General features: G+C 55.2%; 53 protein-coding genes (2 of these 53 running past the window's edge). 15 read left to right on the top strand and 38 right to left on the bottom strand.

Features of this window, described 5'->3' with window-relative positions; all coding sequences use genetic code 11:
- Positions 1-68, bottom strand: partial view of a hypothetical protein gene (locus C7820_RS25440; protein ID WP_116233407.1) — the 5' end (the start) only. The gene continues 337 nt to the left of window position 1, outside the view; 68 of the gene's 405 nt are visible here — the first part of the coding sequence; the start codon lies at positions 66-68; its stop codon lies beyond the left edge, outside the window.
- 10 nt (positions 69-78) lie between these two features.
- On the bottom strand, positions 79-627 hold the full coding sequence (locus C7820_RS25435) for an NAD(P)H-dependent oxidoreductase (RefSeq protein ID WP_116233406.1): 549 nt from the start codon (positions 625-627) through the stop codon (positions 79-81).
- 179 nt (positions 628-806) lie between these two features.
- On the opposite strand from C7820_RS25435, the gene C7820_RS25430 reads away from it, so the two are divergent.
- From C7820_RS25430 to C7820_RS25420, 3 genes are all read left to right on the top strand, one after another.
- The gene (locus C7820_RS25430) at positions 807-1442 is read left to right on the top strand and encodes an HlyD family secretion protein (RefSeq protein ID WP_116233405.1); all 636 of its coding nucleotides are present in this window, start codon (positions 807-809) and stop codon (positions 1440-1442) included.
- Positions 1443-1454: 12 nt separating this feature from the next.
- The gene (locus C7820_RS25425) at positions 1455-2999 is read left to right on the top strand and encodes a DHA2 family efflux MFS transporter permease subunit (RefSeq protein ID WP_116233404.1); all 1545 of its coding nucleotides are present in this window, start codon (positions 1455-1457) and stop codon (positions 2997-2999) included.
- 192 nt (positions 3000-3191) lie between these two features.
- Positions 3192-3821, top strand: coding sequence for a LysE family transporter (locus C7820_RS25420; protein WP_116233403.1), 630 nt, complete (start codon positions 3192-3194; stop codon positions 3819-3821).
- Here the strand turns inward: C7820_RS25420 and C7820_RS25415 are convergent.
- Together C7820_RS25415 and C7820_RS25410 are read right to left on the bottom strand one after the other, a co-directional pair.
- On the bottom strand, positions 3763-5202 hold the full coding sequence (locus C7820_RS25415) for an amino acid permease (protein ID WP_116233402.1): 1440 nt from the start codon (positions 5200-5202) through the stop codon (positions 3763-3765). The genes C7820_RS25420 and C7820_RS25415 overlap by 59 nt on opposite strands.
- 171 nt (positions 5203-5373) lie before the next feature.
- Entirely contained in the window at positions 5374-6633 is a 1260-nt protein-coding gene (locus C7820_RS25410; RefSeq protein ID WP_116233401.1) for an alkaline phosphatase, read from the bottom strand.
- A 236-nt stretch (positions 6634-6869) separates the two neighbouring features.
- Between C7820_RS25410 and fumC the strand changes: the two genes are divergently transcribed.
- On the top strand, positions 6870-8258 hold the full coding sequence (fumC, locus tag C7820_RS25405; RefSeq protein ID WP_076171931.1) for a class II fumarate hydratase: 1389 nt from the start codon (positions 6870-6872) through the stop codon (positions 8256-8258).
- An 85-nt stretch (positions 8259-8343) separates the two neighbouring features.
- Here the strand turns inward: fumC and C7820_RS25400 are convergent, their stop codons facing one another.
- From C7820_RS25400 to C7820_RS25345, 13 genes are all read right to left on the bottom strand, one after another.
- The gene (locus tag C7820_RS25400; protein ID WP_258875434.1) at positions 8344-9699 is read right to left on the bottom strand and encodes an MFS transporter; all 1356 of its coding nucleotides are present in this window, start codon (positions 9697-9699) and stop codon (positions 8344-8346) included.
- A 74-nt stretch (positions 9700-9773) separates the two neighbouring features.
- Positions 9774-10361: a TetR/AcrR family transcriptional regulator gene (locus C7820_RS25395; RefSeq protein WP_181909195.1), complete on the bottom strand. Its 588-nt coding sequence runs from the start codon at positions 10359-10361 to the stop codon at positions 9774-9776.
- Positions 10362-10543: 182 nt separating this feature from the next.
- Positions 10544-10705, bottom strand: a complete 162-nt coding sequence (locus C7820_RS33570) for a hypothetical protein (RefSeq protein ID WP_181909194.1) — start codon at positions 10703-10705, stop codon at positions 10544-10546.
- 94 nt (positions 10706-10799) lie between these two features.
- Positions 10800-12569 carry a thiol reductant ABC exporter subunit CydC gene (gene cydC, locus C7820_RS25390; RefSeq protein WP_116233398.1) on the bottom strand — a complete coding sequence of 590 codons (1770 nt, stop codon included), beginning with the start codon at positions 12567-12569 and terminating at the stop codon, positions 10800-10802.
- Entirely contained in the window at positions 12566-14437 is a 1872-nt protein-coding gene (locus C7820_RS25385; RefSeq protein ID WP_116233397.1) for an ABC transporter ATP-binding protein/permease, read from the bottom strand. Before C7820_RS25385 ends, cydC begins: the two co-directional genes overlap by 4 nt.
- Before the next feature lie 5 nt (positions 14438-14442).
- Positions 14443-15462, bottom strand: coding sequence for a cytochrome d ubiquinol oxidase subunit II (cydB, locus tag C7820_RS25380; RefSeq protein WP_116233396.1), 1020 nt, complete (start codon positions 15460-15462; stop codon positions 14443-14445).
- A complete protein-coding gene (locus tag C7820_RS25375; RefSeq protein WP_116233395.1) occupies positions 15446-16858 on the bottom strand; it encodes a cytochrome ubiquinol oxidase subunit I in 1413 nt (470 codons plus the stop codon). The genes cydB and C7820_RS25375 overlap by 17 nt, the downstream gene beginning before the upstream one ends.
- 285 nt (positions 16859-17143) lie before the next feature.
- Complete coding sequence (locus C7820_RS25370) at positions 17144-17626, bottom strand: hypothetical protein (protein ID WP_116233394.1); 483 nt, start codon at positions 17624-17626, stop codon at positions 17144-17146.
- Positions 17627-17906: 280 nt separating this feature from the next.
- Entirely contained in the window at positions 17907-18209 is a 303-nt protein-coding gene (locus tag C7820_RS25365; RefSeq protein ID WP_212985610.1) for a hypothetical protein, read from the bottom strand.
- Between the two features lie 61 nt (positions 18210-18270).
- Positions 18271-20337, bottom strand: coding sequence for an iron ABC transporter permease (locus C7820_RS25360; RefSeq protein WP_258875401.1), 2067 nt, complete (start codon positions 20335-20337; stop codon positions 18271-18273).
- 8 nt (positions 20338-20345) lie between these two features.
- Positions 20346-21377 (bottom strand): ABC transporter substrate-binding protein, encoded by a 1032-nt coding sequence (locus C7820_RS25355; RefSeq protein ID WP_258875400.1) that lies wholly within the window; start codon positions 21375-21377, stop codon positions 20346-20348.
- Between the two features lie 202 nt (positions 21378-21579).
- Positions 21580-23214 (bottom strand): hypothetical protein, encoded by a 1635-nt coding sequence (locus tag C7820_RS25350; protein ID WP_116233393.1) that lies wholly within the window; start codon positions 23212-23214, stop codon positions 21580-21582.
- Positions 23211-24008 (bottom strand): ABC transporter ATP-binding protein, encoded by a 798-nt coding sequence (locus tag C7820_RS25345; RefSeq protein WP_116233392.1) that lies wholly within the window; start codon positions 24006-24008, stop codon positions 23211-23213. Before C7820_RS25345 ends, C7820_RS25350 begins: the two co-directional genes overlap by 4 nt.
- Positions 24009-24196: 188 nt before the next feature.
- Here C7820_RS25345 and C7820_RS25340 point away from each other — a divergent pair, with 188 nt between their 5' ends.
- Entirely contained in the window at positions 24197-24628 is a 432-nt protein-coding gene (locus C7820_RS25340; RefSeq protein WP_181909193.1) for a DUF2500 domain-containing protein, read from the top strand.
- A gap of 148 nt (positions 24629-24776) precedes the next feature.
- Here the strand turns inward: C7820_RS25340 and C7820_RS25335 are convergent, their stop codons facing one another.
- Positions 24777-25526 carry a YheC/YheD family protein gene (locus tag C7820_RS25335; RefSeq protein ID WP_116233391.1) on the bottom strand — a complete coding sequence of 250 codons (750 nt, stop codon included), beginning with the start codon at positions 25524-25526 and terminating at the stop codon, positions 24777-24779.
- Between the two features lie 236 nt (positions 25527-25762).
- Here C7820_RS25335 and C7820_RS25330 point away from each other — a divergent pair, with 236 nt between their 5' ends.
- Positions 25763-26848, top strand: a complete 1086-nt coding sequence (locus C7820_RS25330) for a glycosyltransferase family 4 protein (RefSeq protein WP_116233390.1) — start codon at positions 25763-25765, stop codon at positions 26846-26848.
- A 33-nt stretch (positions 26849-26881) separates the two neighbouring features.
- Here C7820_RS25330 and C7820_RS25325 read toward each other — a convergent pair whose 3' ends face one another.
- The 3 genes from C7820_RS25325 to C7820_RS25315 all read right to left on the bottom strand — a co-directional run bounded on the left by C7820_RS25325 (position 26882) and on the right by C7820_RS25315 (position 30638).
- Positions 26882-27757 carry a hypothetical protein gene (locus tag C7820_RS25325; protein ID WP_258875399.1) on the bottom strand — a complete coding sequence of 292 codons (876 nt, stop codon included), beginning with the start codon at positions 27755-27757 and terminating at the stop codon, positions 26882-26884.
- Between the two features lie 342 nt (positions 27758-28099).
- The gene (locus tag C7820_RS25320; RefSeq protein WP_116233389.1) at positions 28100-29413 is read right to left on the bottom strand and encodes an MFS transporter; all 1314 of its coding nucleotides are present in this window, start codon (positions 29411-29413) and stop codon (positions 28100-28102) included.
- A gap of 67 nt (positions 29414-29480) precedes the next feature.
- Positions 29481-30638 carry a winged helix-turn-helix domain-containing protein gene (locus C7820_RS25315; protein ID WP_116233388.1) on the bottom strand — a complete coding sequence of 386 codons (1158 nt, stop codon included), beginning with the start codon at positions 30636-30638 and terminating at the stop codon, positions 29481-29483.
- Between the two features lie 196 nt (positions 30639-30834).
- On the opposite strand from C7820_RS25315, the gene C7820_RS25310 reads away from it, so the two are divergent.
- Both C7820_RS25310 and C7820_RS25305 read left to right on the top strand, forming a co-directional pair.
- Entirely contained in the window at positions 30835-31410 is a 576-nt protein-coding gene (locus tag C7820_RS25310) for a hypothetical protein (protein ID WP_116233387.1), read from the top strand.
- A gap of 50 nt (positions 31411-31460) precedes the next feature.
- The gene (locus C7820_RS25305; protein ID WP_116233386.1) at positions 31461-31799 is read left to right on the top strand and encodes a hypothetical protein; all 339 of its coding nucleotides are present in this window, start codon (positions 31461-31463) and stop codon (positions 31797-31799) included.
- Positions 31800-31902: 103 nt separating this feature from the next.
- Here C7820_RS25305 and C7820_RS25300 read toward each other — a convergent pair whose 3' ends face one another.
- From C7820_RS25300 to C7820_RS25285, 4 genes are all read right to left on the bottom strand, one after another.
- A complete protein-coding gene (locus C7820_RS25300; RefSeq protein WP_181909206.1) occupies positions 31903-32880 on the bottom strand; it encodes a siderophore ABC transporter substrate-binding protein in 978 nt (325 codons plus the stop codon).
- 235 nt (positions 32881-33115) lie between these two features.
- Complete coding sequence (locus C7820_RS25295; protein ID WP_116233384.1) at positions 33116-33874, bottom strand: iron ABC transporter ATP-binding protein; 759 nt, start codon at positions 33872-33874, stop codon at positions 33116-33118.
- Positions 33871-34827, bottom strand: coding sequence for an iron chelate uptake ABC transporter family permease subunit (locus C7820_RS25290; protein WP_116233383.1), 957 nt, complete (start codon positions 34825-34827; stop codon positions 33871-33873). Before C7820_RS25290 ends, C7820_RS25295 begins: the two co-directional genes overlap by 4 nt.
- Positions 34824-35783 (bottom strand): ABC transporter permease, encoded by a 960-nt coding sequence (locus tag C7820_RS25285; RefSeq protein ID WP_116233382.1) that lies wholly within the window; start codon positions 35781-35783, stop codon positions 34824-34826. Before C7820_RS25285 ends, C7820_RS25290 begins: the two co-directional genes overlap by 4 nt.
- Positions 35784-36051: 268 nt before the next feature.
- Here C7820_RS25285 and C7820_RS25280 point away from each other — a divergent pair, with 268 nt between their 5' ends.
- Together C7820_RS25280 and C7820_RS25275 are read left to right on the top strand one after the other, a co-directional pair.
- The gene (locus C7820_RS25280) at positions 36052-36180 is read left to right on the top strand and encodes a DUF4023 family protein (protein ID WP_116233381.1); all 129 of its coding nucleotides are present in this window, start codon (positions 36052-36054) and stop codon (positions 36178-36180) included.
- Positions 36181-36485: 305 nt separating this feature from the next.
- Positions 36486-37112 (top strand): DedA family protein, encoded by a 627-nt coding sequence (locus tag C7820_RS25275; protein WP_116233380.1) that lies wholly within the window; start codon positions 36486-36488, stop codon positions 37110-37112.
- Between the two features lie 149 nt (positions 37113-37261).
- On the opposite strand, the gene C7820_RS25270 is transcribed toward C7820_RS25275, so the two are convergent.
- The 4 genes from C7820_RS25270 to C7820_RS25255 form a co-directional block, all read right to left on the bottom strand.
- Positions 37262-38080 (bottom strand): carbohydrate ABC transporter permease, encoded by an 819-nt coding sequence (locus C7820_RS25270; RefSeq protein ID WP_116233379.1) that lies wholly within the window; start codon positions 38078-38080, stop codon positions 37262-37264.
- Positions 38080-38946: a carbohydrate ABC transporter permease gene (locus C7820_RS25265; protein WP_089549634.1), complete on the bottom strand. Its 867-nt coding sequence runs from the start codon at positions 38944-38946 to the stop codon at positions 38080-38082. Before C7820_RS25265 ends, C7820_RS25270 begins: the two co-directional genes overlap by 1 nt.
- A gap of 29 nt (positions 38947-38975) precedes the next feature.
- Complete coding sequence (locus C7820_RS25260; RefSeq protein ID WP_116233378.1) at positions 38976-40199, bottom strand: ABC transporter substrate-binding protein; 1224 nt, start codon at positions 40197-40199, stop codon at positions 38976-38978.
- Between the two features lie 192 nt (positions 40200-40391).
- Complete coding sequence (locus tag C7820_RS25255; protein WP_116233377.1) at positions 40392-40778, bottom strand: c-type cytochrome; 387 nt, start codon at positions 40776-40778, stop codon at positions 40392-40394.
- A gap of 183 nt (positions 40779-40961) precedes the next feature.
- On the opposite strand from C7820_RS25255, the gene C7820_RS25250 reads away from it, so the two are divergent.
- The 4 genes from C7820_RS25250 to C7820_RS25235 all read left to right on the top strand — a co-directional run bounded on the left by C7820_RS25250 (position 40962) and on the right by C7820_RS25235 (position 44561).
- On the top strand, positions 40962-41738 hold the full coding sequence (locus C7820_RS25250; RefSeq protein WP_076172005.1) for a gluconate 2-dehydrogenase subunit 3 family protein: 777 nt from the start codon (positions 40962-40964) through the stop codon (positions 41736-41738).
- Positions 41739-41771: 33 nt separating this feature from the next.
- Complete coding sequence (locus C7820_RS25245) at positions 41772-43493, top strand: GMC family oxidoreductase (RefSeq protein WP_116233376.1); 1722 nt, start codon at positions 41772-41774, stop codon at positions 43491-43493.
- A 44-nt stretch (positions 43494-43537) separates the two neighbouring features.
- Complete coding sequence (tatC, locus tag C7820_RS25240; protein WP_089549631.1) at positions 43538-44266, top strand: twin-arginine translocase subunit TatC; 729 nt, start codon at positions 43538-43540, stop codon at positions 44264-44266.
- A gap of 94 nt (positions 44267-44360) precedes the next feature.
- Entirely contained in the window at positions 44361-44561 is a 201-nt protein-coding gene (locus C7820_RS25235; protein WP_076172013.1) for a twin-arginine translocase TatA/TatE family subunit, read from the top strand.
- A gap of 1413 nt (positions 44562-45974) precedes the next feature.
- Here C7820_RS25235 and C7820_RS25230 read toward each other — a convergent pair.
- The 4 genes from C7820_RS25230 to C7820_RS25215 form a co-directional block, all read right to left on the bottom strand.
- The gene (locus tag C7820_RS25230; RefSeq protein ID WP_397334219.1) at positions 45975-47864 is read right to left on the bottom strand and encodes an ABC transporter ATP-binding protein; all 1890 of its coding nucleotides are present in this window, start codon (positions 47862-47864) and stop codon (positions 45975-45977) included.
- Positions 47851-49596, bottom strand: a complete 1746-nt coding sequence (locus C7820_RS25225) for an ABC transporter ATP-binding protein (protein ID WP_116233375.1) — start codon at positions 49594-49596, stop codon at positions 47851-47853. The genes C7820_RS25230 and C7820_RS25225 overlap by 14 nt, the downstream gene beginning before the upstream one ends.
- A 132-nt stretch (positions 49597-49728) precedes the next feature.
- On the bottom strand, positions 49729-50730 hold the full coding sequence (locus C7820_RS25220; RefSeq protein WP_116233374.1) for a glycosyltransferase: 1002 nt from the start codon (positions 50728-50730) through the stop codon (positions 49729-49731).
- 60 nt (positions 50731-50790) lie between these two features.
- Positions 50791-52455 (bottom strand): PucR family transcriptional regulator, encoded by a 1665-nt coding sequence (locus C7820_RS25215; protein ID WP_116233373.1) that lies wholly within the window; start codon positions 52453-52455, stop codon positions 50791-50793.
- Between the two features lie 148 nt (positions 52456-52603).
- Here C7820_RS25215 and ald point away from each other — a divergent pair, with 148 nt between their 5' ends.
- Positions 52604-53731, top strand: a complete 1128-nt coding sequence (ald, locus tag C7820_RS25210; protein ID WP_116233372.1) for an alanine dehydrogenase — start codon at positions 52604-52606, stop codon at positions 53729-53731.
- Between the two features lie 91 nt (positions 53732-53822).
- On the opposite strand, the gene C7820_RS25205 is transcribed toward ald, so the two are convergent.
- From C7820_RS25205 to C7820_RS25185, 5 genes are all read right to left on the bottom strand, one after another.
- A complete protein-coding gene (locus C7820_RS25205; RefSeq protein ID WP_116233371.1) occupies positions 53823-54581 on the bottom strand; it encodes a stalk domain-containing protein in 759 nt (252 codons plus the stop codon).
- A gap of 135 nt (positions 54582-54716) precedes the next feature.
- The gene (locus C7820_RS25200) at positions 54717-55712 is read right to left on the bottom strand and encodes an efflux RND transporter permease subunit (RefSeq protein WP_116233370.1); all 996 of its coding nucleotides are present in this window, start codon (positions 55710-55712) and stop codon (positions 54717-54719) included.
- Positions 55713-56046: 334 nt separating this feature from the next.
- Positions 56047-56271, bottom strand: a complete 225-nt coding sequence (locus C7820_RS25195; protein ID WP_076172035.1) for a cold-shock protein — start codon at positions 56269-56271, stop codon at positions 56047-56049.
- 101 nt (positions 56272-56372) lie between these two features.
- Positions 56373-57131, bottom strand: a complete 759-nt coding sequence (locus tag C7820_RS25190) for a glycosyltransferase (RefSeq protein WP_116233369.1) — start codon at positions 57129-57131, stop codon at positions 56373-56375.
- A gap of 23 nt (positions 57132-57154) precedes the next feature.
- On the bottom strand, positions 57155-57671 hold the 3' portion of the coding sequence (locus C7820_RS25185; RefSeq protein ID WP_116233368.1) for a TetR/AcrR family transcriptional regulator. The gene runs 71 nt beyond the window's last position; only the last 517 of its 588 coding nucleotides appear in the window; its start codon lies beyond the right edge, outside the window; its stop codon occupies positions 57155-57157.

Here is a 57671-nt window from a genome sequence, read left to right as displayed (position 1 = left end):
ATCCGGGCATTGTAAATAAAAAGAAAAACCAGGGCGAGGACAGCCAAAACGATAAAGGCAATAATCATAGCCTGTACCTTACCTTGCTGCCGAGGAGAACCGTCCGGCCAATTCGGCTACGCGCTTGCCTAATGCTCGGCCCAGGGCGAGGTCGTTTTCGCCGGGCAGGTTTTTGGGATCGTCATCCGAAAGCTCCACGGGACACGTCACGCCCACGCCGTAATACGATCCGTACAGGGCGTTCTCCGGTATGTTTCCGGGAAGACCGACGACGATCATGCCGTTGTGAAGCATCGGCGTCAGCAGGTTGATCATGGTGGATTCCACCCCTCCGTGCACAGTTGCCGTCGTGCAGAACACCGCCCCGACTTTGTTGACCAGTTTGCCCTGCGCCCACAGGTAGCCAAGCCGGTCAATCCAATTTTTGAGTCCTGAGCTGATCGTTCCAAAATGTCCCGGACACCCCCATACGATAGCGTCCATATCCTCAAGTTTATAAATGTCCGCTTCATTGACGTGAGCGATCTCTGCCTCAGCCCCGTCTACGCTTTTAGCCCCTTCCCATACGGAACGCGCCAAGGCTTCCGTGTGGCCGTTTTCGCTGTCGTAAACCACGTACACTTTCATGTTTAACTCCCCTTTCATCAACTGGATTTCTTATTTATCCCCAGGGCGGCGTTCCTTTATCCGAGCGGCGATCCGGGAAATTCCTCTGCTGAATATGAATGGGGCAATTAGGAGATGCTCTTGGATATCTGTTTTCAATCGATAACCAGGAAGCAAACTTTAGGAGGGATCATGCTTATATGAATTCGCGTGCACTGCTGGTCAACGTTGTAGTCGTCATCATTGTGCTCGTCCTGGGCGGCGCGGCCATTTATTACTACAACCAGACGTCCAACTACATTAAAACCGACAACGCCCAGGTCACCGGGCAAGGGGTATCCATCACCGCACCAGCGGCCGGCAAGCTTACGACCTGGAACGGATCCGTCGGTAAATATTACAATTCAGGCGATGTCGTAGGAAGCGTCACTTCCGGAGGTACCCGGGTCGATATTACGTTCCCTGTGAACTCCACCATCGTTCAGCAAACAGCGGTTCCCAATTCTTTTGTATCCCCGGGAACCTCGCTGGCAAGAGCCTTCAACCTGAACAACCTGTGGGTTACAGCCAATATTGAAGAAACCAAGCTGGATAAAATCAAGGTCGGCCAAACCGTCGACGTCTACGTTGATGCTTTTCCGGATACGACGCTAACCGGCAAGATCGATCAAATCGGACTGGCTACCGCGTCTACGTTCTCGCTGTTTCCAACGACCAATTCCAACGCCAACTACACCAAAGTGACGCAAGTTATCCCTATCGTCGTAACCATTGAAGGATATAAAGGCCTCGGGCTCGTTCCAGGCATGAATGCGACCGTCCGAATCCATATTTAGGGGGCTTGTCTAATGGAAAATATACACTTGGGGCGGACGTTGACGGTGCTCATGCTCGGGGCGTTCGTCTCCATCCTGAACCAGACGCTGCTGAATGTGGCGATCCCCCACCTGATGAATGATTTCAACGTGTCCGCAACGACGGTGCAGTGGCTGTCCACCGCCTACATGCTGGTGAACGGCGTGCTCGTTCCGGTCACGGCTTTTCTGATTGAGTCCTACGGGACCCGGGTGCTCTTTATTACGGCCATGAGCCTATTCACCATCGGGGCGGTGCTCTGCGCCGTCAGCACCAACTTTCCGCTGATGCTGTTCGGCCGCGTTGTACAAGCCAGCGGGGCGGGGATCATTATGCCCGTCGTGATGAACGTGTTCCTGACGGTTTTCCCGCCCGAAAAACGCGGAACCGCGATGGGCATGATGGGGATTGCCATGATGTTCGCACCGGCGATCGGACCGACTTTATCGGGATGGATCGTGGAGCACTATACGTGGCGGATCCTGTTTTTCATGGTCATTCCGCTGGCCGTTCTTGATATACTGTTCGCCCTGAAGTGGCTGAAAAACATCAACCGCCTGACCAAACCGAAATTCGACTTCTGGGGCGTGGTCTTCTCTACCCTGGGCTTCGGGATCCTGCTGTACGGGTTCAGTTCCGCCGGAGACAAGGGCTGGACCAGCTTTACGGTGCTTGGCTCGCTGATTGTTGGCGCCATATTTATCATCCTGTTTATCGTGCGCGAGCTGAACATGGACTCGCCGATGCTCGATTTCCGCGTGTTTAAATACGACATCTTCTCGGTTTCGACGGTCGTCGGCGGCCTCGTCAACATGACGATGTTCGGGGCGATGCTGCTGCTTCCGATTTACCTCCAGAATATACGCGGGTTCACCCCGCTCCAGTCCGGTCTGCTCCTTCTGCCAGGGGCGATCCTGATGGGGATCATGTCCCCGATCTCGGGAGCGATTTTCGATAAAATCGGCGCACGGCCCCTGGCCATTATCGGGCTGCTCATCACCGCGGTCATGACCTTTGAATTCAGCCGGTTGACCGACGCTACGTCGTACTCGCATCTGATGATGCTTTACACGATTCGCAGCTTCGGCATGTCACTGATCATGATGTCGGTGCAGACCGAGGGACTCAACCAGCTTCCCTACTACCTCGGAAGCCACGGAACGGCGATGTCCAATACGATGCGGCAGGTGGCCGGGTCGATCGGGACCGCGCTGCTGGTGACGGTGATGTCGACGCGGACCACTTTTCACATCGCGGAATCGTCCACGCTCTATAACGAAGACAATCCGTTCATCATGCAGGATATCGCTGCACTTGGGCAGGAGGTTGCCACCACCGCAGGGGTTCCCGCCGAAACCGGCGTATCGCTGGCACTGCAGTCGGTGCTGGGGCTGGTGTCGTCGAATGCAAGCATCAACGGCATCAATGACGCCTTTATCGTGGCGACCTGGTTCGCCATCGCCGCCTTGTTCTTTTCCCTCTTCCTGCGCCGGGCGCGCAAAGGCAAACGGGCCGGCAGCCCGGCCAAGCAGCCCTAAGCTTCTAGACCCAAAGCGCAGCACCATCGATATTGGACCTCATGATTTGGGGTACATATACAAAGCCGCTATCCCGCATGGGATAACGGCTCTTTTATTTTTCGGACAAGATTTGCTTTTTTAGTCGTACAAGCAGGGCCCTTCACATAGGATGTAACAATGCGACAGACCGATGAAGGGGGTTTTCTTTGAATGAGTGTATGGATCAGCCATTTCCTGCTTGGCCTTTCCCTGGCCGCTCCGGTTGGTCCCATCAATGCGGCCCAGATGGACCGCGGGCTGCGTGGAGGCTTTTTACACGCGTGGCTGGTGGGCCTCGGGGCCATGGTGGCCGACGGAATATTTATGCTGCTTGTGTATTTCGGGGTCATTCATTTTCTTAACATCCCTTTTATGAAAACGTTTCTGCTGCTGTTCGGCTTCTTTATCCTGACTTATATCGGCGTAGAAAGCCTCCTGACCGCAGGAAAAGCGGGTATGGAAACCCGCAGCAGCAATGAATCGCATGTAAAATCCTTCAGCGCCGGCTTTATCATGTCCATCTCTAACCCGCTGTCTATCCTGTTCTGGATGGGGATTTACGGGTCGGTTCTCGCCGACATGATCGCCAAGTATGAAGCCAAAGAGGTGTTCCTGTACAGCTGTGCCATCATGGCCGGCCTCATGCTGTGGGATGTGCTGATGGCACTCGTGGCCAGCATGTTCCGGCGGGTGCTCACACAGCGCCTGGTCAGCGCGATTTCGGTCGTTTCCGGCATTTCGCTTATCGGATTCGGCCTCTACTTCGGATACGAGGCATACCGAATTTTGTTCGGGTCCTGATCGTTCTTGGGCCAGACTCTGCGTGCTCTTCGGTATCGTACGAGCCCTTCTTCGGCCCATCGGTTTTGTTCCAGAAATGGCGCATGACCAGCGTAACACAGCCAATCACGACGATAAATCCGAGGCTGATGAAGAAACCGGGCCGGCTGATTTTATGAAACAGCGTTCCGATCAGTGTCAGGGCGATCAGCGCCATGCCGATATACCGCTTGGCTTTGCCCCATCCGGTCAGCTCCAGCAGCTTGCCGGACGTGACGAGAATAAACATCCAGTTATACAGCAGCATCATGCCCGCGGCCGTCGTAATGTACTCATATACGCTTTTCGGCATCAGCAGAGCGGATACCACGGAAGCGAGAAGCCCCACAGCCGTCAGACCGATGGCCGGCAGGGGCTTCTTGCCTTCCTTCTTCTTGCCCTTGATGAAAAAGGACGGTGCGTCCCCGTCGCTGGCCAGCGTGACGATCATCGTCGTGACCGCAAACAGCGAGGCCGTCATCGTCGAGAAGCCGGCAATAATGAGGACCGCATTAAACAAATGCGGCACAAACGGCAGTTTATAATCGACAAGGGCCACCACAAACGGGCTCTCCTCGGCGGCATAGGATTTCCATGGCTCGAGAATAAGCGCCAGTCCGATGGAAATGACATAGATGGACACTAACAGCAGCAGCATCACTTTGCCAGCCTTCGGCGCGTCTTTGGGCTCCTTCAGCCTCATGGTCATCAGACCCAACGCTTCCAGTCCCCCGTATCCGTAAAAAGCAAAAATGAGCGCTGCCCAAAATCCTGTGAGCCCGCCCGGTATCCAATCCCGCGGAAAAGCAGGACCGTGAGCTTTGGTCGGGAGTACGCCGGATACCGCAAGAATGGCAATGACCATAAACATGAAGATCGCCGCAATTTTTAGCACGGCAAAAATGTTCTCCATTCGCTCGAATCCCTTGGTTCCAATCCAAATGATAAGCAGCCCGAGAACACCATAACCCGCCGCAAAGCACCACATCGGAACCTGCGGAAACCAAAAGCGCGAAAACAGGGCAAGTGCCGTTAATTGGCTCCCCATAATAAGCAGCTCCGACGACCAGTACACCCAGCCGCTGCTGAACCCTGCCCACCGGCCGAAAGCCTTCTTGGCATAGGAGCGGAACGAGCCCTCCATCGGGTCCTCCGCTGTCATTTGAGACAGCTTGTCATAGACCAGATAGGCCCCGAACGCTGCCAGGGCGTACGCAACGACCGCGGAAGGGCCGCCGATCTCAATCGCAATATGAGAGCCCAGGAAAAACCCCGTACCGACCGTGCAGGCCACCCCGAGGAGCGACAGCTGCCACCATTTCAGTTTCTTTTCTTTCGTCTGGGATCCTTGATTCTGTGCCATAAATGATTCCCTCCACGTATTGGTCGAACCCTGTTATCATCCCCTGGAGGTGACATCTTATGTACTTTATGGCGGGCCCCGAAATACCAAAAAACCGCAGCTGCAGGGACTTTTGTCATCCTGCAAACTGCGGCTTTGCAACAATAGATTTATGATTCCTTTTACGATTCGTTACTTCTTGATTCCCCAAGCTTTCAAAATGGCATCATGCACATACGTGTTTTCGTAGACGCCTGCAAACAGCTCGGCTCCGCTGCCCGTAGCCGTCAGCGGCACGTCCACGCCGGAGTGGCCGGAAGTCGTCCAGTCCACATAGAACTGATTCTTCGAGTTCGCGATGGCGAACGGACCGTCTTCCTTCGAGATGCCGTCTCCGGACTCGTCCTTGTCATCCGGCTCTTCGATCGTCAGGCCGCCTGTCTCATGGTCGGCCAGCACAAGCACCAGCGTGTCAGGATGCTTTTTCGCGAATTCCTTGGCGACGCCTACCGCTTTATCCAGCTCCTGGCCAGCTTTGATCGTCAGCTTGGCGTTATTTTCATGCGCCATTTCGTCCGTACCTTCTTCCTCCACCATCAGGAAAAAGCCCTTTTTATTCGTAGAGAGTGTATCGAGCGCCTTTTTCGTCATATCCACAAGCGGTACCGTCGGGTTGTACAGGTCGCCTTGTCCTTCCTCTCTTTGCTGGAACATTTCTTCATTGGCGAACAGGCCGAGAATTCTGCCGTTCTTCGCTTTGCTCAGCTCCTCTTTGTTCGTTACAAATTGATATCCGAGCTGCTTGGCTTTCTCCACCAGGTTGCCCTGAGTGCCCTTGCTGCCTTCCGACGGATCTTCAGCAGGCTGGTCCGGATGCGGCCCCGGCGTGCCTTGCGGATACCAGAAGTCCTCACCGCCGCCCAGCAGCACGTCTACTTTTTTCTCCAAGTATTGCTTGGCGATATCACTTTGCTTCGAGCGGTCCTCCACATGGGATGCAAATGCTGCAGGCGTTGCGTCGGTAATTTGGCTCGTCGTCACCAGACCCGTGGATTTGCCCTTCTCCTTGGCGATTTCAAGCAGCGTTTTGACCGGTTTTTTGTTGGCGTCCACGCCGACGGCTCCATTGTAAGTCTTCACGCCGCTGGCGATCGCCGTTGCCGCTGCAGCGGAGTCGGTAACCGTAGTTGTGGAATGGGTGCGAAGAAGTCCAACATATGGCATATCGTCCATTTGCAGCTTGCCGTTAACGCCAACGGTGCTCAGACGGATGGCATCGCGAGCTGCGGTGCCCATGCCGTCACCGACAAACAGGATCACGTTTTTGGCTTTGCCCGCATTGGGCGATGGGGCTTTCGGGTTTCCTTGGGCGCTGACCGAGCCCGTAAAGATTAAACTTGCCGCCGCACTCAGGCAGAAAGCGGTTTGAACCAGACGTTTACTGCGTTTCATTCATCATTCACTCCTTTAAAGGATTCTAGCATGTCCCCATTATAGGAGCCGATTGTTAAACGGGATGGCGGAGTTTGTAAAATGTATTTCATCTTTACAAAAAGGCACGGGGTTCGGGGCCGGACAGGCTCAAACTGGCTTCGGGTGAAATCTGTTTTCTTCTGGTCCCCGGATTATGATATATTTCATATCAGGAAGACCTATTTTTCATAGAAGTGGAGAAGGAGGAAACACAATTGGAATTCAGAATTGAGAAAGACACCATCGGCGAGATTAAGGTTCCGGCGGACAAGCTTTGGGCGGCGCAAACCCAGCGCAGCTTTGAAAATTTTGAAATCGGCACGGAGAAAATGCCCCTTGAGCTGATCCGTGAATTCGCTATCCTCAAGAAAAGCGCAGCTCTCGCCAATAAAGAGCTCGGCAAGCTGAATGCAGAGAAAGCGGACGCTATCGTCGCAGCGGCCGACGAAGTGATTGCCGGCAAACTGGACGATCATTTTCCGCTCGCCGTATGGCAGACCGGAAGCGGCACCCAGTCCAACATGAACGTTAACGAGGTCATCGCCAACCGGGGGAACCAGCTGCTTCAGGAACAAGGCAGCGACCAGCGTATCCACCCGAACGACGACGTCAACAAGTCGCAAAGCTCCAATGACACCTTCCCGACTGCTATGCATATTGCCGCCCTGATCGCCGTGGAGGATCAAGTCCTGCCTTCCCTGGTGAAGCTGAAGGAGACTTTCCGCGCGAAGAGCGAGCAGTTTATGGATATTATCAAGATCGGCCGGACCCACCTTCAGGACGCGACTCCGCTGACCTTGGGCCAGGAAATCAGCGGATGGCACCGGATGCTGGAGAAAAGCGAAGGCATGATCCGCAGCAGCCTGGAATCCCTGCGCGAGCTGGCGATCGGCGGGACCGCGGTAGGAACCGGGATTAACGCCCATCCGAAGTTCGGCGAGATGACGGCAGCCAATATCAGCAAGCTGACCGGCAAAACGTTCACATCGGCGGAAAACAAATTCCACGCGCTCACGAGCCATGACGAGATCGTCTATGTTCACGGCGCGCTGAAAGCGCTTGCCGCTGATCTCATGAAAATCGCCAACGACGTGCGCTGGCTGGCCAGCGGTCCGCGCTGCGGCATCGGCGAGCTGACGATCCCGGCCAATGAACCGGGCAGCTCCATCATGCCGGGCAAGGTCAACCCGACGCAGAGCGAAGCGCTGACGATGGTCGTCTGCCAGGTTATGGGCAACGATGCGGCGATCGGCTTCGCGGCGAGCCAAGGCAATTTCGAGCTGAACGTGTTCAAGCCGGTCATCATCTATAACTTCCTGCAGTCCGCCCGCCTGCTGGGCGACGCCATGCGCTCATTCAACGATCATTGCGCCGTGGGCATCGAACCAAACCGCGCAGTCATCGAGCGCAACCTGAATCAGTCGCTCATGCTCGTGACGGCGCTCAATCCGCATATCGGCTACGAAAACGCCGCCGCGGTCGCCAAGCTGGCACACAAGGAAGGCTTGACGCTGAAAGAAGCGGCCCTGAAGAGCAACCTGCTCACCGAAGAGCAGTTCGACGCGGTCGTGCGTCCGGAGGAAATGATTCATCCGAAGGAATAGTTTGGGATAGAAGCAAAAAAGTCGAGTGAAGGTCAGGATTCTCTGAACCTTGCTCGACTTTTTTATTTCTCTCTCCATACGCCCCTCAGCTTGTCATTGCCCCTTGGTCTGTCCCAGCGGCGGCAACTTTACTGCGCACCACCTGGATTTCCTTCTGCTTTCTAGCGGCGTAATAACGCCGGAAGCGGATGGAATAACCGAGCACGTACAGCACCAGCAGCGAGGCCAGCGTGTTCAGCACCACGAGCGACACATGCAGATCGAAAAAGTACGTCAGCACGCCGGTGCCGACAACCGGTACGATAAACCCGGCATAGCCGGCAAGGTAGAAGGTCGTGATGACCTTTGACCGAGCCTCGGCGTGCGGCAGCTCACCTGCCAGACGCAAGCTGATTTGGAACGTCCAGCCGCTGCCAAGGGCTTGAACCAGCACCCCGATCCACAGCAGAACGATGCTTCCGGTGGATCCTGAGAAGACGACCAGCCATGCCCCGATCGACAGCAGCGCGACGCCCAGCCGCAGACGGGTAACCGGTTCGTTCGCCAGCGGCAACAATTGCAGCAGGGCCCCTCCTCCAAGCAGCAGCAGGATCAGCAGGCCGGAGACGGACAGGTTGGATGAATGGAGCACGCTTTTCACAAAGGAAGGAATCAGGGACAAAATAATACCATTCAGCGTAAACAGCGTAAAGATCGGCAGGGCGCTGAACGACCAGAAATGCGGGCTGATCTCGGACGGCACTCCCAGCGATATCGGTGCAGGTGCCGCTTTGGGCTTGCCTTTTTGCGCCAGAAAATCGGCATCCTTTAACGTTTCCAGAGCCATCCACGCGGTCACCAATAATACCGTCAACAGCCAGAATGGAACGCGCAGCGGCATCAAGTGCAGATACTGAATGACGAGTCCCGTCAAAGCCGGACCGAGACCGAATCCGACCGAGACCGTTATACCCGATAAGGTGATGGCCAGCGGGATTTTATCACCCGGCGTCTGCTTCAGCAGAAACGCCACCGCGGTACCGGTAAACGTCCCGTATGCGATCCCCTCCAGAATCCTTGCGGCATACACGAGCCATGCCTGCTGACTGCCCATAAATACCAGAGTGGCAAGAATGGAGATCCATATACTGATCCGGAGCACCCGCTTAAGCCCCCAACCGCTTCCCCGGGATCCGGAGACCAGCAGTGACGGCAGCAGGAACAAGGCGTATACCGCAAATAAAATCGTGATCTGCAGGCTGCTTAAATGGTAACGCTCCTGATAGAGCGGAAATAACGGGGACGTAAACGTCGCCCCGATCGACATCATCAAAATGATCCAAAGCATGCGTTTCATATGATCACCCTCACTTTTATTGGAATGTTCGTTCAAGAAAAAGGTATAAAAATCGGCCTCCTCCCTACAAAAGGGAGAAGCAGCCGGTGCGGCAACTGCATTTATCTGAACGATCGTTCAAGAAAATCTCAAAAAATAGGGTCCAGACTCGCTGGAAACTTACCCTTTTCTATTTATCTTTAAAAAATCGTAGACACCGCGACGGCACAAATATCCTCCAGTACGCCGCGATCAGCCGTCGTCCGGGCCATGACATGGACGCCCTGCTTGACGCCGTTCAAAAAACGGGCCAGCTGGCGCGGACTTTGCTTGCTTCGCACCAGTCCTTTGTTTTGCGCCCGCATCAAGAAGCTGAACAGCAGTCCTTCCGTATGCATATAGTGCGCATCGATCCGGCTGGCGACGTTCGGTACATAAGCTACCGCTCCCAGGGTCGTGTTCGTCATAAGGCAGCCGCGCCCACGGGCCGCATTACTCAGTGAAACGTCCATCACTCTGGAAAAATAACGCTCCAGCTGCTCCTTGGGCGAGTCGCTGTCCTCTTTTAAAATATAGTTGTAATTCTCGTCCGCCCTTGCACTGAAACGGTCCAGGCAGGCCAAAAACAGCTCATGCTTGTCGCCGAACGTATCGTACAGGCTGCCCCGGTGAATCCCGAGATGATCGCATAAATCCTGGATGGAGGTGCTCTCATAGCCCTTCTCCCAGAACAGGTCCAGCGCCTGGTCGACGGCTTTCTCCTGGTCGAATTCCTTGTGTCTGCCCATACCGTAAACGCCCCTTTCTTGATCCTGATGTGAGGATAACATTTTCTTGAACGCGCAGTCAAGTATTATGCACAAAAACAGGCGGGACGCCCCCGATCTTCACGATCTCCTTAAGGGCGCCCCGACGTCGTATCGCTGCTATGAATGGAAAATGGTCTTTTTGGCCAAAGCCCGAGGGCCGATTATTCGTTATCCTGGGTTGGCTGCTGGCTGAACGCTTCTTTGGCGTCCTCCACCATTTCTTTGGCGAACTCTTCTCTTTGTTTGTCCGGTACCGGCATTTTGTTCAGCTCGGTTCTTTGGACTTCGTACTTACTTGGCTCTTGATCATTGTGATTCGTCATGTCCGGGTGCACCTCCTTTAATTGCAAAAAACTGCCCAAGTGGTAGGATGCACCAATCCGGTTCTTTTATGCATACCGCGCCTTCCAGAGCCGCTTAATTGGCCTTTATCAGCAGCGCCTCCGGCCGGTCAAGCTGGTACAAGCTGCGGTATCGGGGCTCGTTCTCCATCAGTTCGGCATGACTGCCGCGCATCACGATCCTGCCGTCCTCCATAAACACGATTTCGTCCATGTGCTCCGCTCCGGCCAAATGATGCGTCACCCAGATCAGCGACTTCCCCTGCAGCGAATCGAGCATGATCCGGATCAGCGCATTCTCCGTCCGGGGGTCGAGGCCAACCGTCGGTTCGTCCAGTAGGACCACCGGGTTGTTCCGCAGCCAGATCCGGGCCAAAGCGATCCGCTGGCGCTCGCCTCCGGAGAATCGCTGCCCGGTCTCGTGCATCCGGGTATGGTAGCGGTCCGGCAGCGATTCGATCAGCCGGTCAAGCTTCACCTGCCGGGCGGCCCGCTCGATATCCTCCTCGCCGGCATCCTGGCTGCCGAGCCGGATATTGTTGGCCATGCTCGTATCGAACAGATGCGGATTCTGGTTCAGCACGGAAACGATATGGGGCATATGCTCCCCGATCGCCGCGGCCGGGACGCCGTTCAGCGTGACCTCGCCTTCGCCGGGGGCAAGCGCCCCTTCCAGCAGTTTAAGCAGGGTCGATTTGCCCGCACCGCTTCGTCCGATGATGGCGACCTTTTTGCCCTGCGGAATATCGAGGGATATATCCCGCAGTGTCCAGGACGAATCGCCTTCATAGCGAAAGCCGGCGCCTTCCACCCGAATATGAACGGCGCCGCCGGCCATCTCTGCGGCTTGATCTCCGCTCACCTGTCCGTTTCCGTATCCGTTCACGTTAGACTCCTCCCCTTCCAAATCCGAGAGCCGCCGCAGGGAATCCCGGTAGCGGGGGAGATGCTCCACGGCTTCCGAGACCGGGAGCAGCGCATCCGTTACCGGGAACACGACAAGCACAAAGGCCGCGATCAGCACGGCCGGCAGCTTCCCGTCCGCATGCATCCCTGCCGCCCAGGCCAGCACCGTCAGCAGGATCAGGCCGACAACGCACTGAGCGGCCAGCTGCCTGAAGCGTACCCAGGTTCGGAGCTTCGCATCCGTTCGGGCAGCTTCCCCGGCCTCCGCCTCGTATGCCGCCAGAAACTGGGCCTCCCGGCCGCTGATCACCCAGTCGCCCATACCCAGCACGGCATCGGTCAGCTGCCGGTACATGCCGGCTTTCTGTGTTTTGGCCAGCTTCGTTTGGGCCTTGGTCATCATCAGGGACAGCCACGGCAGAATACCGACAAGGATGAACATATACAGCGCCAGGACCAGGGCAAAGCGAAGATCCCAGCGGCCCACCGCCGCTGCGGCTGCCGCGTACATGACCAGCGCCGACGCTCCGGGAAACACGGTCCGCAAATACACATCCTGCAGATGCTCGATGTCGGCGGACAGCACGCCCAATACGTCTCCTGCGCGAAACCGCGACTGGATCCAGAGCGCCTGCGGCTCCAGGATCCGGTACAGCCGCTCGCGCATGGAGGATACGATCCGAAGGACCGTATCATGACCCGCCAGCCGTTCGGCATAGAACAGGACGGCCCGCCCGATGCCGAACGTGCGGACGAGCACGATCGGCACGTATACCATCAGAATGTTCTCCGGGCGCAGCGCCGATTTGGAGATCAGCAGTCCGGAGGTGAACATCAGGCCTGCCGCGAACAGCAGCGCGAGACTGCCAAGCCCGATAATCAGCAGGCAGCGTCCCCAGTGGGCCCGGATGTACGGTAATATCCATCCTTCTTTTCTCACCTTACTCCCTCCATTTGCGATCGAATCAAAGCGTCATACGCCCCGCCCTTGCCGAGCAGCCCCGAATGGGTGCCCTCCTCGACGATCCTGCCCTGATCCATCACCAATACCCGGTCCATATCGGGCATCCAGTGCAGACGGTGGGTGGCCAGAAAAACAAGCTTGCCCCGGAACAGGCGCAGCATCGTTTGCTTCAGTTCATACTCGGTTTCAATATCGAGATGGGCCGTCGGCTCATCCAGCAAAATAATCGGCCGGTCGCTCAGAAAAGCTCTGGCGAGCGCCACGCGCTGCGCCTGCCCGCCGCTCAGCTGGCGCCCGCCCTCGCCGATCGGCTCATCCAGGCCACCCGGCAGACTGCGAACCAGCCCGGCAAGGCCGGCTGCTTCCACAGCCTGCAGCGCTTCCTCCCGGGACGCCTCCGGCGAGTAGAACCGGATGTTGTCCAGCAGGGAGCAGCTGAACAGATACGGATGCTGCGGGATATAGGTGATCTGGCTGCGCCACGCTTCACCGGCCAGCGAACCGACCGGCGTCCCGTTCAGGCAAATCTCGCCTGCATCGGGTGCGAGGAACCCGCCCAGCATGTCGATCAGCGTGGATTTGCCGGCGCCGCTGGTACCGATGATGCCGATGGTCGGCATGCCCTGAACCTCAAAGGACGCGTCATCCAAGGAACGAGGGCTCTGAGGGTTCTGAGGGCTCTGCCCCCGCCTTTGCTCCTGCCCGGCCCCATCCATACGGCCATCTGCGGGCCGGTCAGCACCACTCACCCGTCCGCGTTCAGCACCATCCGTCTCCGGTGCTGAACCGTACGCCTCAGCCTGGTGCTGCACGGTCACCCCCGACAGCGTCAGCCGGCTGAACGGCGACCAGCGCCAATCGGCGCCCGGACCCGGCGCTCCGTCGGAATCAGCCGGCTCTCCCGCCGGCCGGTCCAGGATGGACTGCATCACGGCACCCGCCTCTTTGCCGTCCTGCGTCGCATGGAAATCCGTGCCGACCTGCCGGACGGGCAGGAAATATTCCGGTGCCAGGATCAGCACCGTCAGCGCGGTGACCAGCTCAAGCTGGCCGTTCACGAGCCGCAGGCCAAGGCCGACGGCGACGACGGCCACCGACAGCATCGTGAAGAAGTCGAGCGCGAACGAGGACAGGAACGCGACGCGCAGCGTGCGCATCGTCGCCGTCCGGTAGCGGTCGCTCACCTTGGCTACCGATGCGCCGTGCTCCCGGCTCTGCCCCAGCAGCTTCAGCGTCTCCAGGCCGCGCAGCGAATCGACGAAGTGGTTGGACAGCACCCGGAAGGTGTCCATCTGCTTCTCGGCCTGCTTGCGGGCTGCCAGCCCGATGAGGATCATGAAGGCGATCAGGATCGGCATGGAGACCAGCAGAATGACGCCGGACGTGATGTCGCGGAAAAAGACGTAGGCCAGAATCAGCCAAGGAATGATGGACATGCCTGCCATCCGGGGCAGGATCAGCTCCAGGTATTTGCGGAACTTCTCCGTCCCTTCGAGGGCCAGCGTGACCAGATGGCCCGTGCCTTCGGTTCGCGCAAACCGCGGGCCGAGCCGGAACAGCTTGCGCAGCACCCGCCCCCGGACATCGGCCGTGGTGCGGTCCGCAAACGCGCTGCCGATTTTCTGCTGCAGCAGTCCGAGCCCGTGCCGGAGCAGGAAGGCACCAAGGAACAGCGCGATCCTGCCGGTCTGCCCGGATAGCGGCGCCCCGGCGAACAGGGCCGATACGGCCTCGGCCAGCCCTTTGGCCATCATCAGGATGGAGACGCCTTGCAGAACCGTCAGGAGCAGCATGACGGCGAAAACGGGCTTTATCCCTTTGTAACCCAGCAGCTGCTTATCCATTGTGCTCAGTACTCCAGATGGCTCTGCTCGTGAACCCGTTTATGAAAGACGAAATAACTCCAGATCTGATAGCCAAGCACGAACGGCAGCAGGGATAAAGCCACGATCGTCATGACTTTCAGGGAATACGGACCCGATGCGGCGTTGGTCAGCGTCAGGTTGAACGCCTGATCGATCGAGCTGATCATGACGTTCGGGAACAGTCCGGCAAAGAAGAAGGCAATCGTCAGCGCAATGACGGCACCCGTCATGCCGAATGCCCAGCCGTCACGTCGCTTGGCGATGAAGACGGCGGCCAGCACGTAAGCGGCTACGATCACCACGCCCATGACGGTCAGCAGGAGGGCACGGCCCTCAAAAATGTCCGTTTCGAAATAGGTCATGGCCCCAAACGCCGCGATCAGTACCGCCAGCGGTGCAAGCAGCACCTCCGCCAAGCGGCGGGCCCGCACCTGCAGGTCGCCGGTGACCCGAAGCGTCGTAAACATCAGTCCGTGCACGAGGCAGAGCACTACCATGGTGAGCCCGCCGACCACGGAATACAGGTTGACGATGTCGCCGAAGAAGCTGGCTTTCATCTCCATCGCCTGGTCGATCGGCAGCCCCCGGATCAGGTCGGCGAAGACGACGCCGAGCAGCAGCGGAGGCAGCAGACTGCCGATGAAGATGACGACATCCCACGTTTTTTTCCAAGCAGCGGTCTGCACCTTGCCTCGGAATTCAAAAGCCACCCCGCGCCCGATCAGGGCGAGCAGCAGGAGCACCAGCGGTGTGTAAAAACCGCTGAACAGCGTCGCGTACCAGTTCGGAAACGCGGCGAACATCGCGCCGCCGGCCGTCAGCAGCCATACTTCGTTGGCATCCCAGAAGGGGCCGATCGAATTGATCAGCACCCGGCGCTCGGTATCGTTTTTGGCCAGAATACCCGTGGACATCCCGACCCCGAAGTCAAAACCCTCCAGAAAGAAAAACCCGATAAACAGGACAGCTACTAGGACAAACCACAGCTCATTGAGAGACAGCATGCGGAACTCCCTCCTTATCAAATGGATCGGCCGACTCATTCGAATGAGCAGCGTTGTCGGCGTACGGTCCTTTCTTGATGACGCGGACGAACAGATACACCATGACCACCGCCAGAATGGCGTAAATGGCCGTAAAAGCAATGATGGAGAACAATACCTGCCCTGCCGTGACGCTAGGCGACACGCCGTCGGCGGTCGTCATCAGCCCGAATACGGTCCAAGGCTGGCGTCCAATCTCCGTCATGATCCAGCCCGACGTATTGGCGATAAACGGCAGCGAAATGGCAAACAGCATCAGGCGCATAAACCAGGTGTTGCGGTTGTAGAGCTTTTTGCGTGCCGCAAGATAGACGCCGTACAAGCTGAGCACAATGAGCAGCGAGCCGCTGGCCACCATGATGCGGAAGCTCCAGAAGGTCGTGCGCACCGGAGGGATGTAATCCCCGGGGCCGTACTGCTGTTCATACTGGGACTGCAGCTCCTTCATCCCCGTAACTTCGCCGGAAAACTTGCTGTAAGACAAGAAGCTGAGCAGGTAGGGAATTTGGAATTCCCCGGTATTGGTCTGATTTTTCGTATCGATAAATGCGGTGACCGTCCACGGCGCGGGATCGCTGCTCGTTTCCCAGAGCGCTTCGGTCGCAGCCATTTTCATCGGCTGGGTCTTCACCAAATATTGCGCCTGCTGATGGCCCACCAGTGCCACGCCGATCGAGGACACAAGCCCGATGATCACCGCGATGACAAAAGATTTTTTGAAAAAGGCGGTATCCTGCTTCTTCAGCAGCTTGTAGGCGCTGACCCCGGTGACCAGAAAGGCCCCGGTCATAAAAGCCGCCAGAATCGTGTGCGGGAACTCCAGCAGCAGCTGGCCGTTCGTAATCAAAGCTAGGAAGTCGTTCATCTCGGCGCGGCCGTTATGGATCGTAAAACCGACCGGACGCTGCATAAAGGAGTTGGCTGCCAAAATCCAGAACGCCGACATCACCGTGCCGAACGCGACCAGCCAGATGCAGATCATGTGGACCTTTTTGGACAGGCGCTCCCATCCGAAAATCCACAGGCCGATAAACGTCGATTCGAGGAAAAACGCAAGCAGCGCTTCGATCGCCAGCGGCGCCCCGAAGACGTCACCTACAAAGCGGGAGTAAGCCGACCAGTTCATTCCGAACTGGAACTCCTGCAAAATCCCTGTCACCACGCCGACGGCGAAGTTGATCAGGAACAGCTTCCCCCAAAATTTAGCCATTCGTTTGTACTCTTCTTTGCCTTTGACGACATACATCGTTTCCATGATCGCGATCGTGAACACCAGTCCAATGGACAGCGGCACGAAAAAAAAGTGAAAAATCGTCGTCGCGGCAAACTGGATACGTGAGAGCATAACTACATCCATCGTCTCTTCCCTCTTTCCTGTCGTTATTCTTAAAACCCGCCTAACAGGTTCCGATAACTTGGCTTCATCGTTTCTTCCTGTATCATGGCAGACTTTGAATCCGAATATTGTGATAAATGTCACAATACAAAGCCCAAATCTTCGATTTTGTGAAATTAGTCACAAAATATTTAAAAATGAGGCCCTTCAAGCACAAAAAAGACGCCCGCACCTTTCGGCGCAGCCGTCCAATTCTTCAGTTCCTCTATATATGTTGCCTGCTTCAGGCTCGTTCGTGAAATCATGCTAGTCCCGTGCCACATAGTATTTATTGGTCATGTACCAGGCATCGCCCTTATCGGTCGGCACTCTGCCCTTCTTCTTGTCCAAAAATACGATTTCCTTGCACTTGGAACAATACCATTTGGTCGTGTAGTATTGGGAAAAGGTCGTGTAAGTCGTACCGCATTTGCAATCGACTTTGAAGTACACCCGATTTTCTTCGTACGCCTTCGAGAGCTGATCCGTGTTGTCGGGCTCCGAAGAAGATACTACGGGCTTGATCAGTTCAGCGTAATTGGAGAACCGATTATGCACTTTAAAATCGGCGACCAGCTCCGGATTCAGGCCAAAAAACTCCTTACCGATCGCTGTGATGAATTTCGCATCCGTGCGATAGCACTCGATCCATTCCTGAATCTGCTTATTGGATAAAGGTACAGTTCCTTTAATGCCGCTATTCAAGGTGTAGGTCATGATGCTCAAATTCTCATTGTCTTCATAGAACATTAATTCGGAAACCTCCTTATGATTTCAATTAATAATGTACTACTTCTGAGGGACAGAATCAAAGTGAGAAATAGTGCCAAGTGCCGGAAATATAAAAAAGCCCCCTTCCGGGGGCCTTCCAAAGCGGGAAACCCGCAGCTGCCGGATGTAGAGCGCTTTAATGCGGCATGCGTGCGGCTTCATTTTTTGTATGAAATTACGACAAAAGGATAACATTTACCAGCCATTTTGTCGAAATCCGCCTGGTGTAAACGGTTGTTAGCCGCAGAACCAAGTCCGATTATAGACGACGGTATGGGCCGGGATACGGACCGTGTGGGTAGTGTGGATGCGGAACATGATGGTGACGGCCGTCCGCCAGCGCAATCACCAGCAGATCAAACAGTACGAGCGGCAGAATGAAAGGAAAAAACGAGATATGCGCCTTTCCGGGACTGCTCGAGACCGAGGAAACCTTCAGATATACCTTGGAACTGCTGACCTTGACGATCTTACCGTAGAACGTGCTTCCGTACTTCGTCTTGATCTTTACCCGGCGGTTCATATACTTCTTGGCAGCCGAATAATGCTTGGATGTCGTCATGCGTCTCACCCCCTTCACCCCAGCTTATTCCAGCAGAGGCGAAGGGAGCCGGGGCGGAAGGCTATTTCCTGAGCCGGTTGGAGCGGAACATCAGAAAGAGCAGATAAGGCGTTCCGATGACCGCTGCGACAAGACCGACCGGAATTTCCTTGGGGGCGATCAGCAGCCGGCCGACGATATCGGATACGACCATCAACAGGCCCCCGAGCAGCGCCGACAGCACGACCGCGCGCCGGGTATGATGCCCGGTCAGCAGGCGGACGGCGTGCGGTGCCAGCAGGCCGACGAAACCGACCGTGCCAACGGCCTGAACGACGGCGGCCGCGATGAGCACGCCGATCAGCGCTGTGAGCAGCCGGGCCCGCGTCAGCGCCAGGCCAAGACCCTGGGATACGGCATCGCCGAATCCCAGCAGGTCCGCCCGGCGGCCGATCAGCCAGGCCGCAGGAAGCAGGACGATCAGCAGCGCAGCCAGCCTGATCAAATCGCTCCAGCCGCGGGCATAGACGGTGCCGGCCAGCCAGGCCAGCGCCGGAGCAGCCCCCATGCCGGAGCGGATGACCAGAAACTGGATCGCCGCGGCGCAGGCCGCCGACACGGCGATGCCGACCAGCGTCAGTGTGCTGGTCTCCAGCCCCTTCCGCCAGGACAGCACGCCGACCACGGCTGCTGCGCCCACAGCGCCCACGATGGCCGCAGCCGGCAGCCATCCGCCGGAGGCGGCCGGGAAAAGCACGATCAGCAGCAGCGCCCCAACGCCCGCGCCGGAGGTGACGCCCACCACCGAGGCATCCGCCAGCGGATTGCGGACGGTGCTCTGCAGCATGACGCCGGCCACGGCGAGACCGGCTCCGGCCAGCAGCGATACCAGCAGGCGGGGCAGACGCATATCAAGGATGATATTGCGGTACATCGCCTCCCCGCCGCCGCTCAGGACCGCGAGCGTATCGCCCAGCGGGATGCGCAGGCTGCCTGCCGATATGCCGATGACCGATGCCAGCAGGATCAGCACAATCATGGCGGCAAGCAGCAGCGGGTACGGCGGGCGCTTATGCAGCACGCCGGCGCTCATCCCGCCTCCGCCATCGGCAGCAGCCGTGCGGCTGGCCCGCAGCGCCAGCCAAATCAGCCACGGCGCGCCGAACAGCGCCGTGACGGCCCCCGCCGGCAGCTCCCCGAGCGTGCCGCGGAACAACCGGGCAATGGCGTCGGCACCCAGCAGGATGACCGCGCCCCATAACGCGCTGCCTGGAATGAGCAGCGCATGCCGCCGCATCCCGAGCAAGCGGATGAGATGCGGGGCGATCAACCCCACAAAACCGATCGGGCCCACCACACTGACGGTGACCCCGGCGAGCAGGACCGCCGCGGCGAGTGCGGCGGTGCGGGCCAGCCCTACCCGCTGACCCAGCGCCTGGGCGGTCTCGTCCCCCATCTCCAGCAAGTCCAGCTGGCGCCGGAACAGCCATGCCAGAACGAGGACGCCGGTCACCCACGGCCAGCTGTAGGCCGCACCGTGCCAATCGTTCTGGTTCAGCGAACCCGAACCCCAGACGAACAGCCCATTCGTCTCGTTCTCAAACAGCAGCTGAAGCGCGCCGGTGAACGAGGCGAGCACCAGCGACACGATCATGCCGGAGAGCGCCATCCGGACCGGCGTGCTCCGGCTTGCCCCCGCCAGCAGGTAAGACAGCCCTGCGCCCAGGCAGCCGCCGAGCAAAGCCGTGATAAGCGGTGACGAATGAATCAGGGACGGCATAAAGATCGTGCACAGCACCACGGCAAAATAGGCGCCGGCATTGATCCCGAAGGTTCCCCCTTCCGCCAGGGCGTTCCGCGTCACCGTCTGCAGCAGGGCGCCTGCCGCAGCCAGGGCGGCACCAGCCAAAATGCCCATGACGGCTCTGGGCAGCCGCAGGCCGCGAATGGTCTGGTGTTCCGCAATGTTCTGCGGGTGAACGATCGCCTCATACACCGTACGAAGCGGAATATGAAGCTCCCCTTGCGTCAGGCTCAGCGCCAGCAGGATCACCAGAAGAACACCTCCCCCGGCAAACACCAGCAGATTCAGGCTGATTCGGCGGGTTTCCGGCCTTACGGCTGCCTCGTGCCCCGTTATCGGCTCCATCACCGGCTTCATTGCGTCAGCAGACTGACCGCTTTATCGACCAGAATTTTCGCCGACAGCGGGCCACCGTATACCCACATATCGCCGCCGAGAGGATACGTTTGTTGTTCCTTGACGAAATGCAAGCCGTTCCAGACGGCGTTGTTCTTCATCTGTTTCTCGATGATGTTATCATCATCCTGAACCACGTACAGCAGATTGGCATCCTGTACAGGTACCAGCGACTCCACTGTCGTCTTGGCATAGCCGTCCTCCGGAAGGGGATTAGGCTGATAGGCATTCTCGAAGCCCGCACGCTTCAGCGCGCCCGCAGCAATCGAGTTGTCCGAGTACAGCAGCATGACCGCCGCATCCTGATTCGAAAAGCCTTGGATCAAAGCGTATTTCACATGCTCTTTGCCCGACGCCTTCAGCTTCGCTTTGGCATCGTCAAAGGTGGCCTGCACGTCAGCGAGCACCTTCTCGCCTTCCTCTTTCTTGCCGACGATATCGGCAATCGTCCGGAAGGAATTCTCCATCGTGGCGTATTGATCCTGGGAAGCTTCTTTGGAGTAGTTATCAAAAACTACGGTCGGCGCAATCGCCTTTAGCTGCTCGTATGTATCCTTCACGCGGAAATTTTCCGCGATAATCAGGTCCGGTTTGAGGCTTGTAATCAGCTCCAGACTGGGCTCCTGCCGCGTACCTACATCGATGACGTCCGCCGACAGCCCCGGCTGGGCGTTCACGTATTTCTTATACCCTTCCACGTCGGCGACACCTTTGGGCTGAATGCCAAGTGCAATCAAATCCTCCGCGTACGTCCATTCCAGAACGACGATGTTCTTCGGCGTCCCTTTCATCTCGGCGGTTCCCATCGAGTGCTGGATCGTGCGAACTTCTTCCTGTTGGGCCGGTGTACTTGAATCTCCGCTGCCAGCCTGCGCAGCAGCTCCTTCCTTGGCTTCTCCCCCCGTACTGCAGCCTGCAGTGAATAAAGCGATGAGGCAGCACACGATGAACGGGGCGAGCAGCCCCCGTTTTAACCGGAATGTCTTCATGAACACAATCTCCCTCTCTGCTATGTACTTATTATTGATATTGAGAATCAGTATCAATTAAATATCTAAATGATATTGGTTCTCAATAGGGATGTCAATAGCGATTTTGGGCATGAAAAAGCGGCCTTCCGCCGCATTGGCGGAGCCGCTTTATGTACAGTTTTATAGAAGACCGCTTGCAGAATATATTCCGGCCCTTAGCTTAAAGGTTACGGAAGGCCAGTTTCCATGCGGCAATATTGCCGATCAAGGCCACAGCCATCAGTACATATACTCCATAAGTCGAGAAACGGAGTGCAAAATGAAGCCCTGCCATGGCCCCCAATATTAAAAAAAGAAGGAGCATCAGGCCGGCCTTTCCGGATTGCGTTCCTGCCTGAGCAGGTTCGGTAAACGGCATCTCCAAACCCATCAGCCGGAAGCTGATCACGGTGTACAGTAAGGTCATGACGAATATGACCAGCAGATCCGGCAGGATTCTGATGCCGAAAATCACCGTAAAGATTATGCTTTCCACAACGAAAATCGGCAAAATAAGCTGAGCAATGCATGCTTTAAGCGTGCCTTTATAGACAGGCTCATGATTACGCAGCGGTACCGTACTGAAAATCCACGCCCCTTTCGGCGTGCTGGTGTACTGCAGCATCATGACGGCGCTGGGGATCATCAGGGCACAGAAATACATAAACAAATAAGAGTTGCCTGCACGGATCTCCTCCCAGCTGCTGCCCGAATTAAACGTATTAAACATGAAAATAAACGGAAAGATGAGCGAGAGTCCCAGCGAAGGGTACACCTTTAGTTTATAATCCCGCTCCTTCCGGATCATGCCGAGCGCAAAGCGGAAAAACACCTGCTCCTCCCGGCTTCTGCAGATCCAGCGCCCCAGAACATCCGGCCACCGTCCGCCCCTTCCCTTCTTGCGGGCAGTCTGGGTGGACAGTTTCCGCAAATTGGCTTCAAACGAAGGGATCATCCGGACATAAATCCATACGGCCAGGAGCGGCAGGAGGACCGACAATAGGCTGAAAACAAGGATCGCCTCTCCCCTATGTCCACCGAACAGCCATTCAAACGGAGCCGCAAACCAGACCGGGAACAGAAATACATGCCACCAATGGGCCTCATACCCGTTCGGCAAATCCACCAAATTGAACACTCTGGCGATAAGCTGATAACCAACCGCCATGACCATCGTGAGGCCAATTTGCACATAATTGATGATGTCCTTCAGCTTTTCTCCGTCGAAGAAGCGGAGGACGAGCCAGTACAACAATGCCGTTATCGCGACGATCAGCAGATCCATCAGCACGATCTCCAGCACAAAGATCAAGAAAAATACAATGCCGTGTCGGAACAGGGCGGCAGCAAGCGGTGCGGCCGTAATCGAGCCTGTAATAAAAAACAAATAAATCATGATATGAATGGCCTTGGCCATATTGATCGTCTTAGCGTTCACCGGTTTGGAACCCAAAACGGTATGGTCCCGAACATCCAGCAATACGGAGGAGAAGTCGGAAATCAGCGACGTCGTGATCATAAACATCAAGATACTGAATACGATGCTCATCTGAAAAATAAGGTTGTGACCCATGACCACGAATGGGGTCATGACCACCCCCATCACGGCATAAATCCACAGCGACTTAAGAAACTGGTTCGACAGCTCATCAGGATCAGCAGATCGGGAAGTTTTACCGATGAGTGTCGGCGCCCGGCGGCCATCCATCGTGAGTTTGACCTGTAGGATACGGCGCATCTGCACATAATCCATCCCTGCCTTTTCGAACAGACCCTTGCAGCGGTCCAGCACAATCAGCGTTTTGAAATCATTCATCGCTGTACCTCTTTTACGATGGACACGATTCGGGCTGCCGTATCTTTATGCTCATGATACCCGGTCAGCTCAGTAAAAATCTCTTCCAGCGTTCCTTCATGCAGCTGTTCCTGCAGCTGCTCGAAGCTGCCGTCGGCGACAACGTTCCCTTCATTCAGCAAAACGATCCGGCTGCTGATCTTCTCCACAACCTCCATAATATGAGACGAATAAAAGATCGTTTTGCCTTCGGCTGCAAGGCTTGCCAGCATCTCCTTCACCACCATAACGCTGTTTGCATCCAGTCCGCTGAGCGGCTCATCCAAAAAAAGAATGTCGGGATTATGCAGGAGGCTTGAGATCAACAGCACCTTCTGGCGCATACCTTTACTTAAAGAGGATATTCGGTTAAAGTACACCTCTTCCAAGCCAAACTGCTCCATCAACCGCTGCGCCTTGTGATCGGCAAGCCGCCGCTCAAGACCGTACAGCTCGCCAACGAACGTCAGATATTCCTGGGCGGTCAAGCTATCGTACATCTCGGCGATCTCAGGAACATAGCCGATCTTGGCCTTATACTCTACCTCTCCGTCCGAAATATCCTTGCCGAAGATGCGAACACGGCCGCTGTAGCCTTTGACAAGCCCCAGCATAATTTTGACTGTCGTACTTTTTCCCGCGCCGTTCGGGCCGATATATCCGATGATTTGCCCTTCATACACATCCAGGTTGATGCCCTTCAGAACCTGCTTTCCCCCATAGTTCATTTCGAGTCCTTGGATGGAGATGATCGGCTCACGTTTTGATTCTGGCATTGCAGCTCCCCCTATCATCTTGTATTTCCAAATACTAGCATAGCAGATATAGAGATGGAAGCGGACCATGAATCATACAATCGCCGTATTTTTTGCCGATAATCGACAACTTTCCTTCGTTTTACGCGTTCTACACAATATTCGGTTGAATGCACACCAAACCGGCATCATGAAAGGAGAATAACGTTATGGTGACTCCCGGGCCACCGCCCTTTGGCGGAGGAGGCTTTGACTTCTTCGATTTTATGTTTAGAATTTTCCCCTTTATTTTCGGCATTGTGTTCATCATCATCGTTGCCAGCATCATTATGAATGGTGCCCGTTATTTCAAAAATGCCCGTACTCCCCGGGCGTCCATGTACGCCCGTGTCATTTCCAAACGGATGGACATCCGCCATCACAGCGGCAGCCATCATGATAACGGCAGCGGCTTTGTCAATTCTAGCGGCTCCTCCAGAACGTACTATTACATCACCCTGGAATTTGATAACGGGGAGCGGAAGGAATATTTGGACGTGAAGCATCTGTACGGCTTGGTTGCCGAAGGAGATGAGGGGTATGCCGCGGTCCAGGGCGATTGGATCGTCGGTTTTGAACGGGAGGTTGGGCAAACGTCCTAGAACAGTAAAAGCAGCCTTGACCGCGGGTTCAACCGCAGGACAAAGGCTGCATTTTTAACATTCGGGGAACCCGTCGATGATGAGCGCCTTTATCATACAAAAAAAGAAGGCCGGCGCTTCAGCCGAGCCCTTTCCCCGCATATACTGCTTACTTCCAAGCCTGTCTGAACTTCATTACTTTACGATACGTGGATTTGTCCTTCAGCTGGTTAAAAATGTACGGATCAGGATTCGTGTTCACCTCAATGATCCACGGCGTCCACGTCCGGTCAAAGCCGATGTCCAGGCCGATCTGCCGGAAACCGGGGTACTTTTTGTGCAGATGCTTTGCGGTAGTCACCCCGAGCTTGTTCAGGGATTGGATGACTTTAGCCGTCTCTTTCTCATTCAAATGGGCCCCGAGCAGCGTTTTGACATCCATCGGCGTGCCCCCGCTGTGATAATTGGTCACGATTTTGCCTTCGCGGGCGACTCTTCCGATCAAACCGGTCGCCTCCCAATCTCCTCCAGGACGCCGCTGCACCATCACCCGGATATCAAAACGACGCTTACGGTACTTTACGAGATGAATCCCTTTTTGAATCAGGTAGCTTCGCTTCCCGGTCTGCTTCTGCAGCGATTGATAGAACGGATCATAGCTGCCGAAGGTCTTTTTTACCGTCTCCACCTGATACGTATAATCTCCGTTCTCCAGCTGTTCCGCCCGAATCACCCCTTTGCCGTGGGTGCCGTTTTCCGGTTTGACATAGACCATACGGTACGACTTCAGCATCTCCTTCATGTCGGATTTGCTAATTTTGCGGGTATCGAGCATAAACGGCCGGACTTCCTTGCTGCCAAGCAGCACTTTCGTTTTAATCCACTTGCTGACGACTGCCGTGCGGATCTTCTCCCCCATCCACCGATCTCTCCTGTCCTGTCTTCAAAATAGATTGTAACGCGCTTGCAAAACCTGTTTATTGTATGCAAGGCACGGCGGACTGGACAGGACATTCATCCCGCAAGCAGAACAATAGATTCCGTTTCTGGGCTGGCATCCCGTACTCTGTTATGGGGGCACGCATAAATAATAGAAGGATCAATTAAGCAGCAGGTGCGGGGATCAGCATCTTTGCTGTAAGGGAGGAAAGCGGCTTGAACATACTGATCGTAGCCCCCGAACGGCTCCCTGTTCCCGGCAGCGGCTCGGTGGAAATCTGCATTTTATCCATCGCCAGGCAGCTTGCCAAGAAGCATGCGGTAACCGTCTTAAGCAGAGCCTCCGCGGGATTGCCTCTGGAGAGCACGGATGAGGGGGTTCGTATTGTCAGGGTCCGTTCCGGCAGCTCCAAAGTCTACCTCGCTTCGGTGCTTCGATTCATTCATGGGAAAACTTACGACGTCATCCAGGTGGATAACCGTCCCCACTATATGGCCGCTATTCAGCGGGCTGTTCCCCAGTCCAAAGTAACCTTGTTTCTGCATTCGCTCACTTTCGTGCCTTCGACACGGCTCGTTGCCGCGAGCCTGAAGCATGCGTGGTGGATTGTCGCCAACAGCGCCTCGCTAAAGCAAAAGCTGTCCGTACGTTTCCCCTCACAAGCGCACAAAATACGTACGGTCGAGCTTGGCGTGGACACCGACCGGTTTCGTCCGCCAACCGATTTTGAGCGGGCGCAGGCCCGCAGCCGGTATGGGATCGGGGATGTCTTCACCGTGCTGTTCACTGGACGGATCATCCCGAGAAAAGGCGTGCCCGTTCTGCTGAAAGCCGCGCAAATCGCAAGCAAACAAGTCCCACTGCATCTTGTGATTGCAGGCCGGAGCAAGGAGGGATATATCCGGAGGCTGAAAGCCGAGGCCGCCAAGCTGAGGGTAGCGGTCACCTGGACCGGCAACAAAAACCACAGCGAAATTCACAGCATCTACCGGATGGCCGACTGCTTTGTCTGTCCCTCCCAGCGGCACGAAGCCTTCGGCCTCGTTAACGTCGAGGCGATGGCATCCGGACTTCCGGTCATCGCCTCGCAGATCGGTGGCATTCCCGAAATTATTAAGCACGGGGTAAATGGTTACCTGGTGGATGACTACTGGCGTCCGGAAGGTTTTGCGGAATATCTGGTCACACTGGCCCAAAGCAAAGAGCTGCGGCGCAGCCTGGGCGGCAGCGGACGCAGCATGGTACTTCAGTCTTTCACATGGGGCCGGACCGCCGAAAAGCTCGCGGCGCTGTACTCCTAATCGGTTCTCCTCTGGCTGCTGTAGATAAATGACTCAATGCATTTTTCTCAATAATCCGTCCGCGTTGCGCAGCATCAAAGCACCGGCAGCCAAGGAGAGCAGGAAGCAGAAGCCGGCAGCGACAGTGAGCGTTGACCATTCAAGAACCGTATGGCCCAACAAAGTCTGCCATCCGATGAAGACCAATCCAAGCACGTAGCAAATGCCCGTCAGGTGGATCATTCGGAGACGTACCCAGACGGAGAGCGAAGTCCGAGTACTCAGCCAGGCGACGAGCGGGATGGCCTGAAGTGCGTGGAAGCCCAGGCCGTGCAGCCAAATAATGTTGCCATGCAGCCCCACGGTCCGGCCTTGGTTAACCGAAATCCAGATCCCCGCTGCAAAAGACAGCATCACGGCTACCATGGCATAACGGATGCCCGTCACCAGCTCAGGATGAGCCGCGTATACTTTGCGACGGAAATACTGCGCGGCCAGGAACAGATAAAAAACGACGAGCAGCAGGGCGATGAACGCAAAAACGTTGCCCACTGCCTTGTCAAAGGCGGACCCGTCTTTGACAAACCGGGGATTAACTCCACGGAAATTTTGTACCGTTTCGGCAAAATAGGAATAGAGTGCGAGCACGATGTAGGGGTAGCGGTAAAAGGCTCTGCCTCTTCGTCCGAGACCCGAATACGGGATAATGAGCGCCGTCGACAGCAAAAATATCCCGATCGCAGCGTTAAAAGAAAACGCATTTTGAACATTGCCCCCGGGGGCTACTTCCGCCCCGTTCACAAGGGTCCAGATCCCGCAGAAGGCGGACAGCAGAAATCCCAAGACAGCAGTCAGGACCAGCCACTTCTCCCCTTCAAACCAGCGGAACGCCGGCCGGGCGCCCACGCTCCTTACGTTGACCATTTCCATGAATAATCTCCTCCATCCGAACGTTTTGGCATTGATTACGTCTTATTGTACAGAGAAGGAGGTTCCGGCAATTCTATCCGGGGTCCAGACTTTTCCCTGGACTTTGGTCGATGCCGCCCCCGACCAAAGTGCGGGATACAAGCCTCTTCATTGTTTAGTCCGCTTACAGAATAAGCAGGGGGGGTCAGCCAGAACAAACAGCCCTGGGCCGGTTGACCGGCTCAGGGCTGTTTTTGTTAAGGCTTTGTTCTTCGGGCTGCCAAGCCGCTTCTGGTTGAGCTCGCAGAAGGAGTGCTCATGTCCGAGGGCTATCCGGCCTGCACAGGATCAAGGCAGCACCGTCTACCCGGATACCTGCCGCAGGGGTTCTTCATGGGCGCGTTTCTTGGCGTCCGTTGGCCAGAGCATTCGCTGAAGCAGAAGGCAGATGATACCAAAAACAAGTACGAGCAGGCCAAGGACGCAGAACACCTCTCCCACGCCAAAACCTTTGATCAGCAAACCGCCGGCCAATGGAGCTGCGATCATAATCGTACTGGACATCATGTTCTGAATGCCGAATATCCGTCCGGTCATGCCTTCCGGCGTTTCTTTTTGCAGCGCGTAATTGTTCGTCACCATAAACAGCCCGTTGCCGATCCCGATGACAAGGCCCAGCACGATGCTCCAGATCTCCGGAGAACCTGGTTTCAGCAGCCCCATCGCCCCGATCGCTGCGCCTACCAGGACGATGCCGCCCCCGATCCCTGTGCCGTAACCGATCCGGTTCCGGCGGTTCAAGATCATGATCGTGGCTACGGCACCCACGCCGGTTGAGGAGACCATCCAGCCCAGAAGAGATTCGTTATCCGGCGCAATCTCTCTATAGAGCGTAGGAAACTGGAAATCGATCATAAGAATAACGAGGATGACCGTCATATTCACGATCAGCGTGGTGAGCAGAATCCGGCGCTGCAGCAGCACCGCCCAGCCCTGCTTCCATTGCTCGATGAAGCCCGGTCTGTGCTCCGGGCCGGCATTTTCTCCCGGATTCATGTCCGCCTGAGGAGCCGTATGATTGGCCTCGATTCGGCGCAGCGTAAACAGCAGCAGGCAGGAGATTAACCGGGTTACGGCATTCACCAGAATGCACAGCTGCGGGGATAGTACCGTCAGGACGACCGCGCCCAGCAGCGGACCGGCGATTTTGGAGAACTGGTTAACCAGACCGTTGTAGGAAGTCGCCTTCAGCAGCTGATCCTCGTGGACCACCTGGCGTGTCAGCGCCTGATGCGACGGAACGCGGAATACGCCCATGGCGGCACGGAGCGCCAATAGCGGCAGCAGCCAGTGCATGCCTGGAGCAAACAGCAGCAGGACCGTTAGAACGGTCTCGGCCGCATCGGCGATCAGCATCAGGTTGACCTTTTTCCAGCGGTCGGCCACCACCCCCGCGAGCGACCCGAGAAGGATGCCCGGCAGGGCCATCATGACCGGGATCAGCGCAATCATTAAGGGATCGGCCTGCCATCGGTAAGCGACCAGAACCTGAATCGCAAAAGCGTCGAACCATTCACCGAACGACGAGATGGCGTAAGCCGTAAACATTTTGGCATAGATGCGGTTGGCCCACACCGATTTTGCGGACGGCCGCGGCTCAGTAACTAGGGTAGACATGAAAAATTCCTCCGTTCAGTCAGAATATGGCGTACTCTCACTGTAACGAAGGAATATCAGAGGAACATCAGACAGCATTTAGAATGCTTTCGATTTTTTCTTCGATCGGCACTTTATTGGCTTCCAGTTGATACATCCGGTTATATTCGGCGTATTTCGCGGCGAACTGGCGATGAAGCTGTGGATCCTGCACGTTGTTCTCCAGATAAACCAGCGTTTCCCGGATCGATCCGACGATCAGCGGCACGTTGTGCGTCATCTCTCCAACCTCAATGCCGTAGTTCAGAGCAGCCGCGGCCTCGGCGCGTTTCCCCTGCCGGAGCAGCAACCGGCCTTTAAGTCCGTGATAAAAGCAAATTTCCCGCAAATACGGGGTTTCCTCCAGCATCCGTTCGACTTCGCCTGCACAGCGTTCGGCTTCGGGCAGGTTGTCTGCACCCAGGTGGACGTACATCTCCGCCATTTTGATATGGACGTTGAACATATCCAGATCTCCCCCCGCTTCACGAACGGCCTCGTATGCCGCCTTAACCCTGGACAGATCCTCTTCGGCCCGGCCGTTGTCGGTATACAGCCCGATAATATTTAAAATCCTCAGCTCCCGCTGATGATCCTCCGGACCAATGTTGGCGGCCATGGTTCGCTCGAAATAATCCAGGCATTTTCCCGGTTCATGGTAAAAGTACAAGTAAAAATGCAGCAAATAATACAGCTTGCTCGAGAGCGGGAATTCGTTATCCGTCAAAAACCAGTGGATATCCGCCTGCGCATACCGGATAAAAATCAGGTGGGACGGGGGCAGCTCAAACCCGAGCAGATCCTGCTGGCTCGCCAGCGTAATCATCGATTTGCATTGACCGTACATGAGGTACTTGTTCATCAGCTGCCGCATTTGGGCCTGCAGCTCGGTATCCTGCATCGACGGATTGCGGAGATCCGGCTCTTTGACCGTCAGGCTGTAGCCATAGCCGCGCACCGTATTCAGAAAGACCCGGTTACTCCAAGGACGCAGCTTCTTACGCAGACGGTAAATGTGGTCGTCCACCGTCCGCTCCACCGGATATTCCATCGGCCATACCCGGTCCAGCAGCTGTTCCCGGCTGAAAGCCTGGCCGCGATGGCTGTATAAAAATTGCAGCAGCGCATACTCTTTGGCAAGCAGCGAAATGCGCTCCTCCTGGTAACTGACCGTATATCCGCTTGGATCAAAATCCAGCTGGGCCACCTTCCTCCCCCCTTTCTTTTACGTGTCCCTTGGCGATCGTTTACAACCCTTTCTGTTATTTAAGCATATTCCCGATTTGCCGCACAATAGGATGGAGGCGTATGATGAAATGATATTGTTAAGCCAACTTTTACCGCAGCGTAACGTTCAAGAGTAAAAGACGTTGGATTTTGAGGTATGAGTAGGAGGTACAGCCGTGATCAAAATTCAAACCAGACTGGTCATGGTACCGGTTGTGTTATATGTCATCTGCCTGTTGATAGGCTGCAGCCGTGCAACGTCGGCGTCGCCCGGCTCTCCATGGTTTCACAGTGCTGAACAGGCCGTAGAATATGGCCTTCATGAAGAGCAGGTTGAACTGTCCGACGTACTCACGACCATCACGGTCGACGGGGAAGAGCTCATCTTTTACGAAAAATACGGCGCCTTCGGAGTGAGTGGGGTGAACGAGGGGTCCCGCGGGTATCAGTGGTACCGGTCGTCCCCCTATCGAAACTTTCAAGGAGAGGATACTCCTTATATGACCGGGGGCTTTACCGTTCAAACCGCTAAGGGGCGTACTGTGAATATTCTTGCCGGAAAAGTGTTTGACCCGAAGATTACCAGCATGACCGTAAAAGGGAATAACGAAGCTCAAGTGCTGTCCGTTACGGGGCATTCCCGTTTCTTCTTCATGGCTCATCAGTCGCCTTTTTCTGAACTGGAGGTCACTCCGGTAATGGGCGGCGGGGGCAGCCAGGATGGGGGAGAAAAGGAACTCATAGATAAGTAGATGTCGGGGTCAACCCGATTCATTAAGGTGACGAAAGAGGTGTTAGATTGATGATACGCCAACTCAGACGCCCGGCGGCTCTGCTCGCAACGACTGCCGGTACAGCCACCATCCTGCTTTGGATGACGCTGGGCTTTTTCAATCCGTATTCATCCAGCCTCGAAACCCGCCCTCTTCAAATCACCTTCTTTACGCTGTGCGTGCCGGCTGCCCTTGCGATCGTGTCTGCTTGGTTTCGCCGTAAAGCGCTTGTACTGATCGCTTTTCTTTGGTCCCTGCCCATTAGTTTGTACTTCGCGATGACCCCGGGCATATTTGCATGGTTTGGCGCTACCTCTTGCGCTTATCTGGTCACCTACTTCCTGATGCTGGCGGAACGGCCGCGATAAGGTGGCAGAGAAGAAACGCAAAAAAACCGCCGCGGCGTCCTTACGGACCTCCGCGACAGCTCCTGGTGGCACGCGCCTGAACGGCCGCGTACTCTTTGCCTAACTACTGAATGCTTGCCCCAACTTCCTTGACCATCTCCTGAACGGACAGCAGTCCGCCGCCGGAGAGGTACCAGTAATTCGGATCGAGATATACGATGTGGCCTTCTTTGAAGGCTTTCGTATTTTTGATCAGATCGTTCTCCACCGTCTGCTTGGCAGATACGGATTCCCCGCCCTCTCCGGCCACAGCCGCGCCGCGATCCACGACGAACAGGTAGTCTGGATTTTTCTCGGCTACGTATTCAGATGTGACGCTTTGACCGTGCGTAGAAGCTTCAATGTTTGCATCCACCGGCTTAAAGCCCAGCACGTCGTGGATCAGACCGAAGCGGGAGCCAACGCCATAAGCGCTCAGCTTGCCTTCGTTCGCCAGCACGATCAGGGCGTTTTTGCCCGAAGCAGCGGCTTTATCGTGAATTTCCGCGATCGTCTTGTCGACATGGTCCAGCTCCGTTTGGATCTCGTCTTCTTTGCCGAAGATCTGGCCAACAGTGTTCATATTCTCCTTAAACGATTCCATGTACCGCGCCGTATCCAGGCCCAGGTAGACCGTCGGCGCGATCTTGCTGAGCTCTTCGTAAGCATCGGATTGGCGGCCGGAGATAATAATCAGGTCCGGGCTCAGCGCGTTGATTTTTTCAAAATCCGGCTCTTTCAGGCTCCCCACGTTGTTGTATGCATCTTTGTCGGCGTACTTGGACAGGTAAGGTGGAATGTTCGCCTGCGGAACCCCGGTGACCTGAACGCCCAATTTATCCAATGTATCCAGAATGCCAAAGTCGAAGACGACGACCTTCTGCGGATTTTTTTTGACCTTGGTCTCGCCCAGCTTATGTTTGATCGTCAGCTCCTCGGAACCGGAAGCCGCCGAAGTGTTGGTTGGCTCAGCAGACGCCTCTTTGGTAGGTACTGCCGTATTTTTATTGCCGCATGCCGCCAGCACGACGACCAACACGGCCGTGATGATGAACAGCATCATCTTTCTTGTTTTCAACTTCATCCACCCCATGTTCTGAATTTGGTTTCGGCTTGAACCAAGCCGTAAATGTATAAAATTATGTGATGAACTGCCCGCCGGCGCCTGGCTGGGATGAGTCCACGCATATAATTTCCCTTGGTTAGCACTGCACCTGATTCTTCACCTGGCCCGTTCAACTCAGGGAGAACTTTATTTTTCGAACAAGATGCCTCTTACCTCTCCCGGGCCTCAGGCTTCAGGCAAAATAAACGCAAATTTTGTTGTTGTTAATGTTCTCAATGGGGATATCCATCCCGTAGACCTGCTTCAGCACCGGCGTATCGATGATCTCGTCCGCCGTTCCTTCCTTCACGACTCTGCCGTTCTTCAGGGCAACGATGTCGTCTGAATAGACGGAGGCAAAATTGATGTCATGAATGACGATAATGACCGTCTTACCCAGCTCATCCACCATCCGCCGCAGCACCTTCATGATCTGCACCGAGTGCTTCATGTCCAGGTTGTTCAGCGGTTCATCCAGCAGCACATAGTCGGTGTTCTGGGCAATGACCATGGCGATAAAAGCCCGCTGCTGCTGCCCTCCGCTCAGCCGGTCCAGGTACTGGTCCTGCAGATCGCCGAGCTCCATATAATCGATGGCTTCCTGGACGTATTTCCAGTCCTCCGGCTTCAGCCGGCCCTGCGAGTAAGGAAATCGTCCGAAGCTTACCAGTTCCTTGACCGTCAAGCGGACGTTAATATGATTGGACTGCTTCAGAATCGAGATTTTCTTGGCGAGTTCGCTGCTCTTGCAGCGGTCCACCCGCTCCCCTTCGATCAGGATTTCACCGCCGTCACAGGAAATGAGGCGGCTGATCATGGAGAGAAGCGTGCTTTTGCCCGCCCCATTGGAACCGATAAAGGAGGTGATTTTCCCTTTGGCGATGTTCACCGAGACGTTGTCGACCACTGTTTTGCCCCCATATTGTTTGGAAACCCCTTTAACCTCGATCACGATGATTTACTCCCCTTTAGCAAAAGATAGATAAAGTACACGCCGCCGACCAGATTGATGATGACGCTCAGCGTCGTGGAGAAGGTAAACACCCGCTCCACCAGCAGCTGCCCGCCTACAAGGGCGATGATGCTGATCAGCACCGCAGCTGGAATCAGCAGCGTGTGCCGGTAGGTCCGCATCAGCTGATAGGCCACATTGGCCACGAGCAGCCCCAGGAAGGTGATTGGCCCGACGAGCGCCGTCGCGATGGAAATGAGCACCGCCACAACAATGAGCAGCCTTTTTACCACTCGGTCGTAATCGACACCCAGATTGACAGCGTGATCCCTTCCCATAGCAATGACATCGAGATACTTGGTATAGAGCATAAAATAGGCGGTCACCAGCACGATCCCGGCCGCCGACACCAGCAGCAGATCCGTATTGACGTTGTTGAAGCTGGCAAACATTTTGTCCTGGACGATTTGGAACTCGTTCGGATCGATGAGCACCTCCATAAAGGAGGACAGGCTCTGAAACAATGTGCCGAAGATCAGACCGAGCAGAAGCAGAAAGTAAATGTTTTGCCCTTCCCTTTTGAACAGGAGCTTGTAGAACACCACCGAGAACACGGCCATCATGCCGACGGAAATGAGAAAGTTCACGTTTTTGCCCATCGCCGTCAGGCTGATCGAGCCGAACACATAGACCATGAAGGTCTGAAACAGCATATACAGGGAATCCAGCCCCATAATGCTCGGCGTCAAAATGCGGTTGTTGGTAATCGTCTGGAACACGACCGTCGAGAAGGCGATCGCTCCGCCGGTCTGGACCATGGCCAGCACTTTTTTGCCCCTGCGCGGAAGGATATAATCCCAGTTGCCCCCGGACTGGATCACCATAAAGACAGCAATCAGGACAAGTGCGATGACGGTTAAAACGATCAGCTTGGTCAGGTTGGATTTGCTCATGTATAAGCCCTTCTTCTCAGCAGTAAATAGATAAAGATCGCGCTGCCAATCACCCCGACGGTGACGCCGATGGAGATTTCATACGGAAAGATGATGACCCGGCCCAGAATGTCGCAGAACAGCACGAACACGGCTCCCAGCAGTGCGGTATGTAGCAGGCTTTTCTTCAGATGGTCCCCCAGATACATCGTGACGATGTTCGGAACGACCAGGCCCAGAAAAGGAATCATGCCCACGGTTAAAATCACGACCGATGAAATAGCGGCGACGATGACCAGTCCGATATTGACGACGGCCTTATAGTTAAGCCCCAGGTTCACCGCGAACTCTTCTCCCATGCCCGCAATCGTAAAGCGGTTCGCGAACAGATAGGCGATGATCAGGAGCGGAATGCTGATGTACAGCATCTCGTAGCGGCCCTTGAGGATCATGGAAAAGTCGCCCTGCAGCCAGGAGGACATGTTCTGGATCAGATCGTTTTTATAGGCAAAAAACGTCGTCACCGAGCTGACAATGTTGCCGAACATGAGTCCGACAAGCGGAATGAAAATGGCGTCCTTGTATTTGACCTTATCCAGGATCCGCATGAAGATCATCGTTCCCAGCAGGGCAAAAACGAAGGCCACCAGCATCTTCACCAGCGGTGCCGCGTTACCAAACACCATGAGGGCCACCAAAATGCCGAACCTTGCCGAATCCATCGTTCCGGCCGTCGTCGGCGACACGAACTTGTTTCTCGTCAGCTGCTGCATGATCAGGCCGATAATGCTCATGCTCGTGCCGGCGATGATAATGCTGATCAGGCGCGGCAGGCGGCTGATCCAGAGCACCTGCCTCTGTTCGGCTGTGAGATGAAACAGATCCAGCGGGGAGATATCCTTCACCCCGATAAACAAAGAAGCGGCTGAGAATACGATAAGCAGGATCCACAGCGTCCACAGGTAAGTGTTTTTCATGGCTATCCAACGCTTTCTATAGTCTGGCCAGTCATTGAAAATACTGAAAATAATGCGAAAAAGCATATGTCACTTTCGATTTAATTAATAATGATATTCATTCTCAATTAACTGACTTGGTTATTATTCTAACAGCTGGCCGGTTTTTGTCAAACGTTTCTGGGTATTTTTATACTTCTGCCTTCCTCCCGCAAGATGAATGCAGGCCGCCCGGAGTGGTCATAGTAACAGGGAATGCCGACTGCAAACACAAGGAGGTTGAACAGCCATGGACAACACGCATGAGTATGTGGAGAAGCTCCACGACACCCAGGAAAAGGCCCGCAAACACAAGGATGGCATCAGCAAAGGAGCCAGCGCGAAGCTTCCGACCAAGCAGCATGGCACGAAGAAATAACGAGCAAACCTTAAAAAGGGCATTTCCCTTTCGACCGAAGGGGAAGTGTCCTTTTTATTTGAAGATATAAGATAGTATAAGCTCCAGAGAGAGCTCCTCCTTATATCAAGATAGGCGTTTTTCTTATTATTCAGGAGTTTTCGCAAAGTTTCTGCAATCTCCAAGACCAAAGTCCAGTTTGATCCTAGTCCAGAGACAGTTTCTGGATGGCCTGCCGCTCCGTTAGAATGGACGAAAGCATGAGACGGCATCGGCCTCAGGTTGGATTTGACTGCAGGCGGCGAGGGCCGGTAAGGAGAGAAACTATGGAGTGGATCATCCATCTGTTTGAACAATACGGGTATATGGTGCTGTTTGGCGGCCTCTTCGCTGAATCTTTGGCGATTCCCTTCCCGGGAGAGCTGGCCATGGCCATCTCCGGCCATATGTCGACGCTGGGGAGCTTTCACCTGCTGCAAATTATTTTGTATTCGTATATCGGCGCCATCATCGGCACGACGGTGACGTATATTATCGGGTATCGTATGGGAACGCCCTTCTTTGAAAAATACGGCAAGTACGTCCTCCTGAACCCGGCCCGGATCGCCAAAATTACCGGCTGGTTCGACCGGTACGGCACCAAGCTCATTCTGATCTGTTACTTCGTGCCTGGACTCCGGCATTTTACCGGATACGTGTCCGGCGTGCTCCGGATCAATGTACGGACCTTTTTTATCTATAACTACATCGGCGGACTCGCTTGGGTGATCGTCTATGTCATGATCGGCAGGCTGGTCGGCTCGAAGATCGAGCAGTTCCTGCATTTGATTTCCCAGTATTCGCTAGCCGCGATCCTGGTGGCTGCTGCGGTCCTGGCTCTTGTCGTGTACCTGAAACGGAGAAAAAAATCCGCAGCCCCTCGGGTCAAAGCCGAAGTTCGGCAGGAGGACTAAGTCCAAGTGCACACGAACGAGCAGCTAACAGCCGTGAAACAGCCGGCGGCCGCGATGACAGCACGCTTACAGCACTGCTTTCGTCAAGAACGTCAAAAGCCGCTCCCGGTGCTTGCCCGGGGAGCGGCTTGTAACCAACGCTTTACACTTTATTTGACGGCGCCCTGTGTCACGCCGTTGATGATCCATTTTTGTGCGAACAGGTAGATGATGATCATCGGCAGCATCGCCATCAGATACGAAGCGAACGCCAGGTTGTAGTCCGTGTTGAACTGTCCCTGGAAAATGTACTGCACGAGCGGCAGCGTATAGCTCGACTGGTCGCTGATGATGATCAGCGGGAGCAGGAAGTCGTTGTAGGTCGACAGGCAGATCAGGATGCCGACGGTGGCGTTGATCGGCGCCATCAGCGGGAAGATGATCCGCCAGAACGTGCCCCACGTCGTCGCCCCGTCCACCGTGGCGGCCTCCTCGAGCGCCGTCGGGATCGAGCGGATGTAGCCGACGTAGACGAAGACGTTAAAGGCCAGCGCATAGACCGTATGCAGAATCGTCAGGCCGACCAGATTGGTCATATGCAGCGCCGACGCCAGCTTGACGATCGGCAGCATGATAATCGGGAACGGAATGAACATAGCGCTGATGAAGTAGAAGTACAGCCCTTTGAAGAACTTCCGGTGCATATTCCGGGCGATGGCGTACGCCACGAGCGAGTTGGTGAGCAGCGTCAGCACCACCGTCGAGATCGTCACGAGCGCGCTGTTGCGGAATGCGCGAAAGAAGTTGGTCATTTTCACCGCGTTCGAGAAGTTTTCCCAGTGAAACGTCGACGGAATCGCGAAGACCGACCGCGTCATTTCCTCGGGATTTTTCAGTGCAATGGTCAAGGTCATGTACAGCGGGAACAGAATCAGCAGCGTCCCCAAGGCAATCAGGATCATGACGGCCCAGTTCGTTTTCGTTCTCATTACATATCGCTCTCCCTTCCTTGAAGAAATTTAAGCTGCAGGATGGAGATGATCGCAATGACGATAAAATAAATGACCGAGTTGGCGGACTGGTAAGCGAACTCGCCTCCCTGGAACCCACCGATGTAGATCAGGTGCGAAATGGACTGTGTCGCCCGGCCGGGCCCGCCATTGGTCAAGGCGACGATCTGGTCGAAGACCATCAGCGAGTTTTTCATCGCCAGCACCATATTGATCGTGAAAAACGGGGAAATGAGCGGAAAGGTAATTCTCCAGAATTCCTGCCAGCGGCTGGCCCCGTCCAAATTTGAAGCTTCGTACAGCGAAGCCGGGATGGTCTGGAGTCCCGCCAGATACAGAATCGTATTAAATGCAATCCCCTGCCATACCGCCACGATGACGACCCCGATCCAGGCCAGATTTTCGTTGCCCAGAATGTTCGTTGAGAACGCATGGATGCCCAGGTTCTGCCCCCAGATCGTAAAGACGTTGGAGAACAGATAGTTGAAAATGTAGCCGACGATCAGCACGCTCAAAATGTTCGGCAGAAAGTAAATGCCGCGGAAGAAGTTGCGCGCCTTGATCCGCGCGTTCAGGCCAAGCGCGATCAGCAGACTGAGCACATTGATCAGAATGGTGACGACAATGGCGAACTTGAAGGTGAACAGATAGGCGTTCCCCACGTTGCTGTCCGTAAAGAGGTTTGCGTAGTTGCGGAACCCGATAAAGTCGTAATGTTTGCCGAACCCGTTCCAGTTCGTGAACGAATAGTAAATGCCCTGCAGGGCGGGCAGTGTCATAAATACGAAGAACAGTACGACCGCCGGCACGGTCATCCAATAAAACGCCGTAAGTCGCTTGGACATCCCTTCATCCTCCTCTTTTGGTCATGGTGTTATTTCCGGCTCTGGACTTTGTCCCACTCGGTATCGAGCGTTTTCAGGTAGGCGTCGATATTCCGGTTTTGCAGAAATCCCTGAACGATCGAGTTCAGCTGCACGGCGGCCGGGATGTAGTGGTCGGCAAAGTCGACAACTCGGCCCGCCTTGAAATAAGGCTGCAGCTCGGCAACCGCCGGGTCGTCCTGCGTCACGCCCTTGACGGCCGAGAACGCGGTTTGCTCTTTGATGTACTGGCCGATGTTATCCGGCTCGAGGAGAAAAGCGATGAATTCCTCCGCTTCTTTTTTATGCTTGGTGCTCTCGGAGATGGTCAGCAGCGTGTCCACCCCGGAGATCAGCTTGTTCTTGTCCGCGTCGTTTCCGGTCGGGAACGGGAAGAAGCCGATATTCGCGTTCGGGTTCGATTTCCGGATTTCCGGAATAGCCCAGCTGCCCTGGATATACATGGCCGATTCCCCGCGCGCAAAAGCACGGTTACCGTCCGCGTACGTTTTCCCGAAGTTGTCCCCATGTCCGTAATCGAGCAGCTTCAGCTGCTTCTCCGCCACCTCGCGGAATTTCTCTTGGAAGGTCACCTGATTCTCACGGCGCTGCTTGAAGAAATCGATGCCGACCAGGTTAGGTGCTAGCGCATTAAACGGCAGATTCGTCTGCCAGTCGTCCTTGTATGTAAAATAAAACGGAATGATGTCGCTGTCCTTCACCTTTTGGGCAGTCGCAATCAGCTCATCCCACGTTTTCGGAACGCTCAGCCCCAGCTTCTTGAAAATGTCCTTGTTGTACATAATGCCGTTGGCGTTGGTTGCGTAAGGGATACCGGTAATTTTACTCAGCCCCGTTACGTCCTTGAGCATTTTTATGTAGTTCGGATCAATGGACTCGACCAGCTTGCTCTGGGTCAGATCGGCGAAAATATCGCTCTGCGCCAGGATCGAATACGTGTCGGTCGCGCCCATGCCGATGACGTCGGGAATGTCGTTCTTGACGACCCTTGTCTTGAGGACCGTTTCGGCATCCGGCGGATTCACCTGGGTGACCTGGATCCCGGGGTGCGAAGCGTTGAACTTGGCCACCAGCTTATCAAAGGAGCCTTTGGCCTCCGGCTTGTTTTGAAAAAACTCCAGCTTGACCTTCCCGGCATTCTCCCCGTTATTCCCGCAGGCCGTCAGCATTGACGCGAGCAGCAGGCAGGCCAGAAGGATTCTTCCCATTTTCATGCGAAACCCCCCATATCGAAATTCTTGATGTTGAATTTTCTCTAAAATTACCCGATTTTGTCGAAAAATAAACAAGCCGCCAAGCATCAAGCCTGCAGCGAACATGCGAATGCCGCGCCGTTTTCCCGGCGAAGTAAAAAAGCAGCCCCCTGACGGAAAGGCTGCTTTTTGCATGGCTGGGCCGAAGCGCGCTTATTTTTTGGCGGCCAACCACTGGGCTACGCCTTGAATGTCAGCATCGGACAGTTGGCCTTTGAAAGCCGGCATGCCGCCGCGGCCGTTCGATACGATCCCGGCGATTTCGTCCGCGGAGTATTTGGCCCCGACTTTTTGCAGGTTCGGTCCTACGGCGCCTTCGAGATTGTTGCCGTGGCAGCTGACACAGTTGGCTTTAAAGGTCGCTTCCCCGTTGCCGGCTGCTGCGTTGCCGCCGGTTTGACCGGTCGTTGTACCCGTGTTCCCGGTCGTGCCGGCGTTGTTATTGGCTGCGCCCTGGTTGTTGTTATTGTCGCTGCTTTTACCGCAGGCCGACAGGGAAAGAACGAGCAGCAGGCTCAGGAAAATGATCGATTTTTTCATTTGGAGGTGTCTCCCTTCAACTTTTTCAAATTTGCCTCAATACAGCTACGATGCCCCAGCAATAAGCTTTTCATGTACGCGGATTATCGTGATTTTTCGTATTTGCGGTTATTTCGGCTTGGCATGGCAAGTGCATAATATACCCAGCAAAGGGGAACATATCCCACAAGGAGGAATGAAACCATGGCAGAACAACAAAAGGAACAACCACCAAGCGGGTCCAGGCGCCAGTTCCTGAAATATTCAGGGACGGCGATCGGCGGTCTGGTCGTCGGTGGCGTTATCGGCGGGGCCATTACCGGCGGCTTCAACAAGAAAAAGCCGGCTGCAAATGCGCCGACATCGCCGCAAACCGGAACGCAGCCTGCTGCAGATTATAACCATGCGACCATGTACTTCAACCAGCGCCAGCTGCAAATTACACAGGCAGCGACAGAGCGCATTTTTCCTAAGGACGATAACGGTCCTGGAGCCAACGACTTGGGCGTTGCTTACTACATCGACCACCAGTTAGCCGGCCACTGGGGCTTCAACGCCCGCGAATACCGCATGGGGCCTTTTGTTAAAGGAGAAGCCACACAGGGCGACTATCAGAGCATTAACCGTAACGAGGTCTTCCTGCTCGGGCTTACCGCGATTGACAATGCAAGCCAGAAAAAGTACCAAAAGGGGTTTACCGACCTTGCCGACGAAGAAAAAGACGCCATTCTGACTTCGCTCGAAAAAGGTGACATTGAAGTGATTAACGGCATCACCGGCAAAAGCTTCTTCGATCTGCTTCGCAATATGACGCTCGAAGGCGTATATGCGGACCCGCTCTATGGCGGCAACGTCAACATGGAGGGCTGGAAGATGCGGAACTATCCGGGCAACCAGATGTCCTATGCCAAAATTGTCGGTGAGGACGCTTTTGCAAAAACGGATCCGCTCAGCCTGCATGACCATTTGGCCACACATTAATTTTTACATGCTGACAGAGAAGGAGAGTTATCCATGGCTACGAAATTGCCAAGAGTCCCGGTCCTGATCGTCGGGATGGGATGGATCGGCGGCATTATCGCCGCTGAATTAAGCAAACAGGGAATCAAGGTCGTCGGCCTGGAACGCGGTAAACCCCGTTCCACCGAGGATTATTACATGGTCCATGACGAGCTCCGTTACGCCCAGCGCTATGAACTGATGCAGGATTTGTCCAAGGAAACGATCACCTTTCGGAACACGTCGAAAATGACCGCCCTGCCGATGCGCCAATACGGCGCCTTCCTGCTCGGGGAAGGCCTCGGAGGCGCAGGCATCCACTGGAACGGACAAACGTACCGGTTCTTGCCCTACGATTTCGAAATCCGGAGCAAAACGATCGAGCGCTATGGAAAGAAAAAAATCCCGGATGGCATGACCATTCAGGACTGGGGCATTACATACGACGAGTTGGAGCCCTATTTTTACAAGTTCGAAGAGGTCGCGGGCATTTCCGGGGAACAAGAACAGACGCCGATGGTCGGCAAGCGTTCCAAGCCGTTCCCGACCAAGCCGATGATCAAGACGCCGATGATCAAAATGTTCGAGGAAGCAACCAAAAAGCTTGGCTACCATCCGTATATGATGCCGTCGGCCAACCTGTCCGAGCAGTATACGAACCCGGACGGCATTACCCGCGCCCCTTGCCAGTACTGCGGCTATTGCGAGCGCTTTGGCTGCGAATACGGCGCCAAGGCCGATCCGGTCGTGACCGTGCTTCCGGTCGCACAGAAATCCGGGCATTTCGAGCTCCGTGAGTATGCCAACGTGACGGATATTCTGCATGACGGGAAAAAGGCTACCGGCGTGAAATACGTCAATCCATTGACCGGTCAGGAATATGAACAACCGGCAGACGTCGTCATTCTGGCGAGCTACGTGTTCAACAACGTCCGGCTGCTGCTGACGTCCAAGCTCGGCAAGCCGTACGATCCGAATACGGGAACAGGCGTCGTGGGCAAAAACTACGCTTACCAAACAAATGGTGGTTCAGCGACCGGTTTTTATGACGACCAGCAGTTCAACCTGTTTGCCGGAGCCGGCGCGCTTGGCATGGAAATCCCGGACTTCAATGGCGACAACTTTGACCACAGCGATCTGAATTTCATCCACGGTGCCGGCATCCGGATTTCACAAACCGGGCTCCGCCCGATCGCGAACAATTCGGTTCCGAAAGGGACACCAACGTGGGGCAAAGACTTTAAAGCGACCTCGCTGAAATACGCGAACAACTACTTGACCGTGGCGGCGCAGGGATCGAGCATGCCTTGGAGGCATCACTATCTCGATCTGGATCCGACCTACAAGGATGCTTACGGCAAACCGCTGATCCGGATCACGTTCGACTTCGAGGAGCAGGACCGGCAAATGATCGCCTTCATGGCAGATAAAACCGAAGCCATCATGAAGGAAATGAAGCCATCGTCCATCGGCTCCTCCAAAGAGCTGGGACCGTTCAATATCGTGCCGTATCAATCCACGCACAACACCGGCGGGGCGATTATGGGATCGGACCCTTCAACTTCGGTCGTCAACAACTATCTCCAGATGTGGGATGCCGAAAATGTGTTTGTCGTCGGCGCATCCGCCTTCCCGCATAACAGCGGTTATAACCCGACAGGCACCGTTGGCGCCCTCGCTTACCGGGCTGCGGAAGGCATTGCGAAATATTTGAAATCAGGCGGATCTCTCGTTTAAGCGAAAACACCGCCTTGGGGCAAGGAAAAAGCGGAGGGAATCAAATGGATCAAGACAACTGGATTGTTCATGTCGCCGAGGCGCGAAAGCGGCTGATCATCGTCGGCATCTGCTTCATCGTGACGTTTGCCGCCGGATTGTACGCCGCCCCCGGCATCCTGCTCTACCTTAAGTCTCAGCCTTTAGCGGAGCCGATCGCCTGGAACGTGTTTTCCTTTACGGACGGCATTCTGATCTACATGAAATGCGCGCTGATCTTCGCGCTCATGTTCACGGTTCCCGTCCTGCTGTACCAGCTGTGGGCTTTTGTGAAGCCGGGGCTCACGGAGCATGAGGCGAAGAGCGCGTTCCCCTTCATTCCGGTCGCATTCATGCTTTTTCTGGCCGGGCTGTCGTTCAGCTATTACGTCGTGTTTCCGATGATGCTGAAGTTCATGAAGCGCATGAACCAAACGATCGGGGCGATCGAAACGTACGGGATTGACCGGTACTTCGGGTTCCTGTTCGATCTGGTCATCCCGATGGCCATCGCCTTCGAGCTTCCAGTGGTCATTCTGTTCCTGACCCGAATCGGAATCTTGACGCCCGATACGCTGAAAAAGACGCGCAAATACGCGTACCTGGGGCTGGCGATCCTCGGCTCCTGTATTTCACCGCCGGACTTCGTCTCGCACCTGTCCGTCACCATTCCGCTCATCCTGCTGTTCGAGATCAGCGTTTACGTATCCGGCCGCCAGTGGCGGAAGATGCAGTCCAGCCCGTCCGGCAGCTAGGTCGTTGCAGACCTGACCATATGACAGCCGCCATCCGTCCAGTGTTCAGTCATCTGGGGCTAGGACGTTAATCCAGAAAAGAGGTGTACATGCTATGCTGAACAACATTGGTGTATCCGGCCTGGTCATTATTTTGGCCATCGCCCTCGTCCTCTTCGGGCCATCGAAGCTCCCGCAGCTCGGAAGAGCGTTCGGGGACACGCTCCGCGAGTTCCGGAGCTCCACGCGCGGAATCGTCGAGGAAGAAGAGACTTCCTCCGAGTCTTCGGTGAAGCAGCTTGTCGAGAAGCGCTAATATGTCCAAAGCAAGCCTATTAAACAGATAAAGCAGCCTCCCCTATGGGGAATGGCTGCTTTTTCATTGAGGGTCCCTTCGATGGGGACCCTTTTTGGCTCATCAATGGGGCCCTCAAAAGGGACGGGTTGCTTGTTCGTTATTTTCATCCTGGGCCTTCCAACCTGAGTGGCTGGTGTATTCTTGCACGCCCCAATTCTATTGGGACCTTCACTTTACCCTACCCTATAAGAATAACAGAGAGGATATACCAAAAACGTCCTTATCCAATGGACACTTTTCCATTTTGTCCTACAAAAGAAAGACACGGCACTAATATTCTTCAGCTCGCCATTTCAAGAATTCGCCACTATATTTAGCGTTAAAACCCAGCTTTTAACTATATATAGAAGTTTTATGCTGGACCAAAGATAGGTACTAGTGTCCACCTTTTAAAAGACAAAATCGCAATATGTTCTTTGTCAGTAGACAAAACTGGTCTAATCCGGAACCAGCATGAGGGGCAAGGGTGCAAGCCGTTCGACTTTCCCCTGTTGTTCTTCTGGACTTAAACAAACCAATTAACTGCTCCCTGGCACTCCACAATTCATAAGCCAATCAACTGCTCCCCGACACTCCACAAATCTAAGTCAATCAGCCTTTTCTCCGGCAGTGTTCAACACCACCAACACTTTACCTGATCTCAAACCCACTAACTGCTCCCGACAATCACAAATCCCAAATCAACCAGCCTTTTCTCCGGCACTGTTCAGATCTCAAAACCACCAACACTTTTCCTAATCTCAAACCAATCTACTACTCTTCTCGACACTCTGCTGATCTCAAATCCACTACCCGCTCCCCGACACTCCATTTTGAAATAGCTCTCGCTCATCCTCTGTCCTCATACAGTGGACATATCCTTGTTTTGTTTTACAAAAGGAGGACACGACACTATATTCTTCAACGGGCAGCTGGATAGAAAATTTTCCTATATTTTGTGTTAATATTTATATTTAAATCAATATATGGATGATGACTGAGAGCAAAGATATAGTGTTAGTGTCCACCATTTGAAAGACAAAATCGAGATTTGTTCATTATGAGTGAACAAACACTATGGAAATAAAAATTTAGATTTGGTTCATTGTCAGTAAACAAACGCCTTGAAAGATACAATCTGAATGTGTTTTATCACCGAACAAACACCTTGAAAGATACAAATTTGAATTTGCTCGTCATCACTGAATAAATACCTTGAAAGGTACAATTTGAATTTGCTCGTTGTCAGTGAACAAACACCTAGATACAAATCGAAATATGTTTGTTTGTCAGTGAACAAACTCCTTTAGACGGTACAATCTGAATGTGTTCGATCTGATTAAGACAAATTCAATAGAATCGCGAACAAGCTCCGGAGCGCAAGCCGACCAATTATTCTCCTGCGATTTCCAGGTTTTTGAACTGGCTCTCGAACATCCGGGCGTAGAAGCCCTGGCGCCCGATCAATTCGTCGTGGCTGCCCTGCTCCACGATCTCGCCATGATCGATGACCATGATGTTGTCGGCGTCCCGGATCGTGTTGAGCCGATGCGCGATAATGAAGGTCGTACGATCCTTCATGATTTGGAGCAGCGCATCCTGGATATGCAGCTCGGTTCGCGTGTCGATGCTGCTCGTTGCCTCGTCGAGGATGAGGATCGATGGCTTCGCCAGAATGACACGGGTGATGGCCAGCAGCTGGCGCTGACCCTGGCTGAGATTGCCGCCGTTCTCCGACAGCTCCGTCTCATAGCCGTCCGGCAGGCGGCGGATGAACACGTCGGCGTTCGCCATCACGGCGGCTTCGCGGATTTCCTCATCCGTCGCGTCAGGCTTGCCGTATTTGATGTTTTCCTTGATCGTGCCGGAGAACAGGTATGTATCCTGCAGCACGATTCCGAACGTGCGGCGGAGACTGTCGCGGGTGTAATGGCGGATATCGACGCCGTCGATCCGGATGGAACCCCTGGTCACGTCATAGAACCGCGTCAGCAGATTGACGATCGTCGTCTTGCCCGCCCCTGTCGGCCCTACCAAGGCCGTACTGGTCCCCGGCTTCGATTCGAAGCTGACCCTTTTCAGAATCGGCACCTCTGGCCGGTACCCGAAGCTTACGTCCTCGAATACGACGTGGCCTTTGGTGCGATCGAGCCGTACCGCATCCGGCAAATCGTCCGGCTCCTCCCGCTCGTCCAGCACCTCGAACACCCGCTCTGCACCCGCCACGCCGGACTGGAGCAGATTATAGATGTTGGCCAGGTCGTTCAGCGGGCGAACAAACTGGCGGGAGTAGCTCAGGAAGCTCGCGATTACGCCGACGGTAATGAGGCTCTTGACGGCGAGAATCCCCCCGACGAGCGCGACCGCGGCAAAGCCGATGTTGTTGATGACGTTCATGAGCGGCATCATGAAGCCGGAGCGGATCTGCGCTTTGAGCCCGACTTCAAACAAGCGGCTGTTGACCGCCTCAAACTCGTTGATCGCTTGATGCTCGTGATTGAACGCCTTGACGACTTCCATACCGGAAATCGTCTCTTCGATATGGCCGTTCAGCATGCCGAGCTGAACCTGCTGCTCCTTGAACAGCACCGACGTTTTGCGTGTGACCGTGCGCGTCAGCAAATACAGAATCGGCACGGTTATGAGGCTCGCCAGGGTCAGGATCGGGCTGAGCACGATCATCATCACCAGCGAGCCGATAATCGCGATGCCGCCGGCCATCAGCTGTGTGGTCGATTGGGAAACGGTCTGGCTCACATTGTCGATATCATTGGTCAGCCGGCTCATCACTTCCCCGTGCGACCGGGCGTCAAAATAAGATACCGGAAGCTTCTGCAGCTTCTGAAACAACGAGCGGCGCAGCCCCGCAACGATTCGCTGCGACACGCCGGCCATCAGCCAACCTTGCAGAAAGACGAGCACCACGTCCGTGATATAGGCAGTTGCCAGCACGATAATAAACGACTGCAGCAGCCCAAAAGCGACGCGTCCATGGTTCGCGGACATGGCGTCGATCGATTTGCCAATCAGAAACGGCCCGATCAGGGTTACGCCCGCATCGATGATGATAAACACCATGATCAGGCTGAGCAGCTTGCGCTCGCGTCCGAAATAACGCCACAGGCGCCCCATCGTTCTCCGGAAGTTTTTGGGCTTGACCGGCTTGCCCCGGCCCATTCCCCCGCTTCCGGGTCCCCTCATCATCCCGCCAGGGCGTCCGGCAGGACCCGGTGCCCCAGGAGGCGGCGCCTGCTGTGCCTGTGCGGCTTCATTCTGCGGCATGCGGATGCATCTCCTTTCCCATCTGGGATTGGTAAATCTCCTGGTAGACCCGGCACGTCACCATCAGCTCTTCATGCGTGCCCGTGCCGACCATCTCCCCGCGGTCCATCACTACGATCCGGTCGGCATCCATGACCGACGTGATCCGCTGGGCGATCAGGATGCAGGTCAGCTCGCTGGCATACGTCCGCAGCGCTTCCTTGATTCTCGCTTCGGTCGCGACGTCCACCGCGCTCGTGCAGTCGTCGAGAATCAAAATTTCCGGCTTCTTCACCAGCGCCCTGGCAATGGACAGGCGCTGCTTTTGTCCGCCTGAGAAGTTAACGCCGCCTTGGCCGATCCGGCTGGCATATCCTTCAGGCGAAGCCATGATGAAGTCATGCGCTTCGGCGATCCGGCAGGCCTCTTCCATTTCTTCCTGGCTCGCGTCTTCCTTGCCCCATTTCAAATTGTCCTCCACCGTGCCGGTGAAGAGCATGATCTTCTGCGGAACGACGGCAATCATCTCGCGCAGCGCATGCGGGTCCATGTCCCGCACGTCGGTGCCGGCCACTTTGACCCGCCCTTCGCCGGCATCGTAAAAGCGCGGAATCAGGCTGACCAGCGTGCTTTTTCCCGAACCGGTCGAGCCAATAATCCCCACGGTCTCCCCGGGAAGGCAGGTCAGCGTAAAGTCGCGAATGACCGGGTCGCCCTGGGTTCCCGCATAGGAGAAGCTCACATGCTCGAAGTCGATGCGTCCGCGCTGAGAATCGCGTTTCGCCGCCGACTTGCCTCCATGGTCCAGCCCGCTTCCTTCGGCAAACACTTCGCCAATCCGGCCGGCGGACGCCTTGGCCCGCACGAACATGTTGAAGACGTTGCTGATCATCATCAGCGAGAACAGCATTTGCGTCATGTAGTTGATGAACGCGATGATGCTGCCGACCTGCATCTGCCCATTGTCGACCCGAATCCCGCCGATCCAGAGGACGGCGATGATGCCGAAATTGAGGAAGAGCGAAATCCCCGGTCCGAAAACGGACATGACCCTCATCGACAGGACCGAGCGGCTGGACAGCTCCGTGTTGGCGCTTTCAAATTTTTCCACTTCGTAATCAAAGCGGTTGAACGCCTTGACCACCCTTACGCCCGACAAGTACTCGCGCATGACGCCGTTCACTTTATCCAGCGCCCGCTGTACCCGGATAAAGAATGGAAAACCGATCTTCATGTTCAGCACGATGAGAACGGCCACAATCGGCACCACCACCGCCAGCACGAGCGACAAATGCACATCCAAACGGATGGCCATAATAAGGCTGCCCACGCACAGCAGCGGCGCCTTTACGAAAAACCGCATCATCCCGTTCACGAAGTTCTGCACCTGGGTGACGTCATTCGTCAGCCGTGTGATGAGCGAGGCCCGGTCGAACTTATCCATATCCTCGAACGACAGGGACTGAATTTTCCGGAACAAATCGGACCGCATTTCCGCCCCGAACCGCTGTGACACATGGCTTGAAATGATGTTCCGGGTGGAGGCCGACACCGCGCCAACGGCGGTGATCAGGAGCATGAGCCCTCCGTAATGGAGGACTTGATCCATCCGGCTCTGGGCCACCCCGACATCGATGACCTTGGACATCATAGTCGGCTGCAGCAGATCGCACAGCGACTCTACCGCCAGAAACAATACCGCTACGCAAAACAGTTTCCAGTATTTCTTGACATACTTGTTGAAAAAGGACATGGCTGCATCACCTTTTTACGCTTATTTGAGGTAAAGCTACATGTTCACCGATATGTAATTTAAGACATATACACTAGTGAAGATTACTCCTTTTTCGGTCATCTGTCACGACCAATATCCGGCAAAAATCTTTTATTCCCTAAGCCACTTGTCAAAAAACTCGCGGTACCCTTCCTTCATGATGCGGCTGGAAAAGCTCTCAAACGCATAGCTCCGGTTGTCCCAGGAATAAGAAGACGGCGATGCCGCAGCCATGTTGACCAGCTCAAACCAATTTTTTTCGTTCCCTGAAAAGGAATGCCGGGCGCTGATATGCCCGTAACAAGGGTGCTCGGGCTTTACGACGATTTTGCCCATGGCGAGCGCCTCGGTCAGCGGCATAGCGAACGTATCGAATTTCGAACAGTTCCAGTACACCTTCGCCGTGTTCATCAGCTTAAAAATATCATCCTGGCTCAGCGCAAACTGCAGCCGGACATTGAGCGGAATGTCGTATTTCTTCATGCTCTCCCGGTATCGTTCGCCCCCGAAGACCATGTACACCTCTTTGTCCGGATTCTGCCGGGCATACTCCAGCACGAGATCCGGCCGGCGGTTCTCCTCATCCCGTCCGATCCACAGTATACGGTTGTTCACGATCTGCGTCGGGTCAAAATGCCGCTCCGCCAGATCCTCGCTGAATCCGATCGGGATCACATCCACGTCGGTTACCCCGAAATTGCGGGCAAGCTCGCCTTTCAAAAACTCGGTCTGCACGACCGCCTTGTCCACCATTTGATAAAAAGGCTTCATCATCTCGTACCCCGTCAGGGCGGGGTCGGGAAAGCTGTGCGGAAAGAGCACGCTGTTTTTAAGAAACATTTTCAGATAGGTAAATCCGGATACGGTATAGATCACGTGCTCGATGCCGTTCGCGTAGATCTGGTCCAGCACGATGTCATAGTTCACCAGGTCACCCTTCTCATGCTCATATCCTGGCACCCAATCATACCCGCTCACATGGCGCTCCGGAGATATAAAGACGATATCCACCCCAAGCTCGCGGCCGATGGCCTGCAGGCGGTCCGCAAAGACGCGCGGCCCCTGCCTCTCGGTAAATTGGATCTTTCTCATGACCAGTCCGACTTTGTTCATAACTTCATCATCCTTTATCTGCACTGCCTTTCTGAGTTGAAAAATCAACAGGTATACGGGTCAGGACAAGAGCGGGCAGGCCAGCAGCGCCATTTCCAGGCATATACGGCGTTCCGGCTCCAAAAAGTCCTCCCCGAGAATTTCATTTAGTTTGTCCAGACGGTTGTACAGGGTCTGCCGGTGGATAAACAGCGCTTTGGCCGTATCGTTCTTCGAGCCCATGTACTGCAAATAGACGTCGAGCGTCTGCACCAAATGCAGGTGATGCTCCTTGTCGTATGCCATCAGCGCCCCAAGCTGCTCCTCGACGAACGATTGGAGGAACGCCTTGTCCGGGATGGCCTTCAGCAGCTGGTAGACGCCGATCCGCTCGTAGAACAAGCTGCTGCGCATCAGCTCCACCGAACGAGATACCTCCATCACTTGCTCCGCTTCCTTGAAGCTCTTGTGCATGTCGGTCATCCGCGGGCGGATGCTGCCAAAGCCTGCGTGCAGGCTGAACGGCTGGGTAAGACCAACGCCCGTCAGGCGCAGGCTCTCCACGATCCGGCGCACCGCCTGCTTCAAGGCCGCCGCGTTGTCCCCCGAAGCGGAGCGCTCCCGCGCGCACAAAATGTAGATGCGGTGCCCTTTCTGCATCAGCAAATTGCGCAGACCGTGCTTCTTGAGCAGGGCGCGCAGCCGGACGAGAAGATCCTGCTCCTCCGCTTCGATCCGGTCCCGGTCGGGCCGCAGGGCGCTGTCCGGATACTCCAGCTCGACGATGCCGCCGATGAAGAGGACCTCTCCCTGCTTGGCCGGACGTACGCCCATCCGGGATCGCGCCGCCTCTTCATCCTCCAGCTGGTGGGACAGGATGTCCTGGATCAGCTGGTTCTGATCCCGCAGATGCTTCTCCTCCAGGAACAGCATCCGCAGCAGCAGCGTGGCCAGTGATTTGGCCGTGTAGTCCAGCAGCAGGACGATCCGGTCCAGCGGCTGCTCGCCTGGGAGAATCATCCCCACGTACGCCAAGGTCTCGCCGAGGCAGATGACGGGCTGCGAGAGCAGCAGCCGGTCGCCCGGCATCGGAAAGCGGCTGGGCTCCTGGGCGGCCGCTTCATTTCCCTCCACCTGCTTGCGGTAGAAGAAAGTCAGCTCATCGGCCTCCTCCGAGGTTGCCGGCTTCGGACAAAATTTATTCGCCTCCACGGACGAATGATACACAATTTGATAACCCGTGTATTCATATAATACATGGAGAACGGCATGAACATCCGTACTCTGCAGGGTAATCTGCTGCAGCCGGCGGGAAAAGGCCTCCAGATCCTTCAGCAGCTGATGCTGCTGGTTGATCAGCAGCCCGTGAATATCCTGGGTGATTTCAACGAAGCGGACAGGCTGCTCGAACACGAGCAGCGGAAAATCACACTGGTCCGCCAGCTCGATAATTTCCTCCGGAATGTTCTCGATGCTCGTGCCCAGCTCCACGCACAGCCCCGCCGCCTGCTGGCGGATGAGCTGCTGCATGTAGGACAGGCGCTCCTGCTCGTAATGATGGAGCCAAAGGCCCGTGGTGAGGATCAGGTCGTTCTTCGTCACGAACGGGGCCACGTTCGTGATTTCGAGAATATGCACCCAGCCCACCTCACGGTCCAGGCCGTTCGCTCCGGCAATCAGCCGGGCCCGCTTGAACACCGGGCGCTCCAGCACTTCCCGGATATGCAGGTTGAAGCCGCTGCTCATCGGCATTCACATCCCTTATGTTAATTATGGTAACACCAGCCGAACATTATGTCCTGCCGCTGCGGCAAACGGATTGACAAGACGTATGATGAATACGCGCCGATTCGATTGTACACTTTTAATATATTATGAGGTGAGGTGATCTGTCATGAAAATCGGAGTACCCAAGGAAATTAAAAACAACGAAAATCGCGTCGCCGTCACGCCGGCAGGTGCCCTCGAACTGATTCAGCACGGACATGAGGTATATATCGAGCATCAGGCCGGTGCGGAAAGCGGATTTCCCGATGAAGAATACAAGCAGGCCGGAGCCACCATTCTGACGGAAGCATCGGAGGTGTGGTCCCAGGCCGATATGATTATGAAGGTGAAAGAGCCGCTTCCGAGCGAATACGGATATTTCCGTAAAGGGCTCATCCTGTTCACGTACCTTCACCTGGCCGCCGAGCCGAAGCTGGCCGAGGCGCTGGTGCAGTCCGGCGTTACCGCCATCGCCTACGAAACCGTAAACGTGAACGGCACCCTGCCGCTGCTCACGCCGATGAGCGAGGTGGCCGGACGCATGGCGGCGCAGATCGGCGCCCAGCTGCTGGAGCGCCCGCATGGCGGCAAGGGCATCCTGCTCTCCGGCGTTCCGGGCGTATCGCGCGGCAAGGTGACGATCATCGGCGGCGGCACGGTCGGCATGAACGCGGCTAAAATCGCCGTTGGTCTTGGCGCCGACGTCACCCTGCTCGATCTCAGCATTCCGCGGCTGCGCCAGCTGGACGATATTTTCGGCAGCCAGATCAAGACGCTGGTGTCCAGCCCATCGAACATCGCGAAGTCGGTTCAGGAGGCGGACCTCCTGATCTGCGCCGTCCTGATTCCGGGCGCTAAAGCGCCGCGCCTCGTCACCGAGGAGATGGTCAAATCGATGAAGCCGGGCTCGGTCATCGTGGACGTGGCGATCGACCAGGGCGGCATCGTCGAAACGATCGACCATATCACGACACACGATAACCCGACGTACGTGAAGCACGGCGTCGTGCACTACGCGGTGGCGAACATGCCGGGCGCGGTGCCGCAGACGTCTACCTTGGCGCTTACGAACGCCACCATGCCGTTCGCCTTGAAGCTGGCCGGCGAAGACCTGCAGCATCTGCTGGCAACGAACAGCGCCATCCGCAGCGGGGCGAACGTGGTCAACGGCAGCATCACCTACGAGGCGGTGGCCCACGACCTCGGCTACGACTACGTGCCGGCGGAGAAGGCGCTCGGACGCATTAAAGTATAGTTATCACGCATTCCTACGGGATCGAAACCCATGTCAAAAACCGGCTTCCTGATGTATAGGAGCCGGTTTTTTGGGGTCCGCTTCGGTCAATTTACTTGACAGTAATTTGAATCTCGGCCGATTCCTCGAATCGCTCGCCCGTGGACTTCAGGCTGAAATCAGGACGCGCGGCGATCGTGTACTTCCCTGGAGGAAGAGTGCTCCACCTGGTGTCCTTCAGCATCTGGGCGGGCAATTCCTCATTCGGGTGGGCCTTCTGATAGATCGTAAAGTTATAGCTTGGAATATCGATGGATGAGTCCAGCTGATCCAGAAACACATCGCCGGGTGAATATGTAGTAGGGGTCAGGATCATAGGGATGTCGGCGCCCCCTCCTTCCCCCGCCTCGTTGCGGATCTCAAAGTAGAACGGCTTAAAGCCCTGATGAACAACCGCCTCCTTGTCCCCCAGGTACTCCAGCTGCGCCCAGACCGGAATCGGCTTGCCGTAGGGAACCTCCGTTTCGGCTGCATAAATGGACAGCTTGAAATCCCCCAACGTCTTCGTGGCATGAGCCTTCGACTTTCCGTTCACCGGAACAGGCGTATCCACATGCACCGTATTGAACTCCTTGTCGTAAGAAATTTTGGCTCCCATCGCCGTGGAAACGTCGCGCAGCGGGACGTACGTCGAGTCCCGGTAGGAGAACATCGGACCGGTTCCGCCTTTCGCCTCTTCCCCGTTAAAAACAAGCCGCGGCTGAACCGGCTTGACCTGAAGCGTATCGGAAGAATAAGCGGCGATGGATAAGCTCCATGCGGCGGCGGCCAGACCGGTTACCGCAGCCGCCCGCATCCATAATTTCCTCATGCTGCTGCACCCTCTTTTCCATGAATCTGTATGCCTCAGAACCCATTGGACATTTTAATCACTTAGCCCAATCATACATGGCTATGGAAATTATTTGAAGTACCAGGAGTGCAGCAACACAGCATGCAACCCTGTTCAGTGGGGTTGGGCGCGTGCTCCTTGGTCAAACATCACTGTTAGTTTCACGTCCTCCGGCGGAAAACCGGTCATGCCTGAAAGACGTCCGCGGATCCTCTTCGATACTTCCGCAAGGTTGGCTGACGGTTCTTTGAAGATGTCCACAACGACACCCCCAACTCCTCCGGTCCTGGAAGTCGTCTGCCTATCAACCAGCGATGGGGAAAGGGTCGCAACCGAGGAGAGGGGCACGCTCTGGCCGCGGTCTCCGCAGACAGCAGCGTCCATCCAATCCGTCTCGTACGGTCTCCGGCCTGCAGCTTCGAAAGGGATAAACGTAACGCTGTCCGCCAGCCGACCTTGAACAGAAAGATCGTTTACCCCGTCCAAGGACTGCTTGACGTTATCGACCGTTAATCCGGCCTTGGCCAGTTTATCCATCCGAACTGATAGAACATAGGTATTGTCTCCCGAGCCGGTACCCCGGACTTCGCTTACCCCCGTTGTACGCAGCAATTCATCGGCGATGCGGGCTTGAACAGTCGTTCGCAGCGTCTCGTCATCCACCTTCCCTGAAGGGCTTATCACCTTCAGCTTCATGATCGGAAAGGAGTCAGCCCTGATGCGGGTGACCGTCGGCTCGCCTGTGCCCGCAGGCAAATCCACGCCCTTTAAAGCTTCGTTTACGTCCTGCTCGGCACGGTCCATAGCATAATGCAAGGGAAAATACAGGCCGATCAGGAGTCCGCCATTAAAACTGTTCGTCTCCAGCAGCTGCAGATCTTCCACAGTGCGGACCGCTTGCTCAATCGGCGTTGTTACGTTATGTTTAATTTCCTCGGCCAGGTAACTCGGGGCTTGGACCGTAATCAAAAGCGCAGAATGATGGATCGGTGGGAGATCCCCCCGCTGCATTCGGTACGCAGAAATTTCTCCCCAAACTACAATGATGGCCGGCAAAATCAGAATCAGTACGGTTCGTTTCATCGCTGCCCCAATGAGTCTGTTCAACATCCCTCAGCTCCTTGTAGAATTGACGAAATGCAGACCATCTCCGCGAAATCCGGTCCGGTACGGACTCATAAGGCTTGAGATTCGGCTTGCAGGTCAAGAGCTCGCTCAAAGGGATAGCTCTTCCGCATCGCTCCGTCTCATTTCGCTCTGTCTCATCGTTCCCGCTTCTTTTTGAATCGGTTTGGTACCGGCCTGCAGCCTAGATATTAAGAAGTGAATGTAACGGTGATATAAAAAGAAACGTCGGATCAGATTAAACCTGCATCCAAAGCAAAGAAGAGGCCCTCGCAGGACCTCTTCATACATCGCTTTGAGCTGATCGGACGTCGCGCCCTTAAATGAGCGTCCCCTTCTTCAGCATTTTCGTCGGATGGTCGTTGACGACCAGCGGCAGCATCTTCATGCTGCTCACCATTGGAGAGTTGCACTGAACGCAAACCGGCTCCGTTTCAAAAGCAAAGTTGTCTCTCATCCAGCCGTTGCATCCATCATTTACGCATGACCAGATTAAAGTATCGGCCTCGGGAATTTCCTCGACCACTTTTTTTCCGAAATACATCGCGAACCCTCCCGTTATTTACCTCAGTTCATCGGTGTCCGCTTAGTATGCCCCAGAAATATATATTTATGATAAAAATCGCCTGATGATCCGTAAAACAGCTACCGCCGGATTTCGTAGTACGTTTCGTCCGCGTGCTTGCGGTCGGTTCCTTTCAGATACGCCCATATAATTCTCGGGTTCTTGACGACGCCCCAATCGCCGTACTGATCGAACTTCCGGCAGGAGGTCGTCATGCTGGCCTTCGTGACGGTGCCGTACTTCTTCCCCTGCTGCTTGCCCCATTGCTTGAGCCGCTTGGCAAACTCGGCGTCTTCCGCCATCAGCATGTTTTCGTTAAAGGCGCCGATCGCTTCAAAATCCTTCTTGTACCCCCAGAACAGTCCGACGGTGACCAGTCCGTATTTGAACAGAAGGGGCACGATCAGCAGCATCCCGGAGACGATGATCCCGAGCGACACCCGCTCAAACTGGCTCCTCACCCCGCCGCCGATCCATTGTCCGGTTGCCAGCAGCCGGTCGATCTCCGTCAGCATGTTGTCCGTCACCCAGCTGTCGGCGTCAATCGTCACGATGATTTCACCCCTTGCCGCCTGAATCCCGGCGTTGCGGATCTGCGACAGATTTTTGCTGTCGTTCTTCACAATGACGGCCCCGTACGACGAAGCAACCTCCTCAGTCCGGTCGGTGCACCGGTTTAAGACGGTGATGACCTCCACCTGTCCCGGATAAGGCTCCGCCGCCGCAGCCAGAGAATCAAGGCAGCGCCCGATATAGTTCTCTTCGTTTCTGGCCGGAATAATTACCGAAAATTTAATGTTCCCCGTGTGGTCTGTATCTGCGAACCGCTTTGCTTCCATCAGCCATCTCTCCCTAGGATTGATTACTTGCGAATCCCATCAAGCAGTAACGTGGTGGCTTTGCGGAACAGCTCTTTCATCGCTGCCTTGTCCATCAGGTGGTAGCTGTCGCTGAGACCGGAATAAAAGCTGAGAATAATAAAGGACAGCTCCTGCACGCTCTCCCCTTTCCATTCCCCGCTGTCCAGTCCGGCCTGGACCAGATCCTCAAATCCCTTCATGTAGTTCTGGATGATCTCCATGAACCGCCGCCCGGCTTCCGAATTGGCACCCACCCGGATCATAAATTCCTCGCCGGCCTTGTTGAGCGGCTTCTGAAGCGTGTCGACAAAATAGTCGGCGTAAGCGTAGAGCTGCTCCGTCGCGGAACGATCTTCCCCGGACTGCTCATGCCAGGTCTGCCAGGAGTTCGTAAACGCCTGCTCCGCCAAGTAGAGAAACAAATCCTCTTTGCTCTGAAAATGGTGGTAGATGCTTCCCTTGCTGCAGCCTGTGGCCTCGCAAATATCCTTCATTGACGTTGCGGCATACCCTTTGGCG

It is taken from the genome of Paenibacillus sp. VMFN-D1 (genome assembly GCF_003386155.1).
Taxonomy (GTDB): domain Bacteria; phylum Bacillota; class Bacilli; order Paenibacillales; family Paenibacillaceae; genus Paenibacillus_AQ; species Paenibacillus_AQ favisporus.
Note: the sequence above shows the minus strand (reverse complement) of the source record. Positions and strands in the feature narration are given on the sequence as shown.

Excerpts from the sequence above, each read along its gene's own strand:
- C7820_RS25435 (WP_116233406.1), bottom strand. The coding sequence starts at position 627 with ATGAAAGTGTACGTGGTTTACGACAGCGAAAACGGCCACACGGAAGCC.
- C7820_RS25430 (WP_116233405.1), top strand. The coding sequence starts at position 807 with ATGAATTCGCGTGCACTGCTGGTCAACGTTGTAGTCGTCATCATTGTG.
- C7820_RS25425 (WP_116233404.1), top strand. The coding sequence starts at position 1,455 with ATGGAAAATATACACTTGGGGCGGACGTTGACGGTGCTCATGCTCGGG.
- C7820_RS25420 (WP_116233403.1), top strand. The coding sequence starts at position 3,192 with ATGAGTGTATGGATCAGCCATTTCCTGCTTGGCCTTTCCCTGGCCGCT.
- C7820_RS25415 (WP_116233402.1), bottom strand. The coding sequence starts at position 5,202 with ATGGCACAGAATCAAGGATCCCAGACGAAAGAAAAGAAACTGAAATGG.
- C7820_RS25410 (WP_116233401.1), bottom strand. The coding sequence starts at position 6,633 with ATGAAACGCAGTAAACGTCTGGTTCAAACCGCTTTCTGCCTGAGTGCG.
- C7820_RS25395 (WP_181909195.1), bottom strand. The coding sequence starts at position 10,361 with ATGGGCAGACACAAGGAATTCGACCAGGAGAAAGCCGTCGACCAGGCG.
- C7820_RS33570 (WP_181909194.1), bottom strand. The coding sequence starts at position 10,705 with ATGACGAATCACAATGATCAAGAGCCAAGTAAGTACGAAGTCCAAAGA.
- C7820_RS25385 (WP_116233397.1), bottom strand. The coding sequence starts at position 14,437 with ATGGATAAGCAGCTGCTGGGTTACAAAGGGATAAAGCCCGTTTTCGCC.
- cydB (WP_116233396.1), bottom strand. The coding sequence starts at position 15,462 with ATGCTGTCTCTCAATGAGCTGTGGTTTGTCCTAGTAGCTGTCCTGTTT.
- C7820_RS25375 (WP_116233395.1), bottom strand. The coding sequence starts at position 16,858 with ATGGATGTAGTTATGCTCTCACGTATCCAGTTTGCCGCGACGACGATT.
- C7820_RS25370 (WP_116233394.1), bottom strand. The coding sequence starts at position 17,626 with ATGTTCTATGAAGACAATGAGAATTTGAGCATCATGACCTACACCTTG.
- C7820_RS25365 (WP_212985610.1), bottom strand. The coding sequence starts at position 18,209 with ATGACGACATCCAAGCATTATTCGGCTGCCAAGAAGTATATGAACCGC.
- C7820_RS25360 (WP_258875401.1), bottom strand. The coding sequence starts at position 20,337 with ATGGAGCCGATAACGGGGCACGAGGCAGCCGTAAGGCCGGAAACCCGC.
- C7820_RS25355 (WP_258875400.1), bottom strand. The coding sequence starts at position 21,377 with ATGAAGACATTCCGGTTAAAACGGGGGCTGCTCGCCCCGTTCATCGTG.
- C7820_RS25350 (WP_116233393.1), bottom strand. The coding sequence starts at position 23,214 with ATGAATGATTTCAAAACGCTGATTGTGCTGGACCGCTGCAAGGGTCTG.
- C7820_RS25345 (WP_116233392.1), bottom strand. The coding sequence starts at position 24,008 with ATGCCAGAATCAAAACGTGAGCCGATCATCTCCATCCAAGGACTCGAA.
- C7820_RS25340 (WP_181909193.1), top strand. The coding sequence starts at position 24,197 with ATGGTGACTCCCGGGCCACCGCCCTTTGGCGGAGGAGGCTTTGACTTC.
- C7820_RS25335 (WP_116233391.1), bottom strand. The coding sequence starts at position 25,526 with ATGGGGGAGAAGATCCGCACGGCAGTCGTCAGCAAGTGGATTAAAACG.
- C7820_RS25325 (WP_258875399.1), bottom strand. The coding sequence starts at position 27,757 with ATGGAAATGGTCAACGTAAGGAGCGTGGGCGCCCGGCCGGCGTTCCGC.
- C7820_RS25320 (WP_116233389.1), bottom strand. The coding sequence starts at position 29,413 with ATGTCTACCCTAGTTACTGAGCCGCGGCCGTCCGCAAAATCGGTGTGG.
- C7820_RS25305 (WP_116233386.1), top strand. The coding sequence starts at position 31,461 with ATGATACGCCAACTCAGACGCCCGGCGGCTCTGCTCGCAACGACTGCC.
- C7820_RS25300 (WP_181909206.1), bottom strand. The coding sequence starts at position 32,880 with ATGATGCTGTTCATCATCACGGCCGTGTTGGTCGTCGTGCTGGCGGCA.
- C7820_RS25290 (WP_116233383.1), bottom strand. The coding sequence starts at position 34,827 with ATGAGCAAATCCAACCTGACCAAGCTGATCGTTTTAACCGTCATCGCA.
- C7820_RS25285 (WP_116233382.1), bottom strand. The coding sequence starts at position 35,783 with ATGAAAAACACTTACCTGTGGACGCTGTGGATCCTGCTTATCGTATTC.
- C7820_RS25280 (WP_116233381.1), top strand. The coding sequence starts at position 36,052 with ATGGACAACACGCATGAGTATGTGGAGAAGCTCCACGACACCCAGGAA.
- C7820_RS25275 (WP_116233380.1), top strand. The coding sequence starts at position 36,486 with ATGGAGTGGATCATCCATCTGTTTGAACAATACGGGTATATGGTGCTG.
- C7820_RS25270 (WP_116233379.1), bottom strand. The coding sequence starts at position 38,080 with ATGAGAACGAAAACGAACTGGGCCGTCATGATCCTGATTGCCTTGGGG.
- C7820_RS25265 (WP_089549634.1), bottom strand. The coding sequence starts at position 38,946 with ATGTCCAAGCGACTTACGGCGTTTTATTGGATGACCGTGCCGGCGGTC.
- C7820_RS25260 (WP_116233378.1), bottom strand. The coding sequence starts at position 40,199 with ATGAAAATGGGAAGAATCCTTCTGGCCTGCCTGCTGCTCGCGTCAATG.
- C7820_RS25255 (WP_116233377.1), bottom strand. The coding sequence starts at position 40,778 with ATGAAAAAATCGATCATTTTCCTGAGCCTGCTGCTCGTTCTTTCCCTG.
- C7820_RS25250 (WP_076172005.1), top strand. The coding sequence starts at position 40,962 with ATGGCAGAACAACAAAAGGAACAACCACCAAGCGGGTCCAGGCGCCAG.
- C7820_RS25245 (WP_116233376.1), top strand. The coding sequence starts at position 41,772 with ATGGCTACGAAATTGCCAAGAGTCCCGGTCCTGATCGTCGGGATGGGA.
- tatC (WP_089549631.1), top strand. The coding sequence starts at position 43,538 with ATGGATCAAGACAACTGGATTGTTCATGTCGCCGAGGCGCGAAAGCGG.
- C7820_RS25235 (WP_076172013.1), top strand. The coding sequence starts at position 44,361 with ATGCTGAACAACATTGGTGTATCCGGCCTGGTCATTATTTTGGCCATC.
- C7820_RS25230 (WP_397334219.1), bottom strand. The coding sequence starts at position 47,864 with ATGCCGCAGAATGAAGCCGCACAGGCACAGCAGGCGCCGCCTCCTGGG.
- C7820_RS25225 (WP_116233375.1), bottom strand. The coding sequence starts at position 49,596 with ATGTCCTTTTTCAACAAGTATGTCAAGAAATACTGGAAACTGTTTTGC.
- C7820_RS25220 (WP_116233374.1), bottom strand. The coding sequence starts at position 50,730 with ATGAACAAAGTCGGACTGGTCATGAGAAAGATCCAATTTACCGAGAGG.
- C7820_RS25215 (WP_116233373.1), bottom strand. The coding sequence starts at position 52,455 with ATGAGCAGCGGCTTCAACCTGCATATCCGGGAAGTGCTGGAGCGCCCG.
- ald (WP_116233372.1), top strand. The coding sequence starts at position 52,604 with ATGAAAATCGGAGTACCCAAGGAAATTAAAAACAACGAAAATCGCGTC.
- C7820_RS25205 (WP_116233371.1), bottom strand. The coding sequence starts at position 54,581 with ATGAGGAAATTATGGATGCGGGCGGCTGCGGTAACCGGTCTGGCCGCC.
- C7820_RS25200 (WP_116233370.1), bottom strand. The coding sequence starts at position 55,712 with ATGTTGAACAGACTCATTGGGGCAGCGATGAAACGAACCGTACTGATT.
- C7820_RS25195 (WP_076172035.1), bottom strand. The coding sequence starts at position 56,271 with ATGTATTTCGGAAAAAAAGTGGTCGAGGAAATTCCCGAGGCCGATACT.
- C7820_RS25190 (WP_116233369.1), bottom strand. The coding sequence starts at position 57,131 with ATGGAAGCAAAGCGGTTCGCAGATACAGACCACACGGGGAACATTAAA.